Source organism: Staphylococcus ratti (assembly GCF_020883535.1).
In the GTDB taxonomy this organism is placed as follows: Bacteria; Bacillota; Bacilli; order Staphylococcales; family Staphylococcaceae; genus Staphylococcus; species Staphylococcus ratti.
Genome location: NZ_CP086654.1, coordinates 2018503 through 2076173, shown reverse-complemented (window position 1 = coordinate 2076173; position 57671 = coordinate 2018503). Strand labels below are relative to the sequence as shown.

General features: G+C 35.8%; 69 protein-coding genes and 1 pseudogene (1 of these 70 running past the window's edge). 55 read left to right on the top strand and 15 right to left on the bottom strand.

The features are described from left to right. Positions 1-38: 38 nt before the first annotated feature. From LN051_RS10165 to LN051_RS10150, 4 genes are all read left to right on the top strand, one after another. On the top strand, positions 39-788 hold the full coding sequence (locus LN051_RS10165; protein WP_420853976.1) for a DMT family transporter: 750 nt from the start codon (positions 39-41) through the stop codon (positions 786-788). A gap of 108 nt (positions 789-896) precedes the next feature. Beyond that, a complete protein-coding gene (locus tag LN051_RS10160; protein ID WP_229292412.1) occupies positions 897-1487 on the top strand; it encodes a type 1 glutamine amidotransferase family protein in 591 nt (196 codons plus the stop codon). 52 nt (positions 1488-1539) lie between these two features. Next, positions 1540-2055 carry a MepB family protein gene (locus tag LN051_RS10155; protein ID WP_229292411.1) on the top strand — a complete coding sequence of 172 codons (516 nt, stop codon included), beginning with the start codon at positions 1540-1542 and terminating at the stop codon, positions 2053-2055. Between the two features lie 39 nt (positions 2056-2094). Then, positions 2095-2796, top strand: coding sequence for an HAD family hydrolase (locus LN051_RS10150; RefSeq protein ID WP_229292410.1), 702 nt, complete (start codon positions 2095-2097; stop codon positions 2794-2796). A 39-nt stretch (positions 2797-2835) separates the two neighbouring features. On the opposite strand, the gene LN051_RS10145 is transcribed toward LN051_RS10150, so the two are convergent. After that, positions 2836-3501, bottom strand: coding sequence for a deoxynucleoside kinase (locus LN051_RS10145; protein ID WP_229292409.1), 666 nt, complete (start codon positions 3499-3501; stop codon positions 2836-2838). Beyond that, entirely contained in the window at positions 3494-4111 is a 618-nt protein-coding gene (locus LN051_RS10140; RefSeq protein WP_229292408.1) for a deoxynucleoside kinase, read from the bottom strand. The genes LN051_RS10145 and LN051_RS10140 overlap by 8 nt, the downstream gene beginning before the upstream one ends. Positions 4112-4178: 67 nt before the next feature. Between LN051_RS10140 and tadA the strand changes: the two genes are divergently transcribed. The 3 genes from tadA to LN051_RS10125 all read left to right on the top strand — a co-directional run bounded on the left by tadA (position 4179) and on the right by LN051_RS10125 (position 6247). After that, positions 4179-4655 (top strand): tRNA adenosine(34) deaminase TadA, encoded by a 477-nt coding sequence (gene tadA, locus LN051_RS10135; protein ID WP_229292407.1) that lies wholly within the window; start codon positions 4179-4181, stop codon positions 4653-4655. Between the two features lie 139 nt (positions 4656-4794). Continuing rightward, positions 4795-5664: a Cof-type HAD-IIB family hydrolase gene (locus LN051_RS10130; RefSeq protein ID WP_229292406.1), complete on the top strand. Its 870-nt coding sequence runs from the start codon at positions 4795-4797 to the stop codon at positions 5662-5664. Between the two features lie 16 nt (positions 5665-5680). Then, positions 5681-6247 carry an NADPH-dependent FMN reductase gene (locus LN051_RS10125; RefSeq protein WP_229292405.1) on the top strand — a complete coding sequence of 189 codons (567 nt, stop codon included), beginning with the start codon at positions 5681-5683 and terminating at the stop codon, positions 6245-6247. Positions 6248-6304: 57 nt separating this feature from the next. Here LN051_RS10125 and folE2 read toward each other — a convergent pair whose 3' ends face one another. The 4 genes from folE2 to LN051_RS10105 form a co-directional block, all read right to left on the bottom strand. Beyond that, on the bottom strand, positions 6305-7183 hold the full coding sequence (folE2, locus tag LN051_RS10120; protein WP_229292404.1) for a GTP cyclohydrolase FolE2: 879 nt from the start codon (positions 7181-7183) through the stop codon (positions 6305-6307). A gap of 69 nt (positions 7184-7252) precedes the next feature. Then, positions 7253-7930, bottom strand: coding sequence for a bacillithiol biosynthesis deacetylase BshB2 (gene bshB2, locus LN051_RS10115; RefSeq protein WP_229292403.1), 678 nt, complete (start codon positions 7928-7930; stop codon positions 7253-7255). 12 nt (positions 7931-7942) lie between these two features. Further along, positions 7943-8302 (bottom strand): YojF family protein, encoded by a 360-nt coding sequence (locus LN051_RS10110; protein ID WP_229292402.1) that lies wholly within the window; start codon positions 8300-8302, stop codon positions 7943-7945. Between the two features lie 102 nt (positions 8303-8404). Continuing rightward, positions 8405-9220 (bottom strand): MurR/RpiR family transcriptional regulator, encoded by an 816-nt coding sequence (locus LN051_RS10105; RefSeq protein ID WP_229292401.1) that lies wholly within the window; start codon positions 9218-9220, stop codon positions 8405-8407. A gap of 126 nt (positions 9221-9346) precedes the next feature. On the opposite strand from LN051_RS10105, the gene ptsG reads away from it, so the two are divergent. The 9 genes from ptsG (at position 9347) to LN051_RS10060 (ending at position 16830) form a co-directional block, all read left to right on the top strand. Then, the gene (ptsG, locus tag LN051_RS10100) at positions 9347-10879 is read left to right on the top strand and encodes a glucose-specific PTS transporter subunit IIBC (protein ID WP_229292400.1); all 1533 of its coding nucleotides are present in this window, start codon (positions 9347-9349) and stop codon (positions 10877-10879) included. 13 nt (positions 10880-10892) lie between these two features. Next, complete coding sequence (locus tag LN051_RS10095) at positions 10893-11564, top strand: N-acetylmannosamine-6-phosphate 2-epimerase (protein ID WP_229292399.1); 672 nt, start codon at positions 10893-10895, stop codon at positions 11562-11564. A 5-nt stretch (positions 11565-11569) separates the two neighbouring features. Further along, positions 11570-12295 (top strand): glucosamine-6-phosphate deaminase, encoded by a 726-nt coding sequence (nagB, locus tag LN051_RS10090; RefSeq protein WP_229292398.1) that lies wholly within the window; start codon positions 11570-11572, stop codon positions 12293-12295. Positions 12296-12382: 87 nt separating this feature from the next. Further along, positions 12383-13021 (top strand): 3-hexulose-6-phosphate synthase, encoded by a 639-nt coding sequence (hxlA, locus tag LN051_RS10085; RefSeq protein WP_229292397.1) that lies wholly within the window; start codon positions 12383-12385, stop codon positions 13019-13021. A 1-nt stretch (position 13022) separates the two neighbouring features. Beyond that, positions 13023-13568: a 6-phospho-3-hexuloisomerase gene (gene hxlB / locus LN051_RS10080; RefSeq protein ID WP_229292396.1), complete on the top strand. Its 546-nt coding sequence runs from the start codon at positions 13023-13025 to the stop codon at positions 13566-13568. 180 nt (positions 13569-13748) lie between these two features. Beyond that, positions 13749-15110 carry an AMP-binding protein gene (locus LN051_RS10075; protein ID WP_229292395.1) on the top strand — a complete coding sequence of 454 codons (1362 nt, stop codon included), beginning with the start codon at positions 13749-13751 and terminating at the stop codon, positions 15108-15110. Then, positions 15103-16248, top strand: coding sequence for a thiolase family protein (locus tag LN051_RS10070; RefSeq protein WP_229293674.1), 1146 nt, complete (start codon positions 15103-15105; stop codon positions 16246-16248). The genes LN051_RS10075 and LN051_RS10070 overlap by 8 nt, the downstream gene beginning before the upstream one ends. Beyond that, complete coding sequence (locus tag LN051_RS10065; protein WP_229292394.1) at positions 16217-16576, top strand: hypothetical protein; 360 nt, start codon at positions 16217-16219, stop codon at positions 16574-16576. The genes LN051_RS10070 and LN051_RS10065 overlap by 32 nt, the downstream gene beginning before the upstream one ends. Next, positions 16573-16830, top strand: coding sequence for a hypothetical protein (locus LN051_RS10060; protein WP_229292393.1), 258 nt, complete (start codon positions 16573-16575; stop codon positions 16828-16830). Before LN051_RS10065 ends, LN051_RS10060 begins: the two co-directional genes overlap by 4 nt. A gap of 157 nt (positions 16831-16987) precedes the next feature. On the opposite strand, the gene thiD is transcribed toward LN051_RS10060, so the two are convergent. Further along, on the bottom strand, positions 16988-17818 hold the full coding sequence (gene thiD / locus LN051_RS10055) for a bifunctional hydroxymethylpyrimidine kinase/phosphomethylpyrimidine kinase (protein WP_229293673.1): 831 nt from the start codon (positions 17816-17818) through the stop codon (positions 16988-16990). A 132-nt stretch (positions 17819-17950) separates the two neighbouring features. Between thiD and LN051_RS10050 the strand changes: the two genes are divergently transcribed. The 11 genes and pseudogenes from LN051_RS10050 to LN051_RS10000 form a co-directional block, all read left to right on the top strand. Next, complete coding sequence (locus LN051_RS10050; protein ID WP_229292392.1) at positions 17951-18619, top strand: uracil-DNA glycosylase; 669 nt, start codon at positions 17951-17953, stop codon at positions 18617-18619. Then, positions 18612-18962 carry a DUF5327 family protein gene (locus LN051_RS10045; protein WP_229292391.1) on the top strand — a complete coding sequence of 117 codons (351 nt, stop codon included), beginning with the start codon at positions 18612-18614 and terminating at the stop codon, positions 18960-18962. Before LN051_RS10050 ends, LN051_RS10045 begins: the two co-directional genes overlap by 8 nt. 14 nt (positions 18963-18976) lie before the next feature. Next, on the top strand, positions 18977-19342 hold the full coding sequence (locus LN051_RS10040; protein WP_229292390.1) for a DUF423 domain-containing protein: 366 nt from the start codon (positions 18977-18979) through the stop codon (positions 19340-19342). Positions 19343-19466: 124 nt separating this feature from the next. Then, positions 19467-20918 (top strand): APC family permease, encoded by a 1452-nt coding sequence (locus tag LN051_RS10035; RefSeq protein WP_229292389.1) that lies wholly within the window; start codon positions 19467-19469, stop codon positions 20916-20918. Between the two features lie 150 nt (positions 20919-21068). Beyond that, positions 21069-21281, top strand: coding sequence for a GNAT family protein (locus LN051_RS10030; protein ID WP_229292388.1), 213 nt, complete (start codon positions 21069-21071; stop codon positions 21279-21281). Next, a complete protein-coding gene (locus LN051_RS10025; RefSeq protein ID WP_229292387.1) occupies positions 21282-21620 on the top strand; it encodes a GNAT family N-acetyltransferase in 339 nt (112 codons plus the stop codon). A 446-nt stretch (positions 21621-22066) separates the two neighbouring features. Continuing rightward, on the top strand, positions 22067-22480 hold the full coding sequence (locus LN051_RS10020; protein WP_229292386.1) for a hypothetical protein: 414 nt from the start codon (positions 22067-22069) through the stop codon (positions 22478-22480). A gap of 12 nt (positions 22481-22492) precedes the next feature. Further along, the gene (locus LN051_RS10015) at positions 22493-23401 is read left to right on the top strand and encodes an ABC transporter ATP-binding protein (RefSeq protein WP_229292385.1); all 909 of its coding nucleotides are present in this window, start codon (positions 22493-22495) and stop codon (positions 23399-23401) included. Continuing rightward, entirely contained in the window at positions 23402-24154 is a 753-nt protein-coding gene (locus LN051_RS10010) for an ABC transporter permease (protein WP_229292384.1), read from the top strand. Continuing rightward, a complete protein-coding gene (locus LN051_RS10005) occupies positions 24151-24888 on the top strand; it encodes an ABC transporter permease (protein ID WP_229292383.1) in 738 nt (245 codons plus the stop codon). The genes LN051_RS10010 and LN051_RS10005 overlap by 4 nt, the downstream gene beginning before the upstream one ends. Before the next feature lie 119 nt (positions 24889-25007). Beyond that, positions 25008-25253, top strand: a pseudogene (locus tag LN051_RS10000) (protein rep); the annotation flags it as partial. A gap of 333 nt (positions 25254-25586) precedes the next feature. On the opposite strand, the gene LN051_RS09995 reads toward LN051_RS10000, so the two are convergent. Then, positions 25587-26150, bottom strand: a complete 564-nt coding sequence (locus LN051_RS09995) for a TetR/AcrR family transcriptional regulator (protein ID WP_229293672.1) — start codon at positions 26148-26150, stop codon at positions 25587-25589. 122 nt (positions 26151-26272) lie between these two features. Here LN051_RS09995 and LN051_RS09990 point away from each other — a divergent pair, with 122 nt between their 5' ends. Together LN051_RS09990 and LN051_RS09985 are read left to right on the top strand one after the other, a co-directional pair. Beyond that, positions 26273-26920: an HlyD family secretion protein gene (locus LN051_RS09990; RefSeq protein WP_229292382.1), complete on the top strand. Its 648-nt coding sequence runs from the start codon at positions 26273-26275 to the stop codon at positions 26918-26920. Between the two features lie 18 nt (positions 26921-26938). Continuing rightward, a complete protein-coding gene (locus LN051_RS09985; RefSeq protein ID WP_229292381.1) occupies positions 26939-28696 on the top strand; it encodes a DHA2 family efflux MFS transporter permease subunit in 1758 nt (585 codons plus the stop codon). A 71-nt stretch (positions 28697-28767) separates the two neighbouring features. Here LN051_RS09985 and LN051_RS09980 read toward each other — a convergent pair whose 3' ends face one another. Together LN051_RS09980 and pta are read right to left on the bottom strand one after the other, a co-directional pair. Continuing rightward, entirely contained in the window at positions 28768-29604 is an 837-nt protein-coding gene (locus LN051_RS09980) for a lipoate--protein ligase family protein (RefSeq protein ID WP_229292380.1), read from the bottom strand. Then, entirely contained in the window at positions 29604-30593 is a 990-nt protein-coding gene (gene pta / locus LN051_RS09975; protein WP_229292379.1) for a phosphate acetyltransferase, read from the bottom strand. The genes LN051_RS09980 and pta overlap by 1 nt, the downstream gene beginning before the upstream one ends. A 212-nt stretch (positions 30594-30805) precedes the next feature. On the opposite strand from pta, the gene hemQ reads away from it, so the two are divergent. The 18 genes from hemQ (at position 30806) to LN051_RS09885 (ending at position 47691) form a co-directional block, all read left to right on the top strand. After that, positions 30806-31555 (top strand): hydrogen peroxide-dependent heme synthase, encoded by a 750-nt coding sequence (hemQ, locus tag LN051_RS09970; RefSeq protein WP_229292378.1) that lies wholly within the window; start codon positions 30806-30808, stop codon positions 31553-31555. Positions 31556-31901: 346 nt separating this feature from the next. Next, complete coding sequence (locus tag LN051_RS09965; protein WP_229292377.1) at positions 31902-33266, top strand: APC family permease; 1365 nt, start codon at positions 31902-31904, stop codon at positions 33264-33266. Positions 33267-33320: 54 nt separating this feature from the next. Further along, entirely contained in the window at positions 33321-34043 is a 723-nt protein-coding gene (locus tag LN051_RS09960; protein ID WP_229293671.1) for a threonine/serine exporter family protein, read from the top strand. Positions 34044-34046: 3 nt separating this feature from the next. After that, positions 34047-34514 carry a threonine/serine exporter family protein gene (locus LN051_RS09955; RefSeq protein ID WP_229292376.1) on the top strand — a complete coding sequence of 156 codons (468 nt, stop codon included), beginning with the start codon at positions 34047-34049 and terminating at the stop codon, positions 34512-34514. A 196-nt stretch (positions 34515-34710) separates the two neighbouring features. Beyond that, on the top strand, positions 34711-36255 hold the full coding sequence (locus LN051_RS09950) for an SLC13 family permease (RefSeq protein WP_229292375.1): 1545 nt from the start codon (positions 34711-34713) through the stop codon (positions 36253-36255). A 126-nt stretch (positions 36256-36381) separates the two neighbouring features. Next, positions 36382-36723, top strand: coding sequence for a YuzB family protein (locus LN051_RS09945; protein ID WP_229292374.1), 342 nt, complete (start codon positions 36382-36384; stop codon positions 36721-36723). 236 nt (positions 36724-36959) lie between these two features. Continuing rightward, on the top strand, positions 36960-37496 hold the full coding sequence (locus LN051_RS09940) for a flavodoxin family protein (protein WP_229292373.1): 537 nt from the start codon (positions 36960-36962) through the stop codon (positions 37494-37496). A 247-nt stretch (positions 37497-37743) separates the two neighbouring features. Beyond that, positions 37744-38226, top strand: coding sequence for a GNAT family N-acetyltransferase (locus LN051_RS09935; protein WP_229292372.1), 483 nt, complete (start codon positions 37744-37746; stop codon positions 38224-38226). Positions 38227-38247: 21 nt separating this feature from the next. Beyond that, positions 38248-39549: an HD domain-containing protein gene (locus LN051_RS09930; protein WP_229292371.1), complete on the top strand. Its 1302-nt coding sequence runs from the start codon at positions 38248-38250 to the stop codon at positions 39547-39549. Between the two features lie 52 nt (positions 39550-39601). Continuing rightward, a complete protein-coding gene (locus tag LN051_RS09925; protein WP_229293670.1) occupies positions 39602-40123 on the top strand; it encodes a YwhD family protein in 522 nt (173 codons plus the stop codon). Between the two features lie 370 nt (positions 40124-40493). After that, positions 40494-40919 carry a YwiB family protein gene (locus tag LN051_RS09920; protein WP_229292370.1) on the top strand — a complete coding sequence of 142 codons (426 nt, stop codon included), beginning with the start codon at positions 40494-40496 and terminating at the stop codon, positions 40917-40919. Beyond that, complete coding sequence (gene argS / locus LN051_RS09915) at positions 40906-42564, top strand: arginine--tRNA ligase (protein WP_229292369.1); 1659 nt, start codon at positions 40906-40908, stop codon at positions 42562-42564. Before LN051_RS09920 ends, argS begins: the two co-directional genes overlap by 14 nt. A gap of 142 nt (positions 42565-42706) precedes the next feature. Continuing rightward, complete coding sequence (locus LN051_RS09910; RefSeq protein WP_229292368.1) at positions 42707-43591, top strand: ABC transporter substrate-binding protein; 885 nt, start codon at positions 42707-42709, stop codon at positions 43589-43591. Then, positions 43578-44555, top strand: a complete 978-nt coding sequence (locus tag LN051_RS09905; protein ID WP_229292367.1) for a FecCD family ABC transporter permease — start codon at positions 43578-43580, stop codon at positions 44553-44555. The genes LN051_RS09910 and LN051_RS09905 overlap by 14 nt, the downstream gene beginning before the upstream one ends. A gap of 135 nt (positions 44556-44690) precedes the next feature. Continuing rightward, complete coding sequence (locus LN051_RS09900; RefSeq protein WP_229293669.1) at positions 44691-45395, top strand: HAD family hydrolase; 705 nt, start codon at positions 44691-44693, stop codon at positions 45393-45395. Next, positions 45395-46195 (top strand): alpha/beta fold hydrolase, encoded by an 801-nt coding sequence (locus LN051_RS09895; RefSeq protein WP_229292366.1) that lies wholly within the window; start codon positions 45395-45397, stop codon positions 46193-46195. Before LN051_RS09900 ends, LN051_RS09895 begins: the two co-directional genes overlap by 1 nt. 93 nt (positions 46196-46288) lie before the next feature. After that, a complete protein-coding gene (locus tag LN051_RS09890; RefSeq protein WP_229292365.1) occupies positions 46289-46795 on the top strand; it encodes an SA0570 family protein in 507 nt (168 codons plus the stop codon). Between the two features lie 179 nt (positions 46796-46974). Then, a complete protein-coding gene (locus LN051_RS09885; RefSeq protein ID WP_229292364.1) occupies positions 46975-47691 on the top strand; it encodes a hypothetical protein in 717 nt (238 codons plus the stop codon). A 153-nt stretch (positions 47692-47844) separates the two neighbouring features. Here the strand turns inward: LN051_RS09885 and sarA are convergent, their stop codons facing one another. The 3 genes from sarA to LN051_RS09870 form a co-directional block, all read right to left on the bottom strand. After that, positions 47845-48216 (bottom strand): global transcriptional regulator SarA, encoded by a 372-nt coding sequence (gene sarA / locus LN051_RS09880; RefSeq protein ID WP_229292363.1) that lies wholly within the window; start codon positions 48214-48216, stop codon positions 47845-47847. Between the two features lie 319 nt (positions 48217-48535). Next, positions 48536-49450 (bottom strand): efflux RND transporter periplasmic adaptor subunit, encoded by a 915-nt coding sequence (locus LN051_RS09875; RefSeq protein WP_229292362.1) that lies wholly within the window; start codon positions 49448-49450, stop codon positions 48536-48538. Positions 49451-49765: 315 nt separating this feature from the next. Further along, positions 49766-50695: a DMT family transporter gene (locus LN051_RS09870; protein WP_229292361.1), complete on the bottom strand. Its 930-nt coding sequence runs from the start codon at positions 50693-50695 to the stop codon at positions 49766-49768. Positions 50696-50911: 216 nt separating this feature from the next. On the opposite strand from LN051_RS09870, the gene LN051_RS09865 reads away from it, so the two are divergent. Then, the gene (locus LN051_RS09865) at positions 50912-51136 is read left to right on the top strand and encodes a hypothetical protein (protein WP_229292360.1); all 225 of its coding nucleotides are present in this window, start codon (positions 50912-50914) and stop codon (positions 51134-51136) included. Positions 51137-51248: 112 nt separating this feature from the next. Here the strand turns inward: LN051_RS09865 and LN051_RS09860 are convergent, their stop codons facing one another. Both LN051_RS09860 and LN051_RS09855 read right to left on the bottom strand, forming a co-directional pair. Then, on the bottom strand, positions 51249-51464 hold the full coding sequence (locus LN051_RS09860; protein WP_229292359.1) for a DUF2922 domain-containing protein: 216 nt from the start codon (positions 51462-51464) through the stop codon (positions 51249-51251). A 16-nt stretch (positions 51465-51480) separates the two neighbouring features. After that, the gene (locus LN051_RS09855) at positions 51481-51684 is read right to left on the bottom strand and encodes a DUF1659 domain-containing protein (protein ID WP_229292358.1); all 204 of its coding nucleotides are present in this window, start codon (positions 51682-51684) and stop codon (positions 51481-51483) included. Between the two features lie 143 nt (positions 51685-51827). Here LN051_RS09855 and LN051_RS09850 point away from each other — a divergent pair, with 143 nt between their 5' ends. The 7 genes in view from LN051_RS09850 to mnhF2 are tightly spaced (at most 25 nt apart) and all read left to right on the top strand, a layout consistent with a single transcriptional unit that may run on beyond the window. Then, positions 51828-52379, top strand: coding sequence for a tyrosine-type recombinase/integrase (locus LN051_RS09850; protein WP_229292357.1), 552 nt, complete (start codon positions 51828-51830; stop codon positions 52377-52379). A gap of 25 nt (positions 52380-52404) precedes the next feature. Continuing rightward, complete coding sequence (locus LN051_RS09845) at positions 52405-54789, top strand: DUF4040 family protein (RefSeq protein WP_229292356.1); 2385 nt, start codon at positions 52405-52407, stop codon at positions 54787-54789. After that, the gene (gene mnhB2, locus LN051_RS09840; protein WP_229292355.1) at positions 54776-55201 is read left to right on the top strand and encodes a Na+/H+ antiporter Mnh2 subunit B; all 426 of its coding nucleotides are present in this window, start codon (positions 54776-54778) and stop codon (positions 55199-55201) included. Before LN051_RS09845 ends, mnhB2 begins: the two co-directional genes overlap by 14 nt. Continuing rightward, the gene (gene mnhC2, locus LN051_RS09835) at positions 55198-55542 is read left to right on the top strand and encodes a Na+/H+ antiporter Mnh2 subunit C (protein WP_229292354.1); all 345 of its coding nucleotides are present in this window, start codon (positions 55198-55200) and stop codon (positions 55540-55542) included. Before mnhB2 ends, mnhC2 begins: the two co-directional genes overlap by 4 nt. Further along, positions 55535-57037, top strand: a complete 1503-nt coding sequence (locus LN051_RS09830) for a Na+/H+ antiporter subunit D (protein WP_229292353.1) — start codon at positions 55535-55537, stop codon at positions 57035-57037. The genes mnhC2 and LN051_RS09830 overlap by 8 nt, the downstream gene beginning before the upstream one ends. Beyond that, positions 57034-57516, top strand: coding sequence for a Na+/H+ antiporter subunit E (locus tag LN051_RS09825; RefSeq protein WP_229292352.1), 483 nt, complete (start codon positions 57034-57036; stop codon positions 57514-57516). The genes LN051_RS09830 and LN051_RS09825 overlap by 4 nt, the downstream gene beginning before the upstream one ends. Beyond that, positions 57513-57671: the 5' portion of a Na+/H+ antiporter Mnh2 subunit F gene (gene mnhF2 / locus LN051_RS09820; protein ID WP_229292351.1), read on the top strand. The gene runs 144 nt beyond the window's last position; only the first 159 of its 303 coding nucleotides appear in the window; its start codon is at positions 57513-57515; its stop codon lies beyond the right edge, outside the window. The genes LN051_RS09825 and mnhF2 overlap by 4 nt, the downstream gene beginning before the upstream one ends.

The following is a 57671-nucleotide window of genomic DNA, read 5'->3' as shown; positions in this document are numbered from 1 at the left end:
ATCATTGCTTTAATTTTATTTGCGGTTTTACTGACAAGTTGTTTAAAAAAATAAGTTTTAAAGAGTTTAACGTTTTGACCGTACTCGGTTTTGGACTTTGTAATTTCACAATCAGTTATCTTCTTTTGTATTATGGAACATTTTACAGTACGGCCGCCATTGTAACTTTGATTTTTTCATTGAAAGCAGTATTAACGCCTATATTTATCAGCGTTGCATTTAAAAGTAAAATATCTCGACGGATTTATATCGGCGGCCTATTGGGGATAATAAGTGTAGGCGTTATTTTATATCCTGAGTTAGATCATTTATCTGGTGGATTTGTGAAAGGTATTTTGTTAGCCATCTTAGGTACTGTGATGACTTCGATAGGTGATGTGTTGTCGTTACATAATAGTAAAAAGAATGTAAATCCTATTTTGGCGAATACGGTAGGCATGCTAGGTGCAGTAGTATTTTTAAGTTGTTTTACGCTAGTGAGAGGGGACATTTACATATTACCTCAAGTACTCAACTTTTGGGTAGGATTGCTATATTTATCAGTGTTTGCTTCTTTTCTTGCATGGTTGTTTTATTTAAAATTAATCAAAAGTATAGGTGCTGCCGAAAGTGGTTATATGGTGGCGACGTTCCCAGCTATAGGAGGTCTAGCAAGTGTGTTGATGGGAGAGTCTCAGATGCGCCTTTCTCTCATAGTCGGTATTGTATTAGCTTGTGTAGGTGCATATATTGCCCTTAGAAAACCCAGAAAGGGCAATGTGTTTAAAACTATAAATGCGAAGAAATAAGACATGGATATAGTTGTTGACAAATGTTTCTTTTTTCATATGTCGATTTTTTATTCATAAAATGAGCTAGAATGCTTAAAAGGATGCTATAGAGGAGGAGCTACACTAATGAAAAAAGCGTTATTTCTTTTGTTAGATCAATTTGCAGATTGGGAAAGTGCCTATCTTTCGTCTATGCTAAATCAAAGTGAGGATTGGGAAATTAAAACAATCTCATTAAATAAAACGGTGACATCCATAGGGAATTTCGCAGTTACGGTGGATTATGAAATCGGGCAATTTGATGAAACTTACGATTTATTAATACTCATTGGTGGAAATACGTGGAATGTAGAAAATGAAATGCTATATCACTTTATTAAGCAAGCATTTGCTAATAAAATTCCGATAGGTGCTATTTGTGGGGCAGTAGATTATCTTGCGAAAAACGGCTTTTTAAACGATTATAAACATACCGGTAATGCTTTGTCATTATGGAAAGGTTTTAATCAGTATGAAAACGCGTCGTTTTTTATAGAAGCACAAGCGATAAGAGATGGTCATCTCGTCACTGCTAATGGGACGGCACCTATTGAATTTATGGAACATATTTTGAAATTAATTGAATTTGATACACCTGAGAATATCGAACGAAAAATGTATATGATTCAACAAGGTTATTATCGCTATTGCCGACAATATGGTAATCCCTATATTTAAAACGATATAAGCTGCGTGTAACTAGGTTGAATAATAAAATTAAAGGACATTGATGATGAACGATTATATTTCTATACAATATTTACGAACAATCATTGAGAAGATGCAATGGGGTACTTTAAGTAATATTAAAATTGAAAATTGGAATGAAACATATGAGGCGTTTGATTTTGTATTAAACGGAATTGCATTTAAAAGTAGGTTAGCGAAGAAAACGCCTAAAAAACAAGGGTACTTTGTTGCTGTTTGGCAAAAAAATAAAGAAAACAAAAATGTGCCATTTAAATACAATGAGTCGCAAGATAAAATAATTATTAATGTGATTGAGGGGGCGAAAAACGGTCAGTTTGTCTTCCCTAAATCTCTGTTGCTAGAAAAGGGTATACTATCTTCGGATCATACAAAAGGGAAGATGGCATTCAGAGTTTATCCTTGTTGGGAAAAGGCTTTAAATGCGACCGCTTTGCGCACACAAAAATGGCAAGCGCCTTATTTTATTGACTTATCGGAAGTCACAAGCTTAGAAACGATTCAACAAATTTATTTAAATGAACCGATAAACAAGTAGAGCACGTATCGTCATCAATATCTATGGGAGGTGCAATACATGACGAATGAAAGTTGGATTATGTTTGATAAAGATGGTACGTTAATTCATTTTGACAAAAGTTGGGTGAAGATTGGCATTCAACTCGTTGAAGCGGTATGTGATTATTTTCATATTGATGATAGAAATGCAGTGAAAGCGGATTTGGGTATCGTAAATGATGCCTTTACGCCTGGAAGTATTATGGCATCCGGAACACTTGATGAAATGATAGCAGTCTTTAATCAGTATGCAAAACAGGATACAACACGATTTACGCAACAAAAGAGTCAAGCGCTTATTGATACTCGTGAACCTGAAGTGGAGTTCATCGATGGTGTTATAGCTACGTTAAAAGAATTAAAATCAGCAGGTTATCGCTTAGGGATTTTAACGAGTGACAATCGCACGGGAATGGAATATTTTTTTGAGCGTACGCAACTACAACATCTATTCGATAGTGTCATTTCTACAAATGGTGATAACTTTGAAAAACCGGATCCTCGTATACTTGAACCACTATGGAACCAAGGTGTAAAGGGGGAGCATTTGATTATCGTTGGAGATACAGATAATGATATGAAAACAGGTAAAAATGCGCAAGCGAGATACACTGTCGGAGTGCGTACAGGTCTTGGGAACCAAGCGAAGTTTGATGATGCGGATATCGTTTTAAAAGATGTGACTGCACTTCCAAAATTTTTATTAAAAGCAACCCATTGAAACACGTTATCCATGTTTCAATGGGTTTTCATCTCGAAATTATTGTCTTTGGTCTACTTGACGATGTGTTTGAATAATATGTCCTACTTTTTCAAGTACTGCATCGATTGAATCGGGATCTTCATACAAATCATATTCTTTAATATTAACACGTACGACAGGACAGGCATTGAATTGGTTAATCCAAGCGTCGTAGCGCGCAAATAATTTCTTCCAATATTCAGGATCGGTATTCATTTCCATTTCTCGTCCACGTGCATGAATACGGTTAATTACACTTTTGTAATCGGATTCGAGATAAATTAAGACGTCTGGTTTAGGAAAGTAAGGCGTCATAACCATTGCATCGAATAAATTTGAATACGTTTCAAAATCTTCAGGTGTCATCGTACCTTGTTCTTCATGCATTTTGGCAAAAATATCTACGTCTTCGTAAATAGAGCGATCTTGGATGAAACCACCTCCATACTCAAACATGCGTTTTTGCTCTTTAAAACGTTCTGCTAAAAAGTATATTTGAAGGTGAAAACTCCAACGTGTGAAATCATCATAAAATTTATCTAAGTAGGGATTGTGATCTACATTTTCAAAAGATGTTTTAAATTTAAGTTTGTCAGCGATGGCTAGTGTGAGTGATGATTTACCAACGCCTACCGTTCCTGCAATTGTAATCACTGCATTTGAGGGAATTCCATAGTTATTCAAGTGCTTGTCCTCCAATTAATGTATTAATTTGCGCTAAAATGGTTTCGTAATCTGTCGGATTATTTACAAAATCAAGATGTGTGGTGTCAATGCGTAAAACATGGTGACCGCTATCACGGAGTGATTCGTAATATGCAAGATAGTCGGCTTTAAGGTTAAGTAAATAATCATCTTCTATATGTATTTCAAAATCGCGATTTCTTGTTTTAATGCGTTCTTTTAATCGGAAAAGGTCCGCATCTAAAAAGACAATATAATCTGGCATTTTTAAATCTTCCGTTAAAATAGTATAAATGCGAGAAAACTTATCAAATTCTTGTGGTGACAGTGTATTTTTCGCAAATATTTTATTCTTATAAATATGGTAATCTGCCACGATACCTTGGTGTTTCGTACCTAAATCTTGATAATCTTTGTAACGGTGACATAAGAAAAACATTTCAGTTTGAAAACTCCACTTAGAAATATCTTCATAGAAGTCTGACAAAAATGGGTTTTCACCGACAATTTCTTTTGCTTCATAAAAATGATAAGATTGACTCAACTTGTGTGCTAACGATGACTTGCCAACACCAATTGGTCCTTCAATTGCTATAAAGGGTTTATCCATATTTTTTATCTCCAATTTTTATATTCATCAGTATTACAAATTTTATCATATGTTAGGGTGTTTCTGTATGAGAAGTCATGAATTTTATATGTCTGTCGCAATTGAAGCGGCAAGAGAAGCTGAAAAATTGGGGGAAGTCCCTATAGGCGCAGTGGTAGTTAAAGACGACGTCATTATTTCAACGGCGTATAATTTACGAGAAACGTCTCAACTTCCAATGGCACATGCAGAGCATCTTGCAATTGAGCGTGCCGCAAAGAAACTCGGAACATGGCGTTTAGAAGGATGTACGTTATATGTCACATTAGAGCCTTGTGTGATGTGTTCGGGAACGATTGTGATGAGTCGAATTGACACAGTTGTTTATGGTGCTAAAGATCCTAAAGGAGGATGTAGTGGTAGTTTGATGAACTTAGTACAAGATTCACGCATGAATCATCGCGTGACGCTAGTAACAGAGGTACTAGCTTATTCATGTGGTCAGTTATTGAAACAATTTTTTAAGCGATTACGTGAAGAAAAGAAGCGCACAAACAAATCATAATTACAATTGAACGAAATTTTGTTAGAATGAATTTCGTATCGTTAGTATTTAAAGAATGATTTTTTAACAAAGGTTATTTAAATAACGTTAGACGTTTCATCATATGTTTTAGAGTTAGAAAAAAGAGTGAGGTAAAAAGATGATAAGATTAATCGCAACCGATATGGATGGAACTTTACTTAATGCAGCACATGAAGTTTCAGAAGAAAATATAAAAGCGATTCAATATGCGCAGTCACAAGGCATTACAGTAGTCATTGCGACAGGACGTGCTTTTTATGAAGCAAATGATCCAATTCAACCTACTGGCTTGAAAGTGCCTTATATTTGTTTGAATGGCGCTGAAATTAGAGATGAAAGCTTTGATATTATGCATACATCCAAGTTGAATCACGAATTGTATCAAAGGATTCGTGATGTTCTATCTGAAGAACTAATTTATTATCAAGTTTATACGAATTTAGGTATTTATACTGAAGACCCTGAGCGAGATTTAGCGATTTATCTTGATATTGCTAAACAAACAGGACAAACACCTAATGTCGAAAAAATTCGCGCGCACATTCAACATCGTATTGATGTAGGTTCTTTAAAAGTGGTCGATAATTATGATCAAGTTGAAGATATCCCTGGAGAATTAATTATGAAAGTGCTCGCGCATGATGTAGATATTGATAAAGTGAATCGTGCTAAAGCGCGACTAGAAAAAAGTGGGAACCTTGCTGTTTCCTCTTCGGCAAAAGGTAATATTGAAATTACACATGTGGATGCCCAAAAAGGGTTAGCAGTTCGAACAATTGCGGATCAACTTGGGATTGATATGAAAGAGGTCATGGCAGTAGGTGATAACCTCAATGACCAATCCATGTTAGAAGTAGTCGGTTATCCAGTCGCAATGGCGAACGCCTTACCGGAACTTAAAGCGAACGCATCATTTGTAACAACGTCGAATGAAGAGAGTGGTGTCGCAAAAGCGATTTACCATGTCATCGAAGAATCAAAAGAATAGGAGTGACATTAAAATTATGAAAGGCTTAATTATTGTTGGCAGTGCATCACCCGGATCACATACGCGCGCACTTGCACAATTTTTAAAAGGACAAATAGAAGAACATCATCATGAAGTAGAGATTTTTGACTTGGCAGAGCGTCCACTGCATATGTTAGATTTTTCAGGTCAAAATCCAGTGCCTGAAGCGTATCAAAATAACGCGAAGCAACTTAAAGCACTTGCAATGGAAGCAGATTTTTTCATATTAGGAACGCCTAACTATCATGGCTCATATTCTGGAAGTTTGAAAAACGCATTGGATTACTTGAATATGGACCATTTTAAAATGAAGCCCGTAGGATTAGTAAATAATAGCGGAGGAATTGTGAGTGCGGAACCATTGTCACATTTAAGATTAATTGTACGTTCATTGCTAGGTATTGCGGTACCTACGCAAATTGCGACACACGATTCAGATTATGACAAGCTAGAAGACGGCACATTATACCTTTCGAATGAAGAATTCCAACTGCGTGCAAAACTATTTATTGACCAAATTCTATCTTTTGCGAACAATAGCCCATATGAGCATTTAAAATAAAAGAAATAGCCTGAGTGGAGGAACAGACATCGTCTCATTCCTAAACTCAGGCTTTTTTTATTTACGGTATTTTAGTTTAGCGAAAGCATCATGTTGGTGAATAGATTCTTCATTACGGCATTCAATATCAAATCCGTCTAACCAGTTAAGTTCGGCAAGGTCTGCTGCAACTAGGCGAATTAAATCTTCGACGAAACGTGGATTTTCATACGCGCGTTCTGTAACGCGTTTTTCATCCGGACGTTTTAAAATAGGATATAACATTGAACTTGCATTGGCTTCCATAGCATCTAAAATAATTTCTTTGTAGTCATTTGTAAGCGTGGCATCTTTATTAATATATGATTTTACAGTAATAATGCCGCGTTGATTATGCGCAGAGTATTCACTGATTTCTTTCGAACAAGGGCATAATGTCGTTACGGCAACTTCCATCGTAAGTTCCTTACGCGTTGTTTCATCACCGCTTACCGCAAGTCCATAAGTCACATCTGCATGTCCGATTGCTTTAATTTGTGTTACAGGACTTTTACGTTCAAAGAACCATTTACCTGAAACATCTACACCCGCGCTATGTTGCTTCATATGCGACTTTAATCGATTCAACAATTGCGTCAATGTTTCGAATTCAAGGCGAAGGCCATTATCATATTCCGCTTCTACAGCTTCTAATATACGGCTCATGTTGATGCCTTTCTCATCTTGCGTCAAACTTGTTGAAAAACTGAAGTTCCCTGCCGTTTGAAATGTATCAATCCATACAGGGTAGACTAAGTTTTTAATGCCGACTTCTTCTATTTCAAATAAAAAGTTTTTATGTGTACTTTGAAGGTCCGTCATTTCTGCTTTTGTAGTTGGTTTTGTGCCCGGCGTAGGGTCTACAGAACCAAAGTGTCGCCAACGACCTTCTCTAGTTGATAAATCAAATTCAGTCATGTTACTTCCTCCACTTATTTTGCTCTGTCTAACGCATTGAAGCATAGACTGTGTTCGTTTATTTTGAATTTAATCAAAACGATATGTCCAAAAAGTTTCTTTAGTTAAAAATGCTGCTGCATCTGTTGGTGCATCTGAAGCACTACCTTGAGGATTGGCAAGTTGTTCTAAAAATGGTCCTGTTTGGGATTGATGTGCTTCAAAGGCTTTAAGTTTTTGTTCTTTATATTCAGAAATGTCATTGACGATATCAGGCTCGCCGAGTTCGTCAACGGCATCATTACTAAAGGCCACAAGTTGTAATTTTGGTCGTTGAGATTTAGGGAGACGTTTTACAGTGCGTACGACAGCTTCTGCCGTTGCTTCATGATCAGGGTGTACGGCATAGCCAGGATAAAATGAAATGATCGTTGAAGGTTGCGTTTCATCAATTAATTGTTGAACCATCGCATCCATCTCTTCATGAGGCTCAAACTCTACTGTTTTATCACGTAAGCCCATTTTGCGCAAATGCGTAATCCCAATAATATCTGCTGCTTTTTCTAATTCGCGTTCACGAATAAGTGGTAAAGATTCTCGTGTTGCAACAGGTGGGTTACCTAAATTTCGAGCCATTTGGCCAAGTGTAAGACAGGCGTAAGTGACAGGAACCCCTTCGCTCGCATAACGTGCTAAAGTGCCAGCTGACGAAAACGTTTCATCATCTGGGTGTGGAAAAATAACTAATATATGTTGTTCCATTGCCATAACAAGTGCCCCCTAAATCTCAAAAGCTTGTCGACTGATTTCTAAAGCAGCCGCAAGTTGTCCTTCATAGTTAAAACCAGCAATTAACAACGCACCATTATCATCAACTTCATAGTGGGTTAATCCTTGGACGTATACCCAACCGTGATGCTCTAATTTAAGACCTATACGGTAAGGCTCTTTTCCGCCACCTTTCAGTTGTGCGTGTTGATAATTGACTTGAATATTACGTAAAAAAGTACCTGCATTGAAAACACGTTGATCGAAATGATTCGCATAGGCACCATTTGTCGTTTCAACGTGTAGATAGACAGGTTGGTTTGCATATTGATCCAATAAAGCTTGGAGCTTGTCATCTGAAATAAGTTGCAAAACGTTCACTGCCTCCCTGATATGATTATCTGTCTATTTTACTAAAAAATGTATTGGATTTGTATATCTCTGCTCATTTTATCTTGCAAAATTAATGAAGTTTTAGGGTTGAGGCTGTTTTCGCTTAGCAACGAGTGTGTCATAACTTTCGGTATAATTTTGTAAACGTCTGCGATCCTGGAGTAAGTGATAACTTACCATATCGATGATAAAGTGCGTGGCAAGTTGCGAATTGATAAAGTAGTGGTCATGTGTATAGTGTCGGTCGGCGGTTAAAATAATATGATCGCTCATACTTTCGAGCGCAGCTGTTTTGTAATGAGACAACGTTAAAATTTTGGCACCCCCACGTTTTGCCTGCGCCAAACTGTCTAAAATTTCAGTTGTTTGTCCACTATTCGTTATGGCGATAACTGCGGTTTGTTTATTGCACATCTGTCCTATGACCGCCATTAAATGCGCGTCGGTAATCGCTACTGTATTAAACCCCATGCGGACAGTGCGAAAATAAAATTCTTGTGCACTTAATCCTGAGCTACCGATACCAATAAAGATGATTTTTTGACTTTGTTCGATAGCTTCTACAAGCGCGATAAGGTCTGCTTGTACTAAAAATTCACCTGTATGATTCAACATAGAAGTATAATGTTGATGCATAATTTGTATGGCAGGTGCATTTTCAATAACGATATTTTGAAATTCATGTTGTATCGCAAAGCGTAAAGATTGAAAGCTATCATACTCCAATTTGTGAGCAAAACGGCTAATACTTGAAGGAGATACGCCAATTTGATGTGCAAGTGCTTGAATGGTACCAGCATGATTCACGTCTGTGAATTGGAGAATAGCATCGGCGATACGTCGTTCGGACTTGGTGAATTGAGGATAAAAATGTTGAATACGATTTTCAAGTTTCATCTTAGTCGCTCCTTTAAATTGAGTATAATTGAAAATATTTTTCAAAACAACTATACGTATTGACGCTTATTTTCATGGTGGTATATTGAACTTAGTATCGGACGAGAAAGGAGGAAAATGTACGTTATGAAAGCGATGTTTGAAAGAGCTCAGCAATTTGGTAAAGCATTTATGTTACCTATTGCAATTTTACCAGCAGCGGGTTTGTTACTCGGAATTGGTGGCGCTTTAAGCAATCCAAATACTGTCAAAGCATATCCTATTTTGGATATTGCATTTTTGCAATATCTCTTTGTGTTAATGCAATCGGCGGGAAGTATTGTGTTTCAAAATTTACCCGTTATTTTTGCAGTAGGTGTGGCGATTGGTTTGGCAAGAAGCGATAAAGGGACAGCTGGGCTCGCTGCTATAGTAGGCTTTCTAATTATGAATGCGACGATGAATGCATTGTTAACCATTACTGACACTTTAGCAGAACCTACGAAACTTGCTAAAGAAGGGCAAGGTATGGTTTTAGGTATTCAAACGGTGGAAACAGGCGTATTTGGCGGTATTATAATAGGGATGATCACAGCAATGTTACATAACAAATATAACAAAGTGAAGTTGCCCCAGTTTTTAGGTTTTTTTGGCGGTTCAAGATTTATTCCAATTATTACGTCATTTGTAGCCATTCTTGTAGGGGTAGTGATGTTTTTTATTTGGCCATTGATTCAAAGTGTTATTTTTGAAGCGGGTAGTCTCGTGAATAAAACAGGCATCATAGGGACATTTATTTATGGTTTTATTTTAAGAATGTTAGGGCCTTTTGGCTTACATCACATATTTTACTTACCTTTTTGGCAAACAGCGCTAGGTGGTAGTCTTGAGGTTAAAGGTCATTTGGTTCAAGGCACACAGAATATTTTCTTTGCGCAACTGGGCGATCCCAATGTGAAACAATATTTTGAAGGCGTCTCTAGATTTATGTCTGGCCGTTTTATTACGATGATGTTTGGCTTATTAGGTGCTGCACTCGCAATTTATCATACGGCAAAACCGGAAAATAAAAAGGTAGTAGGCGGTTTAATGTTATCGGCAGCATTGACTTCATTTTTGACAGGGATTACGGAACCGTTAGAATTTAGCTTTTTATTTGTGGCACCTTTATTATATGTCGTTCACGCCTTATTGGATGGATTGGCTTTTATGGTGGCAGATTTATTTAACATCACAGTAGGCCAAACGTTTAGCGGAGGATTTATTGACTTTATTTTATTTGGTGTGTTACAAGGTAACGCTAAAACCAATTATCTCTTTATTATTCCAATTGGTGTTGTATGGTTCTGTTTGTACTATTTTATTTTCAAATTCCTTATCATCAACCTGAACTTTAAAACGCCAGGGCGAGAAGCGGAACAATTGAAAGTGAGTGTTAATGAAAGTGAGAGAGCTAGAACAATTATTGAAGCGTTAGGTGGAAAAACAAATATTAGCGTTGTCGACTGTTGTGCGACACGTTTACGAGTAAGTTTAGTGGACGGGAAAAAAGTCGACGAAGCACAACTAAAACATACCGATGCTAAAGGTGTTATCAAACAAGGGAACGGTGTCCAAATCGTTTATGGACCGCATGTGACTACGATAAAAAACGAAGTAGAAGAAATTTTACAGATTTAAAGGAGCGATTGATATGTTACCACAAGGATTAATTGTATCTTGTCAAGCTTTACCAGATGAGCCTCTTCACTCATCATTTATTATGAGCAAAATGGCACTAGCTGCGAAAGAAGGGGGCGCAGTAGGTATTCGAGCAAATACGAAAGAAGATATTTTAGCAATTAAAAACGAAGTAGATTTGCCGATTATCGGTATTGTAAAACGAGACTATGAAGGCTCAAATGTCTTTATTACAGCAACACAAAAAGAAGTGGATGAATTATTAGAAAGTGGTTGCGAAGTAATTGCGATGGATGCGACGTTACGTAAGCGTCCTAAAGAAGACTTAGAAACACTCGTTAAATATGTCCGTGAACGCGCCCCACATATTGAATTAATGGCAGATATCGCGACGCTTTCAGAAGCCAAAAATGCTGAAACTTTAGGTTTTGATTACATTGGCACAACATTACACGGTTATACTGAAGAGACACAAGGACAAGTACTTTATGCCAATGATTTTCAATTTTTAGATGATGTGTTAACACATGTCAACCAAAAGGTAATTGCAGAAGGGAATGTTATGACGCCGGAAATGTTAAAGATAGTTACAGACAAAGGCGTTCATGCTTCAGTAGTAGGAGGAGCGATTACACGTCCAAGAGATATTACGCGACGATTTGTAAATGCGTTAAACGGGGAGTGAGGACGATGAACATTACAAATTTAGGAACAAAAGCACATGTATCGTTTTTTGTTGCTACAGAACTTTATCGGCATATGTTGCGCCATCCACAAGGGAGACTTGGATTAGCAACGGGTGGAACAATGGTTGATATGTACGCGAATTTAGTCGATTTGTTATCCAAAAATCAACTAGATGTTTCTGGAATTCATACATTTAATTTAGATGAATATGTTGGTTTAAGTGCAGACCATCCGGAAAGTTATTATACTTACATGCACGATGTTTTATTTAATCAATATCCAAAGTTCACCGAATCATTTTTGCATATTCCAAATGGAGAGGCCTCAGATGTCGCGCAAGAAGCTAAGCGTTATGAACGTGTGTTGAATGAAAAAGGCCCTGTAGATATTCAAATTTTAGGTATAGGACAAAATGGACATATTGGTTTTAACGAACCCGGAACACCATTTGATAGCGAGACGCATTGTGTGAATTTAACAGAAAGTACGATTGAAGCGAATAGTCGCTACTTCGATAATAAATCAAATGTTCCACGCCAAGCCATTTCGATGGGATTACAATCTATTATGAAAGCGAAGCGCATTATTTTAGTCGCAGTAGGCACATCTAAAAAAGAAGCCATGACTAGATTGATGACAGGAGAAATCACGACTGATTTACCAGCCTCTATTTTACATCAACACCCGAATGTTGAAGTGTTTGTTGATGATGAAGCGATGCCGTATTAATAAGCGCAACATTTGAAACGCTAAATTGTAAGGTATATCCTGTAACTGTAATTAAAAAGATAAACAGATGGAGGATTGATCTGGTTTATGGAATTACAATTAGCGATTGATTTATTAAATAAAGAAGAAGCTGCACAATTAGCTCAAAAAGTGACAGATTTTGTAGATATTGTAGAAATTGGTACACCTATTGTAATTAATGAAGGGCTCCCTGCAGTGCAACATTTAAAAGAACATGTTAATGATAAAGATGTAAAAGTATTAGCGGATTTAAAAATAATGGATGCTGCGGATTATGAAGTGAGCCAAGCGATCAAGTTCGGTGCGGACGTGGTGACAATTCTAGGTGTAGCGGAAGATGAATCAATTAAAAACGCTGTTGAAGAAGCCCATAAGCACGGCAAACAATTACTTGTAGACTTAATCGCAGTTCAAGATTTAGAAAAACGTGCGAAAGAAATTGATGCTATGGGTGCAGACTATATTGCAGTTCATACTGGTTATGATTTACAAGCGCAAGGGCAATCTCCGCTTGAAAGTTTACGCAAAGTGAAGTCAGTGATTAGTCAATCTAAAGTAGCGGTCGCAGGTGGCATTAAACCAGAGACAATTAGAGAAGTAGTTGCTGAAAATCCAGACTTAATTATTGTTGGTGGTGGCATTGCTAACGCGGACGATCCAGCAGCAGCGGCAAAACAATGTCGCGATATTATGGAAGGTAAGTAATATGGCAGCGTTAAATTATCAATTGATTTTAAAAGAGATTGAACAAACGTTACGTTCGATTCATGAAGAGCATGCTTGTCATTTCGAGCAAAAAATCCTTGATGCGAATAGGGTTTTTGTAGCTGCTAAAGGACGTTCGGGGTTTGTCGCGAATAGTTTTGCGATGCGTCTTAATCAACTTGGCAAACAAACACATGTTGTAGGCGAAGCGACGACACCTTCAATCCAAAAAGGTGATATGTTCATCGTAATTTCTGGTTCGGGTACCACAGCACATTTAAAATTGCTTGCTGAAAAAGCGAAAGACGTTGAAGCGGAAGTATTTCTGATTATGACAAATTCAGCGTCGACGATTGGCAAACTTGCCGATGGCGTCATTGAACTTCCAGCAGGTACAAAATATGACGCAGAAGGTTCAAAGCAACCTTTAGGCAGCTTGTTTGAGCAAAGTGCACAAATATTACTTGATAGTTTTGTGTTGAACTTGCAACAACGTTTAAATGTTTCAGAAGAGACGATGCAACATAATCATGCGAATTTAGAATAAAACCATTATATTAGTGCTTAACTTCTATCAATGTACTCTAATTGAGTGCTTGATAGAAGTTTTTTGTTAGTGCCCGAATTTGGTCGGTACGTATCATTTGGTTAGTGTATGCTTTCCTCATGTCTTAGTTCCTTAGACATATGATAAAATGAAAAAAATGTAAGCAAAGAAGTGAGACGGATGGAATTATTAACAAGACTTTCGAATTATGCACGGAAGCAACCTGAAAGATGTGCATTATATATAGACGGAGAACAACTTCATTATGAAGCCTTATATCATCAGGCTGCGAGTGCCGCTCAACAACTCCCAAATGAATGTATAGGGCACTATGTTGCGTTGACATTTGATCGAATACAAGACTTTGTCACTGCGTATTTGGCAGTATTGATGAAAGGGGCAACGCCTTGTGTGATGGACGCTAAGTGGTCTTCTAATCGACGCATTGCTTTACATAAGCAGTATCACATTTCTTTTATTTGGAATGTGGAAGGTCTACGTCGTACAGGATATGAAGGCGTGTCTGAGAGACAACCTAACCTACTTCATATCGGATTCACTTCAGGAACGACAGGTTTACCTAAAGCTTTTTATCGTGATGAAGCTTCATGGATCGCTTCTTTCGAACAAAATGAATGTTTAATATGTGAAGACAAAAAGGATCCAACACCTATAATGGTGGCGCTAGGTCCTTATGCGCATTCCTTAACATTATATGTTATCGTGTACGCGCTATTTTATGGACGCACATTTATGGGACAAAACGACTACCATATCGCAACATGCGCAAACAGAATAGCACATTTTGGCAAGCCATGTACACTCTTTGTCGTACCTACGATGGTCTATGATTGGCTTCAACACGTACGTGAAACGCAACAGATAAAGAATGTCTTCATCTCTGGAGATAAATTAACACCTGAATTGCATCAACAATTAAAAGCGGTTGTGCCTATGGCGACATTGTATGAGTTTTTTGGAACGTCAGAAGCGAGTTTTATAAGTGTAAACGCCGATCAAACAGCGCCTTTAGCTTCTGTAGGAAAAGTATTTCCTAATGTGGATATATTGATAAAAGCACCGGATGATAACGGTATAGGACGTCTTTTTGTTAAAAGTCCAATGGTTTTTTCTGGGTATTTAGGTCAGGAAAAGCCAAAATGGATAGCAACGGGAGATTATGCACGTATAGAAAATGACTTTTTATATTTACATGGACGTGTACAAGACCGGATGATTATTGGTGGACGTAATGTATACCCTTCAGTCATTGAGCAACATCTTAAAATGATAGACGGTATTGAAGATGTTGTGATTGTACGTCGTCCCCATACAAAATTTGGAGAATTAGCCATTGCGATATACGTTGGAGCAACGAACCTCACATACTCAAAAATACGTCGAAAACTCTCTCCAACATTATCGCGCTACGAAATACCGTCAAAATTGATTCGTGTTTCGGCATTACCTTTAACTTCTAGTGGGAAAGTGTCACGACAAGAAGCGCAACTTTTATATGAAAGTGGTGAATTTAATGAATGAAGCGATTATTGTTGCTGCTAAAAGAGCGCCGATTGGTCTCTATGGCGGGCGTTTACATAAATGGGAACCGGAAGACTTGCTTAAACCGTTATTCGCATACTTTAACGAAACGTTGCCATGTGATTTAAATGAATTGGATGATGTTATTTTAGGCAATGTTGTAGGAAATGGGGGTAACATTGCTAGAAAAAGTTTGCTTGAGGCAGGAATTGATGTGCAAGTACCGGGGTTAACGATAGATAGACAATGTGGTTCTGGATTGGAAGCGATACAGCTCGCATGCCGCCTCGTCGAAAGTGGCGCAGGCGACTTTTATATTGCTGGTGGGGTTGAAAGTACAAGTCGAGCACCTTGGAAAATGAAACGCCCTACATCACTTTATCCGACAGAACCTCCACAATTTTATGAGCGTGCCCCTTTTGCACCAAGCCATCAAGATCCAACGATGATTGAAGCAGCAGAAAATGTAGCGCGCCAATATCAAATCTCCAGAGCGGATCAAGACCGATTTGCATACGATAGTCATAAGAAAGCTATAAAAGCGCTAGCGCAGTTAAAATTTGAAAAAGAAATATTGCCTTTAAAAGTACATGGGGAATGGATGACGCAAGATGAGGGTGTGCGTCCTAAAATCGATTTAAAACGTTTGAATCGTTTGAAACCATTTCTTCCGAATGGAACAGTAACGGTAGGCAACAGTTGTTTAAAACATGATGGCGCAGCGCTAGTAGTCATTATGTCAAAGCAGAAGGCACATGATATAGGATGGACTGAAGGTATGCAGTTTAAAGGATATACGATTAAAGGTGTAGACCCACATATTCTTGGAATTGGCCCTGTGCCTGCGGTTAAACACTTATTAAAACAACATCAAGTACGTCTTTCAGATATTGATGCTGTCGAATTCAATGAAGCATTCAGCTCACAAGTGCTCGCTTCACAACGCGAACTAGGAATCGCTAATGACAAACTTAATCGGCATGGTGGTGCCATTGCGATGGGGCATCCATATAGCGCAAGTGGCGCGATTTTAGTTACACGCTTATTTTATATGAAAGATGCGTATTTAACACTTGCGACGATGGGAATAGGAGGAGGCATGGGTAATGCAGCTTTATTCGAAAGATGCTCCATCTGAGACACGACACCTTCAAATAGAGGACAGTACTTTAAGCGAATACCAACACTTTTTTTACGGAAGCGAGCAAGATACCATTCCAATTTTATTTTTAGCACGATATTGGAAAGAATTTGATTTATTCCGTCCTTTTGTAGAAGAAGCAATTACATTAGTAGAAACAGAAGTTTTTCAAACGACGCCTATTTTTAAGGGTATGTCGTTACAAGCTACGATGACTTTACTAGAAGCAAAAGAGCTCAAAGGCTTTGTACGCTATCGTTTTGAGCTCCTACTTCCAAACGATAATAGTGTTCGACAAACATTTATAAAGTGGGTGGAAAAATGATATTTAACGAAGCTGAAGTGCGTAACTATTTAACTATCGTGAAAGATGATAATCCGATACATCCAGAAATTGTTCCAGGACAAATGGTTGTGGAGCGTGTTTGGCGATGGTTAGATATGAGGCCAATATGTTATCAAGTAAAGTATAAACAGCCCATTCGTTTAGGGGAAGCATTAAAAATTGAAACGTTTCAAAAGCGTATCGTGGTAAAACAAGTTTCAGGAGAAACGAAATTAATCATTACTATAGAGTAACGCAACTAGCCGTGGTGAGAAAGAAAGCAAACCACAGCTGGTTACATTTTTAGCGTACATCACTTTTATGTATAAAAATAGCGCAAAAAGTCTCTCATTTTTAATGATCAAACTCATCATCATAGAGACATATTGCGCTTTTCTGACGTTATATCGTTTAAATTTCTGTCACGTCAACATCGATTTTTTCGATGCGATTTGCCGCTCCGTGATCTACAGGTCCGACGAAATCATTCATTTTCCAGCCATTTTTAATTGCTGATGCAACAAAGGCTTTCGCATTAATAACAGCTTCTTTAGGGGCTAAACCATTTGCTAAGTTTGCAGTTGTTGCCGCTGCAAATGTACAGCCTGCACCGTGATTGTAGCTTTGTTGGAACATATCTGTTGTCAGTTGATAAAAGGTTTGACCGTCATAATACAAGTCGTAAGATTTATCTTGATCTAACGCTTTACCGCCTTTAATTACGACATGTTGCGCACCTTGCTCATGAATAATTTTAGCCGCTTTTTTCATATCTTCAATAGATTTTAAAGCGCCTAAACCTGACAATTGACCAGCTTCAAATAGGTTAGGTGTTACAACTGTTGCTTTAGGTAACAAATACTCAATCATAGCTTCAGTGTTGCCAGGGTTTAAAACTTCGTCTTCGCCTTTACATACCATTACAGGGTCAACGACAAAATATTTCGCGCCAGATTCTGTAAATGCTTCTCCTGCGCGCTTGATGATTTCTTGTGTTCCTAACATTCCCGTTTTTACTGCATCTGGTCCAATACTAATGACTGTTTCCAGTTGTTTATTGAACACATCAAATGGAATAGGCGTCACATCGTGAGACCACGTTGCCTTATCCATTGTAACAATAGCGGCTAATGCGACCATGCCATATGTGTCATGCTCTTGAAAGGTTTTTAAATCTGCTTGCATGCCTGCACCAGCACTTGTGTCAGAACCTGCAATCGTCAATACTTTTTTTAATGCCATCATCCATACACTCCTCGATTTTTATGGTTAATTTATATCATATCACGCACCGCTCAAAGTGGAAATATATTCGTTTTTTACGCAGGCGAGTTTTTTATGAAATTGTGTTAAAATGTGAACGAGGTGAACACAATGGAATGGTCAACCATTTTTCATGAGATTACGACAAAACATGATTTTAAAGCGATGCATGATTTTTTGGAAAAAGAATATGCGACAGAAATTGTATATCCAGATCGTGAAAATATATATCAAGCTTTCGATTTAACACCATTTGAAAAGATAAAAGTAGTGATTTTAGGTCAAGACCCGTATCATGGACCGAATCAAGCCCATGGTCTCGCTTTTTCCATTCAACCCCATGCAAAATTTCCGCCATCTTTGCGAAATATGTATAAAGAATTAGAAACGGATATTGGTTGTCATCGTACATCCCCGCATTTACAGGACTGGGCACGTGAAGGTGTTTTATTATTAAACACTGTCCTTACTGTACGTAAAGGACAAGCGCATTCGCATAAAGATATCGGATGGGAAACATTTACCAATGAAATCATTCAAGCTGTTTCCGATTATAGAGAGGGCGTTGTATTTATTTTGTGGGGGAGACCAGCGCAACAAAAAGCACGCCTGATTGATACTTCAAAGCATTTGATTATTCAAGCACCACATCCGAGTCCATTATCGGCACATCGTGGCTTTTTCGGTTCAAAGCCTTATTCAAAAGCGAATGCCTATTTAAAAGAACAAGGAAAAACACCGATTCATTGGTGTGAAGGGAAGGAGAAACACCGTGAATAAAGATAAATTAATTGAACTGATTGAAGCGGAATTGATCAAAGCGGACGCAGCAGCGAATGATACAGACTTTGATAAGCATATGTATGCGATTCATACATTAACGTCGTTATACATAGAAGCGACACCGTCAAAAGTTTCAAAACCGTCATCTCCTTCTACGATGTATGCACAACAACCGTCTGTTGGTTCAAAAGTAACGACACAAGGCGTTACAGATGAAGAAATTCGATTAATGGGTGGAAAAGTTTCTGTCTCAAAGTCTAATGACGTTTCAGCACCGTCTCATCAACGTATGAAAACCGATGATGAGATAGGCAATGGTGAGTCAATATTTGATTTTTAAAAGGAGGAGTAACAATGAAGTTATTCATTATTTTAGGTGCGCTGAATGCCTTATTTGCTGTAGGTACAGGTGCATTTGGTGCCCATGCTTTAGATGGTAAGCTCTCTGAACATTATATGTCTGTATGGGAAAAGGCGACAATGTATCAAATGTATCACGGTTTAGGATTAATTTTAATTGGAATTATTGGTGGTGCATTTGACCTAAATGTAGGTTGGGCAGGTTGGCTCATGTTTTTAGGTATTGTATTCTTTAGTGGTTCGTTATATATTCTATCACTTACAGGAATCAGCATCCTTGGTGCCATAACACCTATTGGTGGCGTATTGTTTATTATAAGTTGGTTAATGCTTGCGATTGCAGCCTTCAAAATATCATAAAATTTCACACATTTATTCTATTGATTTATGTAATTAATGAATAAATGTGTGTTTTTTAATTTCATTAGAAAATGATTGTTAAATTTTTAGGCATCGGTATAATGTAACAAGGGGTGAATAGAAAATGCAAAACAAGCACAAGCAGATTGATCGTGGCGACTTACAAGCGAATTTATCAGAGAAGTTTGTATGGGCAATTGCGTATGGCTCTTGTATAGGGTGGGGGTCATTTATTTTACCAGGTGACTGGATTGCGCAATCTGGACCTATCGCTGCTTCAATTGGAATATTAATTGGTGCCTTGCTTATGATTATTATTGCCGTGAGCTATGGCGCATTAGTTGAACGTTTTCCAGTTTCAGGCGGAGGTTTTGCGTTCAGCTATTTAGGATTTGGGCGATATGTGAGTTTTTTCTCATCATGGTTTTTAACTTTTGGTTACATTTGTGTTGTTGCTTTAAACGCGACCGCATTTAGTTTGTTAATTAAGTTTTTATTGCCTGATGTTTTAGAAGTAGGAAAGTTGTATACGATTGCAGGTTGGGATGTTTACATCACAGAAATTTTAATTGCCACAGCCTTATTACTCGTATTCATGGTTATTGCTATTAAAGGTGCAAGTGTTTCCGGCTCCTTACAATACTATTTTTGTGTGGCAATGGTCACTGTTGTCGTATTATTGTTTATCAGTTCATTTTTTGGTTCGAACTTTTCATTTGATAATTTACAACCTTTACATGGGCCGGAGTACGGTTGGTTTAAAGCTATTATTATGATTGTAGCGGTAGCACCGTGGGCGTATGTTGGGTTTGATAACATTCCACAAACGGCAGAAGAATTTAATTTTTCTCCCAATAAGACGTTTAAATTAATTGTTTATAGTTTAATTGCTGCAGGCTTAACGTATACGATGATGATTTTATATACAGGTTGGTTAAGTGGTGCAAGCGAGGATTTATGGCTGACAGGTTCAGTGACACGTGAAGCTTTCGGAACGATTGGATTAGGTGTTTTAGCCATCGCTATTATAATGGGTATTTTTACTGGTTTAAATGGTTTCTTACTCAGTGCGAGCCGCTTATTATTCTCCATGGGACGTTCAGGAATTATGCCGACCATCTTTAGCAAACTTCATCCGAAGTATAAAACGCCTTATGTTTCAATTTTATTTTTAGTGGCATTAACCTTGATTGCACCATGGTTAGGACGTACAGCGTTGACATGGATTGTAAACATGTCTTCTACAGGCGTTTCTGTCGCTTATTTTGTTACATGTTTAGCAGCAGCGAAGTTATTTAGTTATGACAAATCGAGTCCATCGTATGGCCCTGTGTACAAAACATTTGCGATTGTGGGATCAGTGATTTCATTCGTATTTTTATTCTTGTTACTTTTCCCATGGTCTCCAGCAGCGCTCTCAGGTCCTTCTTATATCGCATTAGCAGCGTGGACGGTGCTAGGGCTTATCTTTTTTGGTATTCGCTATCCAAAATTACGTCGGATTAACCGCGATGATTTATCAAGACTAATTTTAGATGCGAATAATAAAGAAATTGAAAATATGATTGAAAAATAAAAATGATTTAAAACAGGTTAGAATTAACGCTTGCTTATGAGATGCTGTTTATTCGTTTCTCAAGCAATCTGGCGTGATGTTTTAACCTGTTTTGATTTTTATAAAAATGATGATTTAATATATAGTAATTTATCTTCTAGAGGTGATTACATGTACTATTTTAAATCGCCAATCGATGAGCGATATAGTTTAGTAAAGTTGGAACATACACATGCGAACGTCATATTTGAAGTTGTACAACGTGAAGCAGCGTATTTACGTGAGTTTCTTGATTGGGTAGATGATGTGAAATCACCTGACGATGAAGCGAAACATATTAAAGATACAATGATGTTAGAAAGTGAAAATAAAGCCCGATTCTAATTGATTTATGATCAAAATCAACTGATTGGAAGTATTGATATACATAACATTAACGTCGCGCATGGCACAGGAAAAATTGGCTATTGGCTTAGCCAGCATGCAACAGGTCAAGGTGTGGCGACTAAGACGGTAAAATTCCTTTGTGATATTGCATTTAATGATTTGTTATTGAATCGACTTGAGATTTGTGCTCAAAAGGAAAATAGCGCGAGTCAACGGGTAGCAGAAAAAGCGGGATTTAGATTTATGGGAGAAGCGCGCGATGAAGTATATCGTCGTGGACAGTATGTAACGATGTATCATTATGAATTGTTGAAGAAAGATTTTAAAAAGCGCTAAAATAGGAACTTTTTATGCCAATTGCGTAAAAGGTTAATAAAAAATTAATAAAAATGCAATATTTCTATCCCAAAATTTCAGAAAACATGGTACATTATATTTAAGCAAAAGATATGCACAGTTAATACATATCATTTTGTGTTTTTCATTTTCAAAAAGTTCTCCAATAAAAGGGCCTGGCTCATTAAGATAGCGTAGCGACTATTTTAATAGAGTCAGGCCTATTGACATTTTAAAAAGGCTGTACACTTTATATGGTGGTTATGTATCTATAATAATTAAGTCGCAAACTTTCGATTGCTACATTGAGTCTCGCTTTCCCAGGCGCCTTACCTCTGCATGAACACGTTTGAATGCAATGATATACGTGTTCAGTACACATGCGAACATAAGTGAGCATGTGTTCCTTTTATAATAATTTAGTAGATGAAGGAAATACTGGAAACATGAAACAACTGAACCAAATATTATACGATGTAAACATTATAAACTTGATAGACTCTTTGCCTAATAAAATATATTCTAGCGTATTTCAAAACGGAAAAAACCTATCTGGTGGTCAGATTCAAAGATTATTAATTGCTAAATCTTTATTTAATAAAAAATTGATTTTTTGGGATGAAGCATTTAGTAGTTTGGATAATTACAACCATATAAATATATATAAAAATATTTTGAAAAATAATCAATATAGTGATAAAACTATAGTAATTGTAAGTCGCCATTTAGACGTTTTGCCATATGTTGATAGAGTAATGTTTATCGAAAATGAAAGTGTTTTCTTGGATGCCCATAATGACTTACTTAAAAATAATAAAAATTATAGAAGATTTTTAGATACTGTGAATACTAATAATTAAGGAGATTCAATTATGACTAACAATATTGTGCAAACGCAAAATCTAACAAAAAAGTTTTCCGATAGTTATTCAGTAGATGATTTATCACTAAATATTGGTTCAAAAGAAATATATGGATTTTTAGGACCAAATGGTGCTGGTAAAAGTACTACAATGAAAATGCTATTAGGTCTTATGCAACCCACTAAAGGTACTATTAAAATATTCAACCAAGATATTTCAAAAAATAGAGATGAAATATTAACGCATGTTGGAGCATTAATTGAAGAGCCTTCATACTATAAAAATTTAACCGGACTAGAAAATTTGCAGGTTATTCAAAAACTACTAGATTTACCTTCAAAAAATGTTAAAGAGGCCCTGAAAATCGTACGTTTAACTGAACACAAAGATAAATTAGTCAAAAACTATTCATTAGGTATGAAGCAAAGGTTAGGTATTGCTTTAGCTATAGTAAAATTCCCTAAATTATTAATATTAGATGAACCTACCAATGGCTTAGATCCTTCTGGCATACAAGAGATTAGAGAATTAATAAAATCCTTCCCAAAAAATTATGGGATGACTGTACTTATATCTAGTCATTTATTATCTGAAATTGAACACATGGCTAATACAGTAGGTATTATCAACAGAGGAAAACTTTTATTTGAAGGAAAATTAACAGAGTTAGAAGAACAAAACAAAATATTGATAAATACTAATAATAACAAGAAATGTATCGACTTACTGAAAGCAAAAGGATATATGTTAGAAAATAATGAAAAACCACTTCTACTAGAGGCGAACCAAAAAGATATATCTACAGCAGTTAGGTTATTAGTTAATAACCAGTTTGAAGTTTATCAAGTACAATCAGTTCAGAAAAGTCTAGAAGAAAAATTTATAGAAATAACTAATGATGGAAAGGAATTTTTATAAATGTTGAAAGCTATAAATTTAGAGTTTTTCAAAATGCGAAGAAGAAAATTTATTATGCCAATACTTCTGATTACTTTTGTCGGTATATTGTGGTTTAGTGGTATCTCTATTAAAGAGTTAAATATTACAGATAAAAAATATGGTATATATATGCTTACTTCTAATATTCTCACTATTGATAGTATGATTTGTCCGATATTAATAGGAATTTTATGTTCAAGATTAGTAGACATAGAACACAAAGGGAGAACCTTCCAGTTATTAAATACCAGTAGACAAAGTGTTTTCAATTTGTTTACTAGTAAAATTAATGCTTCGCTTATTATTATATTTGTAATTAGTATAATACAATTAATAACTATCTTATTAATTGCTAATTTGAATGATGTTAGTTTGGAAATAGGTGTTATTTCAAAATTCATGCTAAGTTTTATAATTACTAGTCTTTTTTTAATATTAATTCATATGGCACTTTCTTTCTTTTTTGAAAAACAATCAATCAGTATTGTATCAGCATTAGTAGGAAGTTTTTTAGGACTAGTAACCGGAGGAATGTTGCCCTCATATATTAAAATATTTTTACCTTGGCAATATTATTCATTATTAAATCCAGTGCACAAAAAAATGGTGCATAAAGGGTTTGAATATTCTAATAACGACTATTATTTTATTTACATTTTTATTTCTATTCTAATAATAATAATTCTATTTATTGTTATTAAATCCTTAATAAAACGGAGGGATTTAACTTGATTTCTTTATTACGTATAGAATTACGAAAATTAAAAAATAATTACATATTAATATTCTTATTAGTTTTTAATGTATTAAGTGTATCTATAGGCAGTATGATATTTTACTTTAATCAAAGCGCTTTTCCCAATTCAAATAATCGAGATTTAATATTATGGGGACAAGAAACATTGTATAATTCACAACTTTTCTTTCCTATATTGATCGGTGTTTTATGTTCAATAAGTTGGCAGTTCGAAGAATCTAATAATAATTGGATGAGAATGAAGACCATACCTTTAAAGGAAAGTAAGATAGTTATATCTAAATTTTCAACGCTTCTTGTACTTACTTTATTAAATCAAATTATATTTCTGGTATTATTTTGTATTTCTGCTTCAATAGTAGATGTGACCTTGGGAGAATTATTTAAATTTATATATTGGGACTTTATAGGTTGGATAGGTACGGCATCTATTATTGCTATACAATTATACCTGTCAGTTTCCACTAGAAATTTCACTTTTTCAATTTTAATATCTACTGTTGGAGGCATATTAGGACTTTTAACACTGTTTATTAGTGAGTTTATTTTTACAATATTTCCATATTCTCAAATTGCGGTTGGTGTAAGGTCTAGGTCTTTGGTGAGCTTTACTTTTTCAGAAATGTTACTTTTTCTTATAATAAATGTAGCTTATGTAACAACTTTTTTAACACTTACTATTTTAAAGCTCAAAAAAAGAGAGGATTAATTTAATTATAAATAGTAAGAAAAAAAGGTCTTCGCAAAAAATCGTTATTATTTTATCTATCATCTACATAGTAATTTTTATTGTCATATCTTTCGGAGTTTTGATTAACGTATTAAAATAATTATATAACTCAATAAGAATGGGTTGATTTATGGCAAAAAAGCATTACAAGTTAGTTATCGACTTGTTGCAAAAACTAAAGTAATCAAACCAAATAAAAAGGCGATAAAGAAACTTCAAAATACTTGGCTAAACCATCGGATTGCTTAAACAAAAACATAAGATCTTAAATTCAGACGATGCCGAAGATGGCAATTTGGAATTTTGAAAAACAAAATTATTACTTAAAAGATTTGAAACGTTAGCTAAAAAAGCTAACGCTTTTTTTTGTATTTTTGCCCCTGTGGGAACTATAGCGTTCAACCGGCATGGTTACCCAGTTTTTGTGCTAATTCTTAAATTTGCATGTAAATGGGCAGTGTCTAAAAAATAGTCACTGGTTTTTGCTCAAATTTTTGATTATGAAATTAGCATATATTTATTTGGCTCATAATTACGTTTTAAGAGCTTATATAAGTTTTAGGTAAAAACTATATAATTTACTTTTTAATCTTTAAAATACCCCCTTAAAATTCAAAATGAAGAACCTTTATAAATGAAGAATCTGACTGTTCACACATTGTCTTATATCTTGGTTATTAGCGATTGACCTTTATGACATTGTTAAACAGGATTTGCGCCATTGTTTTACTATCTTCTTGACATCCTCTAGAAAGCCAAGAATAAATAATTGCGAGTTGTCCGCCTATAGTATAATCAATAAAATACTTTGAATCTTGCATTGGCGGGAGAACTTCGAGTATGGAAGAATACCCCTCTTTTGTAAATTGAATATAATCACGGATTAAATCAAACTGTGTTTGTGTTAACACGAGCGCTGTAAAATAACTTTTGAAGCGGTACATATATTTAAATAACAGGCGAAAGGCTTGAATTAATCGGTGCTTTGCCTCTGCTAATGGATAGGTTTCTATGATGTTTTTAGTGTACCGCATGAGTTGATGGTATTTTTTCATATGATATGATTTAATCGTTTCCATCAATTGATACTTATCTTCAAAGTGTGCATAAAATGTAGAGCGATGCACGCCGCTTTCTGCACAAATCTGCTTAATTGTAATATGGTCAAATTTTTCAACTTCTAATAGTGCGACCATTGCTTTAATAATTTCTAGTCTTGCAGTCCCTCTATTCATTATCATCACCAAATAGTATTATAATATATTTTCTTATCCGACACATTTGAAAAGATTGTCTGTGTTCAAGCTCCGTTAAAAGGTTATATAATACTGATTGTCAATTTTTTAATGGAGGAGTTTGTAACATGAAAAAAATCATTACAATTAATATTGTTACCATACTATTGCTCGTAATTATAGGAGCGGTAGCTTTTCATTTTTATAATCAATCTGTGAATTATATTAAAACAGATAATGCAAAAGTAGACAGTGAACAAATGAAAATTTCTAGTCCTGTTTCTGGCGAAATTACGAAATTAAATGCTAAAGAAGGGGACAAGTTTAAAGAAGGAGAAACAATTGCTGAAGTTCGTGGACAAGGTCAAGATGGACAACCTCAAACAATGGAAATAAAAATGCCACATGACGGTACTATCGCAAAATTAGATGGTCAAGAAAAAGGAATGGCTCAAGCAGGGCAACCAATGGCTTATGCTTACAATATGGATGATTTATACATTACAGCGAATATCGATGAGACAGATATCAAAGATGTAGATAAAGACCAAACCGTAGACGTATCCATCGATGGAGAAACATCTCAAATTAAAGGACATGTAGACCAAATTGGTAATGCAACAGCTTCTAGCTTTTCATTGATGCCTTCTTCTAACAGTGATGGCAATTATACAAAAGTTACACAAGTGGTACCTGTGAAAATTAAATTGGACAATGCCCCTTCAAAAGGGATCGTACCAGGTATGAACGCGGAAGTAAGCATTCACAAAAACTAATTTAAGGGAGGACAAAAGATGTTCGTTACGTTATATGTCATTGTTGCCCTTATTGTGATTGTTTGTTTAAACTTTGTTATTATCAAGCGTAAAAAACACCATGAAGTCTCGCAGAAATTTGAAAAAACAGACCGAAATAACACAGAATCACAATCTGAAAAGGAGAAGCATGAAACGTCTTATCAATTTCGTTTAGACGATGAACATGCAAATGAAGATAGGGATGACCGTCCGATACATGAGCAAACCAAAGAAGGGTCACAAGATTATGTGTTTAAAAAGGGGATTACACGAAATAAAATTTTAGTGGCGATGGTATTCGGAATGTTCATCACCATTTTAAACCAAACATTATTAAATACAGCGTTACCTGTGATTAATACAGACTTTAATATTTCACCTTCAACGGGTCAATGGTTAATGACAGGGTTTATGTTAGTGAATGGTATTTTAATTCCTGTAAGTGCCTACTTATTTCATAAGTTTTCTTATCGTAGCCTTTTTCTCGTAGCAATGACAATATTTACTGTTGGTTCATTGGTATGTGCGATCGCTTGGAACTTCCCGGTAATGATGACCGGACGTGTACTTCAAGCTATGGGTGCAGGTGTATTAATGCCTTTAGGTACAAATGTTTTTATGACGATATTTCCCCCTCAAAAACGAGGAATGGCAATGGGGATTTTAGGTGTCGCGATGATTTTAGCCCCGGCTATCGGACCGACGTTATCAGGTTACATTGTAGAGCACTTCAATTGGCACGTGATGTTTTATGGTATGTTTGCCGTAGGCTTGATTTCATTTATCATTTCTTACGTTTGGTTTGGAATTTACCAAAACATAACAAATCCACGTGCGGATGTACCGGGTATTATTTTTAGTACGTTAGGTTTTGGTTCTTTATTATATGGCTTTAGTGAAGCGGGTAATAAAGGTTGGGGTTCCCCTGAAATTGTAGTGATGTTTGTTATTGGTTGTACGTTTACGCTAGCGTTTGTTATTCGTGAAATGACTATGAAAGCGCCTATGCTTGATTTTAGCGTATTAAAGTACTCTGGTTATACATTAACTGCCGTAATCAATATGATTGTTACGATGAGTTTATTTGGAGGTATGATTTTATTACCGTTATATCTTCAAAGCTTAAGAGGCTTCTCAGCTTTAGATTCAGGTTTACTATTATTGCCCGGAGCAATCATTATGGGCTTTATGGGCCCTATAGCAGGTAAATTGTTAGATACCATTGGCATTAAGCCGTTAGCGATTTTCGGACTTGCAATAACGACATACGGCACATGGGAATTGACACAATTAACGATGACGACACCATATTCTTCTATTCTCATGATTTACATTATTCGTTCTTTTGGTATGAGCTTTATAATGATGCCGATTATGACTGCAGGAATGAACGCACTTCCTTCAAGATTAATTTCTCACGGAAATGCTTTAATTAACACGATGCGTCAACTTGCAGGATCGATAGGAACGGCCATATTAGTAACGGTAATGACACAACAAACTGAATCACATCTTGCAACATTTCAACAAGATTTAGATAAAACGAATCCTTTTATAAAAGATCAAGTTCAAATGATGGCGCAACAAATGGGTGGAAAAGAGCAAGCATTAAGTAGTATTATAAAATTTGTTAATCAACTTGCCTCCGTAGATGGTGTAAACAGTGCGTTTTGGGTAGCTACGGCATTAAGTTTTCTAGCATTTGTATTAAGCTTTTTCTTAAAAGGAAAATCACATTATATGTCGAATGAATAAGCAGCATAGAACATAGTATTAATTAGCGTAAAAAAAGACCAGAGGCAGTATGTCTCTGGTCTTTTGCGTATTTAATTTAAGCGTTCATTCATTTTCGCATTGCGCTCTAACATGCGTGCATAATAATGTTCATAACGTGACCACTCTTCTGAAGTGATAGGGTCCATGTTCAATTGGCCGCCTAAATCTTTGATAGCATAAAGTAGTTTGAACATTACATCTTGGACACGTATGTCTGAGTTGAATAATTCTTGAAGTGAAGCCATATGGCTCGGATAAATATCTGGATATGAAAATTTTGTCTTTTCACCTTTTAAGGCATGGGCATAAAAATCTTTCATGAGTTGTGCACGTTCACTGCCAGAACCTTCCACGCATAAATAAATTTGAACAGCAATTCCTCCACGTACACGACGTTGAGAAATACCTGCAAATTTTTGGTTATTAATGCTTAAGTCGAATTTTCCCGGGCAATAAGAATGCGTAATTTCAAATGTGTCAATCGTTGCCGCTTCATCTTCAAACATTTTACAAATAAGAAGGTACATCACAGAAAAGGCTTCATCAATGCTAGTTTCAGTTTTACCTTTAAACATTAGTGAAATATTCAAAATGCCTTGATCTAAAACGACACCAAGCCCGCCAGAATTGCGAACAATTGCATTGTAACCTTTTATATCTGTGAGAAATTGAATGCCATCTTTTAAAAAAGGTAATCGTGAATCGTGAATACCTAATATAATCGTATGTTGATGAATCCATGTTCTAACGACATTTGGTGAGGCATCTTTACCTACACTTTCAGAGAACGTATCATCAAATGCAAAGGATTGCATCGGTTCTAAACCAGTTGCATGATCAACGTATCGCCAAGCGATATCTTTAAAATATTTTGAACGTAAATCCATTATTGTAAACTTTGAGCTGCTGTAATAATAGATAAGTTATAAACGTCTTCGCTTGAACAACCGCGTGATAGGTCATTCACTGGTGAGTTTAAGCCTTGTAATACTGGGCCAACCGCATCGAAGCCACCGAGGCGTTGTGCGATTTTGTAACCAATATTACCTGCTTCTAAGCTAGGGAAAATGAAGACATTTGCATCTCCTTGAATTTTAGCACCCGGTGCTTTTTTCTTAGCAACTTCAGGAACGATAGCTGCGTCAAATTGGAATTCACCATCAATGACAACATTTGATAAGTTTTCAGATTCAATTTTTTGTTGTGCCAGTTGAACTGCTTCTGATACTTTTTCAGTATCATCTGATTTTGCTGAGCCTTTCGTAGAGAAGCTAAGCATTGCAACGCGTGGGTCCATGCCAAAGCTTTGTGCAGATTTCGCACTTTCTACAGCGATTTCCGCTAGGTCTGACGCACCTAATTCAGGGTTGATGGCACAGTCACCAAAAATATATTGTTGATCTTCTTTAATCATGAAGAAAATACCTGATGTTTTAGAAACACCTGGTTTTGTTTTGATGATTTGTAATGCTGGACGTACAGTATCTGCAGTAGAGTGTGCTGCGCCACTTACTAAACCGTCTGCTTTTCCAACATAAACGAGCATTGTACCGAAATAGTTTACATTATTTAAAAGTTCTTCTGCTTGCGCTTCTGTCGCTTTACCTTTACGACGTTCTACAAATTTCGCAACAAGTTCTGCCTTTAAATCGCTTGTATCCGGTTGAATAATTTCAAGCGCATCAATAGATAAGCCTTTGTCATTGGCAAGTGCTTCGATCTTTGCTTGATTACCTAATACGATAGGGGATACGTAGTCAGATTTTTGTAATTCAACTGCTGCGGATAATACGCGCTCATCTTCGCCTTCTGGTAATACGATGCGCACGTTTTGTCCTGATAATTTTCCTTTTAAAACATCTAATAAACTAGACATAATTGTCCTCCTCTACTTTCCTTTCAACATGAAATTCCATTGTAATTATACGACACTTATATGGACTTTTCCAAGAGTCCGTTTTTAATTCGAATGATACGTTAAAAAGTGTCAGATTGTTCATAAATTGTTACCAATCGTTTAGTTCGGACTTCGTGAAGGAGTGTGATAAAATTTAAGTCATACATATTAAACTAAAGGAGTGTTCATTAATGAGTCATGCAGCAGAGACTTTAGATGGATGGTACAGTTTGCATTTGTTTTATGCCGTAGACTGGGCATCATGGCGTCTTGTTTCAGAACTTGAGCGTCAAACGATGGTGACAGAACTTGAAAATAAATTAGCAGAATTAAAAGAGGCAAAGGCACAAGGTCAAGGCGATCATGTTGTGTATAATGTGACAGGTCAAAAAGCAGATTTACTATTATGGTTTTTACGACCTGAAATGAAAACATTAACGCAAATTGAAAATGAATTGAATAAGTTAGCCATTGCAGATCATCTCATTCCAACATATTCATACGTGTCAGTCGTGGAGTTGAGTAATTATCTTGCAGGCCAATCTGACGAAGACCCATATGAAAACCCGCACATAAAAGCACGCCTATATCCCGAACTACCGTCAACAGAGTATATTTGTTTCTATCCTATGAATAAGCGTCGCAATGAAACATACAACTGGTATATGCTTACAATGGAAGAACGCAAAAAGTTAATGTATGATCACGGTATGATTGGTCGTAAATATGCTGGCAAAATCAAACAATTTATTACGGGTTCAGTTGGCTTTGATGATTATGAATGGGGTGTAACGCTTTTTGCGGAAGATGTCCTTCAATTTAAGAAAATAGTATACGAAATGCGTTTTGACGAAACAACAGCGAGATACGGTGAATTTGGTAGCTTCTTTGTAGGTCATCGTTTAGACACGGACACATTCCAATCTTTTTTTGAAATTTAAATATTGCTGACTTGTTTTTACTTAAGGAAACAAAGGCCGGAACATTAGAAATGTTCTGGTCTTTATTTTATAGGTGGAATTTAAAGGGAGAGTAAATCTATATAACGTGGAAGCTTGATATGCTATACGGAAAATTTGATGATTATACCTACAAAGGAGTGACGATGGATGACGTCATCGATTTCCTAAAATATAGGTGTCATGTTCTCGATATTTTAAGTGAGTAAGCAATACATACCTCTGTAAAGGTTGGGGACTTTTTATAAAAAATTGAATTCTCTACCGTGACAAAGTAAGTTTCATGTTATAGTTGTATCGTTAAGAATGAAAAGGGGAGGTCAATCAGATGCATTCGGATAAACAAACATTAAAACCAACGATAGGTTTATTTACAGCAGTGACCATTATTGTAGGGACAATCATCGGTTCTGGGGTGTTTGTCAAACCAAGTTCAGTTTTAGAGTATGCTGGGACAAGCAATATGGCATTATGGGCTTGGATTGTTGGAGGCGTATTGACACTTGCTTCAGGGTTAACCATTGCCGAAGTGGGAGCGCAGATTACACGTACAGGTGGTTTGTACGCTTATATTAAAGATATTTATGGTTCATTTTGGGGCTTTTTAACGGGATATACTTTAACAGTATTGTATGGACCAGCTATTATTGTTTCGCTTATTTTATTTTTAGGAATATTGGTAACTAACTTTTTTGCACTTTCACAATTTTGGATTATTCCTATTGGTGCCGGCATTTTTCTGTTTTTACTTACGATGAATGTAATCGGAACGTATTATGCGAATACAGTACAAAATATTACGACTTTAGCTAAACTCATCCCTATTTTTGCGATTGTAGTATTTGGACTCATTTATGGCCAGTCGGGGATTTTTGGTCATGACGTGACGCAACTCGTTTTAAATAAAGACGGCACAGTTAATTTTGGACGCGCAGTTTTAGCGACACTTTTTGCTTACGATGGATGGATTATGTTGACAACAATGTCCGGTGAGATGAAGCATCCACAAAAACATTTACCACTTGCGATGTTGATAGGGATTGTGACGGTGACGCTTGTTTATGTCTTAATTAACGTGGCAGTGTTCAAAATCTTACCTGCAACAGATATTTTGAATTATGGCAACGGCGTTAGTGCTGAAGCGGCTACGGTACTTTTTGGCGGTATAGGCGCTAAAATTGTAAACATCGGACTGATTGTCTCTATTATTGGAACGTTAAATGGAAAATTGATGACTTTTCCGCGTATTCCATTTGCGATGGCCCAAGATCACTTGTTACCAGGAGCAAAATGGGTAAAGTACATCAGTCGTCGTTTTGAAACGCCGATAGGTGCACATGCGGTAATGACCGTATTAACAGTGCTTATTTTGACATTAAGTATTTTATTCCCATCTATTTTTGATGCGGATTATTTATCTGAAATTACGATATTTGTCATTTATTTCTTTTATATGGCGGCTTTTGTAGGGTTGTTCATACTACGCCATCAGAATAAGGGGAGGCAACGCGCTTTCTCTGTGCCGCTTTATCCGATTTTACCTATTTTAGCACTTCTCGGTGGGTTGTTTATTGTCGTGAATACTTTAATCTCTGATCCATTAGGAGCTGGTATTGCGGTAATAGGTCTACTCGCTGGTGCTCCGCTATATTGGTTAACGGTAAAAAAGAATACTGCTACACATTCAAAATAGAAAGAAGGTCACAACGTGTCGAATACATTTCCTACCGATAGAGAAGTTGCCAATATGAGCATTCTTGCAGGACGTATTTTACTTGAATCTGGTGCTGAAGCGAACCGTATTGAAGATACTATGGTACGTATCGCCGCAAGTTATGGCTTCCATGAAGTTCAAGGCTATGCGCTTAATATTTATATCAATTTTTCGTTGTCACCGGATCATGAAACACGCATGGTTAAAATTAATAAAAGTGATACGAACTTGCGAAAAATCTTTTTAGTCAATCAAGTATCCCGTCAAATTGCTAAAAATGAATTGTCTTATGAAGAAGCTTATGCATTGCTTAAAGATATAGAAAAAAATACGCAACGCTATAAACTCTGGCAGAAAATGTTGTTTGCGGGAATGATTTCTATGAGCTTTTTATATCTTGTAGGAGGCGGATGGCTAGAATTACTTCCGGCTATGCTTGCTGGTGCACTTGGTTTTGTAGTGACAGAATATATGAAAAGCAAACAGCTCACCTTATTTATACCAGATATGGCGGGTGCTTTAGTCATTGGACTCGTTGCGTTGTCTTTAAATTTATGGCTCGAAAGCCCTAATTTATGGGCGATTATTACGGCGGCAGTAATGCCTATCGTTCCGGGGGTTCTTATAACGACGGCGATACAAGATTTGTTCGAACGACACATGTTAATGTTTACGGCTAAATTTTTAGAAGCGATAGTAACCTCGTTTGGTATTGGTGCAGGCATTACGACAGCGTTTTTATTGATTGGAGGTTAAGAGATGACACTATTATTGATGTTTATATTTAGTTTTTCAACGGCCTTCTGTTTTGCGTTTGTATATGATGCGCCAAAACGTCTTTTCTTCCCAGCAGGGTTATGCGGTGGTTTCGGCTATATTATCTTCCATATTGCTACAGTGATTTTAAATATAGATAGTATTTATGCGAGTTTACTAGGAAGCTTCACTTTAGGAATGCTCAGTCATATTATGGCGCGTATTATGAAGTCACCAGTCATTATATTTATGGTGCCTGGAATTATTCCGCTTGTTCCTGGAAGTATCTTTTTCAAAGGCGCTCAAAAACTTTTGACGTTAGACTTTAATGAAGCAAGTGGGATTTTTGTGCGTGCAACATTAATTGCTGGCGCGATTGCAGTTGGATTGCTCTTTTCTGATCAATTTTCTAAATCATTTATCCGTAAACCCGTACAAATCATTAAGTCTAAACGTAAAAGAATAGAATGAATTGATGGATAGAAATCCATTGATTGTTGAGGCCTTAGCCTTGAGAATAAACTTTGAGTCAGACGTGCAATAGATTCATCTAGTGCACGTTGTTTTTTTGAAATGTATATACTCTTTTGAGAATGAATGTGCTATTCTATTTAAAATGTAGTCTTTTGAGAGCGCTACCATTTGTTGTATTAGGGGAGGGGATATTATGGAGTTTAAACAGTCTCAATTTTTAACTTATTTTTCAAAAGCAAAACAAGAACATAAGCCATCGTATTCTATAGCACAGTGGATAGGGCTAGTCCTTGGTCCGCTTTTGTTCGTTATAACGCTCCTATTTTTCAAACCTGAAAACTTAGCATTTCAAGGCATTTATGTTTTAGCGATTACAGCTTGGATTGCAGTATGGTGGATTACTGAGGCAATTCCGATACCTGCAACGAGTTTGCTACCTTTAATTTTATTACCTTTAGGAAAGGTGATGGATAGTGCAACAGTTTCATCACAATATGGGAACGACATTATCTATTTATTTTTAGGTGGTTTTATTTTGGCAGTTGCTATGGAACGATGGGATTTACATACACGTATTGCATTAACAATTATTAACGGTATAGGCACGAGTACAGGCCGTATTTTACTTGGATTTATGGTTGCAACAGGTGGATTATCCATGTTTGTATCGAATACTGCAGCTGTAATGATTATGATTCCAATTGGATTGGCTATCGTAAAAGAAGTACATGAGTTGAAAACAAATAATACAAACGATGCAAGCATTTCAAAATTTGAACGTTCGCTTATTCTTGGTATCGGTTATGCGGGAACAATTGGAGGATTAGGTACACTTATAGGTACACCGCCACTCATCATTTTAAAAGGCCAATATGCGGCGCACTTTGGTCAAGAAATCAGTTTTGCACGTTGGATGATGGTAGGGGTTCCAGCGGTAATCTTGTTACTGTTTTTAGCATGGCTTTACTTTAAATTCATTGCATTTAAACATGATATGACTGAATTACCTGGTGGCAAAAAAGTCATTCAAGATAAGTTAAATGCGTTAGGCAAAGTGAAATATGAAGAAAAAGTAGTATTTTCCGTGTTTTTACTTGCCAGCTTTTTATGGGTATCTCGTGAATTTTTACTTGCAAAATGGGGGCCGACGGAATTTGTAGCCGATGGGACGATTGCGATGTTTGTTTCGGTCTTACTTTTCTTAATTCCGGCGAAACATAAATACCGTCGTATTATCGATTGGAACGTTGCGAAAGACTTACCTTGGGGCGTCCTTATTTTATTTGGTGGAGGCCTTGCACTTGCAAAAGGGATTCAAGACAGTGGCTTAGCAAAATGGCTAGGAGAACAACTGACATTGTTGAATGGGGTTAGCCCACTTATTATTGTAATCGTTATTACTGTATTTATTTTATTCCTTACTGAAATCACATCAAATACGGCAACTGCGACTATGATCTTGCCAATACTTGCGACGTTATCTGTTGCGATTAACGTGCATCCATTATTATTGATGGTTCCTGCTGCAATGGCTGCGAACTGTGCATATATGTTGCCAGTGGGTACACCGCCGAATGCCATTGTATTTGGGACAGGTAAAATTCAAATTAAAGAAATGGCGATTAAAGGTTTTGTAATGAACATACTTAGTATTGTCGTCATCATTTTAGCAGTGTATTTCTTAGTGCCGCCAATTTTAGGTATTGATATTACACAAAGTTTACCACTAAAAGATTAAAGTCTTAATAAGAATAAATAGAAGTTTAACTTAATTTGAGTTTATTTTATCTTGCTAACACCTTGAAAAAATAATAAAAAAGAGTAAAATAAGTAGAGTTATCATTTTAAGGAAGGTGTGGCATAGTTGAAAAATAAATTCATGGTCTGCGATGATTGCCAAGCGGTTAATTTAAAAAGTGTCACGAATAAATTGAAAAAAATTGATCCGGACGCTGAAATAGAAGTTGGCTGTCAATCTTATTGCGGACCAGGTCGACGTAAAACTTTTGCCTTTGTTAATAATCGTCCTCTGGCTGCACTTACAGAAGAAGAGCTGATGGAGAAAGTGGTAAAACAACTTGAAAAGCCACGTGACCCAGAAGAAGAGGAACGCTTACGTAAACGTAATGAAGAACGCAAGCGACGTAAAGAAGAACAAGACCGCAAACTTAAAGAAAAACTTGCCAAACGAAAACAACAAAATTAATGAGGCTTGTGCATCGTTGACGTGCCTTCGGGAGTAGCGATAAACGATGTTTCAGTCCCGACATATACGTAATAAAAACACCCTTATTTCCTATTTTACGGAATAAGGGTGTTTTCGTTATATGAATCTAGCTTTGCGTTTTGGTGGATTTGAGCCTTACATTTCTATGCATAGATTGGTGTTGATGGGGAATAGTTTTAAAGAATTATAAAATGTTTATATTTGTGGGGGTAAAAATGATTACAGTATTATTTGGTGGAAGTCGAGAAAATGGGAATACGGCAACCTTAACCCGAAAGGTATTAGAAGGGCATGAGCATCAGTGGATTAACTTAACACAATTATCTTTTAAACCGGTAAGAGATGTGCGTCATGAAGAGAACCATATTTTGAGTTATAACGACGATTACCAAACGGTCATTGACCAAGTGCTTCAAAGTGATGAGGTGATTTTTGCGTCTCCAGTGTATTGGTATAGTGTGAGTGCAACTTTAAAATCTTTTATCGATCATTGGTCTGAAACGTTACAAGATCCTCGTTATCATGATTTTAAAGAACGCATGGAAAACATTAATTTTAGGTTAGTGTTAGTAGGTGGAGATAGTCCGAGAATTAAAGCACTACCTTGTGTCCAACAAATAGAATATAGTTTGCAATTTCTAGGTGCACATTTAGCAGATTATTTAATCGGCTATGCAGAAAAGCCTGAAGAAATTTATCAAGACCACTATGCGATAAGAGAAGCAGAGCGTTGGAATAACTATTATGGATAATTTAATACAGTATATTTAAGGTTTTAAACAGCGTTTTCGCCACTTTAAATATGCGTCAAACCGCTTGTTTTATGCTATAATATAAACTATTCAATTGGATTAATGCGTATTGTATTTCGAGGATGGGACGTCTTCAAACACACTTAGGAGCAAATAACTGGCCCCTAAAAACAGTGTTTTCACGAAAATGCTTTTGTCCCAACTTTTTACTTTGCGCATTGATTTTTATTTAAGGAGCGGTTTGAGTATGTATGAAGTTAGAATTGCTACACCTAAAGATGTCATCGGCATTCGCGATGTCGCAACGAAAGCATGGTACAACACGTATTTAGACATTTATGCAGCTTCAACTGTCAATGAGTTATTGGCTGCTTCATATAATGAAAGTCATTTATTAAAACGTTTAGAAACGCAACTTTTTTTAGTCGCAGTTGAAGAGGATGAAGTAGTTGGATTTGCCAACTTTATTAGTGGTACAGAGTTATACTTATCTGCACATTATGTGCGCCCGCATTCACAGTGTAAAGGGTTTGGACGTTTATTATTAGAAAAAGGGCTCGCACATTTTCAAGATCAATATGACGCTGTTTACTTAGAAGTTGATATGCAAAACAAACGCGGTGTAGCATTCTACGAAAGAGAAGGATTTGAAATCACACGCACTTATGATAGAGACATGTATGAAGAAACAATGCATCTTGCATTAATGAAAAAACCATTAACTACATGATGGGTTAAGGAGGGATCTCGTTTGACAGAGATACCGTACGTCAACCGTAAGTTATCTGAAGAAAAAGTGTTCAAAGACCCGATACATCGATATATTCATGTCAAAGATCAATTGATTTGGGATTTGATTAAAACGAAAGAATTTCAAAGATTACGTCGAATTAAGCAACTAGGTACACTTAATTTAGCATTCCATACCGCAGAGCATAGTCGTTTTGGTCACTCGTTAGGTGTTTATGAGATAGTCCGTCGTATCATTGATGAATCTTTTAGTGGACGTGAGGCATGGAGAGATGAGGATCGCCCTTTAGCAATGTGCGCTGCCTTGCTTCATGATTTAGGTCATGGACCATTTTCCCATTGCTTTGAAAAGATTTTTAATACAGATCATGAAAAGTTCACACAAGCGATTATTACTGGCGATACAGAAGTCAATCAAGTATTGGCGCGTGTAAGTCCAGACTTTCCTAAAGCAGTAGCAGAAGTCATCAATAAAACTCATCATAACAAATTAGTCATTTCCATGATTTCATCTCAAATTGATGCAGACAGAATGGATTATTTGCAAAGAGACGCCTATTTCACTGGAGTTTCTTACGGTATGTTTGATATGGAACGTATTTTAAGGTTGATGAGACCTTCAGACAAAGAAGTATTAATCAAAGAAAGCGGCATGCACGCGGTAGAGAATTTTATTATGAGCCGCTATCAAATGTATTGGCAAATCTATTTTCATGCGGTAAGTCGAGGCGGAGAAGTTTTGCTCAATAATTGTTTTAAACGGGCAAAGTACTTATACGAAACAGGTTATCAATTTGATATCGCACCGATTGATTTTATTCCATTTTTTGAAGAACGTGTCACAATTGACGAATACATTAAGTTAGATGAGACAGATGTGACGTATTATTTAAAAGGTTGGATACATGAGTCAGATCCAATTTTAAGCGATTTAGCCCGTCGTTTTATAAACAGAGATTTATTTAAGTTTATCCCTTTCGATGGTTCGGTAATAACGATTTCTGAATTGCGAGAGCTTTTTGAACAAGCTGGCATTGATCCAGATTACTATTTTGTGAGTGATTCTTTTTCAGATTTACCTTACGACTATGATCGTCCAGGGTCTAATCGCCAACCGATTCATTTATTGCAACCTAATGGAGGCATCCGAGAAATTAGCAGTCAGTCGCTAATTATTTCTAGCATTACTGGAATTAAACGAGAAGATTACAAACTATATTATCCTAAAGAATTAGTATTAAAAATTGAAGACCTTGAAATCAAAGGGGCAATCATTAACTTATTGAATGAGTTGAATTCTTAATTTTTATTGCATGACAAAGCAAAAGGTTACGTAAAGGATTTTAGCAGGCGGTATAGGAGGAATAAACGTGGCAGAACAAAAAGGATTTAAATTTAATATTATCAAAAAAGACCCTTTAGATGGCCATAAAGGCACGAACATTGGTTCAATTAGTCTTGATAATGTTGCGCCCGTATTTATTGATATTGATGCTAAAGAAGCATTTATTGATATCGGGGCGATGCATGCACGTGCGGATGTTGAACGCGGTGTTAAATGGATTAATGAAAAAGAAGTTGTAAATGTAGAAGGCGCCAAAGCATATTGGTTATGTTGGGTCACAACAGAACGTGGTGAACATGGACCTTATTATGCCGGTCTTACAGCAGCTTATATGCTTGTGAATAAATCTATACGCCGTGGTTATAAAAGTATGCCTGAACATGTCAATATGATGGATAAATCTATGAAACATCAAATCATCATTGATCAAATTGGTGAGGACAATAAAAAAGTTTTAAAAGCATTCCTTGAGTCTCATAATTTGGAAATGTGGCAGAATTCGAGTGACGCTTTAAAAACGGCGTTAACGTAAGTACGAGTATAAAGCGAAGCATTACTAAGATTGATAGTAAAAAGTAAAGTTATGAACAAGGTTCCCTTGATTGCTCGTATTGAGCGTTGTATCTCAAATCTAGCTCCTGGGAAGTTATCGCTTTGTTGCACTTTGAATGTTAGCGGAACATGTGTATAGGGGTTAGAACATCGATGTGTTCTGGCTCCTATTTTATTTATGACGTTTCAAATGAACATTGAGTAAAATGTTACTTTTTAAAGTTTGATGCGTTAAGGAGACTTCGAAACGGGTGATTTCGGTTTGACACTCAGTATGTCTCCCTCTTTTTTATAACCAAAATATTGTGATATAATAACTTGTATTATTTATAGAGATAAGGTGAAGCGGATTGGAACGACAAGTGACAATTGAAACACATCAAATCGTAAAACAAGATGAGACGAAAGAAAAATTTACGAATCATTTAGAAGGGACACTCACAGAGAAAAACGCAACCTTTATTCGTTATACGGAAACGATTGAGGGTACAAATGTGAATGTGACAGTGAAAATCGCCAAAGATGCGATCAAAATTATTCGTAAAGGCGACGTCAATATGACATTACATTTTCAAGAAGGACAACCGACAAAGACGTTTTATCACATCCCTGAAGGAAAAATATTGTTAACGGTTAACACGTTAAGTATTATTCATTTTGTTAATGAAGCTGGCGGAAAATTAAAAGTACATTATGAGTTGTATCAAGATGATGACAAAATGGGAACCTATCAATACGAAATAAAATATGAGGAGAAAAAAGATGAACTTAATTGATCAAGTGAAACTAACATTGATTCAAGAAATTGAAAAAAGTATCAAAAAAGCAGGCATCACAGATGACGTGCCACCTATCAAAATTGAAATTCCAAAAGATGAAAAAAATGGTGACTATGCCACTAATATTGCGATGGTACTCACTAAAATTGCCAAACGTAACCCAAGAGAAATTGCAACGTTAATTGTTGAGCATTTAGATACTGAAGCGGCACATATAAAATCAATTGATATTGCAGGACCAGGCTTTATTAACTTTTACTTAGATTCTAGTTATCTATATGAAGTTATTGAGCAAGCTATCGATAAAGATGGTCGTTTTGGACAAGTAGATACACCTAAAAATGAAAAAATTCTTGTGGAATACGTGTCAGCGAACCCAACAGGTGATTTACATATTGGTCATGCACGTAATGCAGCAGTGGGTGACACGTTATGTAATATTTTAAAAGCAGCTGGATATGATGTGACACGTGAATATTATATTAATGATGCTGGTAATCAAATTACTAACTTAGCAAAATCAATTGAAGCGCGTTTTCTACAAAGTCTTGGTGAAGCAGCAGAAATGCCAGAAGACGGGTATCATGGTGAAGATATTAAAAATATTGGTGAAACGTTAGCGGCAAACCAACCAGAACTTAAAGATTTAGATAACGATGACCGTATTAAGCAATTTAGACAACTCGGTGTAGAATATGAAATGAAAAAATTGAAAAAAGATCTTGCTGATTTCAATATTCATTTTGATAATTGGTTTAGTGAAACATCTTTATATGAAAAGGGAGATATTAAAGCAGTATTAGCTAAAATATCTGAGTTAGGCTACATTTATGAAAAAGACGGTGCTACGTGGTTACGCACAACAGACTTCAATGATGATAAAGACCGTGTATTAATCAAAAAAGACGGCACATACACGTACTTCTTACCAGATATTGCGTATCATTACGATAAAATTCAACGTGGTAATGACAAATTGATTAATTTATTTGGGGCAGACCATCACGGTTACATCCACCGTTTAAAAGCTTCTGTAGAAACATTTGGTGTAGATCATGAACGTCTTGAAATTCAAATTATGCAAATGGTACGTTTAATGCAAAACGGTGAAGAAGTTAAGATGAGTAAGCGTACAGGCAACGCCATTACATTGCGTGAAATTATGGATGAAGTAGGCAGAGATGCGGCACGTTATTTCTTATCTATGCGTAGCCCAGATACCCATTTTGATTTTGATATGGAACTTGCTAAACAACAATCTCAAGATAACCCAGTTTATTATGCACAATATGCGCATGCACGTATTTGCTCGATTTTAAGACAAGCTAAAGCGCAAGGTGTTAAAGTCGAAAAAGGTGCAGATTATGCAACAATTACAAATGATAAAGCGATTGAATTATTGAAGAAAATTGCAGAATTTGAATCTATGATTGAAAGTGCTGCAGAAGCAAGAGCGACTCAACGTGTTACAAACTATATTCAAGATCTTTCTGCACATTTCCATAAATTCTATAATGCTGAAAAAGTATTAACAGAAGACGAATCTAAAACTAAAGCACACCTTGCTTTAGTAGATGCAGCACGTATCACATTACGCAACGCATTGACACTCGTTGGCGTTACAGCACCTGAAAGCATGTAATTAACATAAAAGTTGTAAAAAGATGATGTAAAAGACGTTTAGACGTTTCAACATCATCTTTTTTGACGCTTTTTATAAAATAAGGTGGTAAGTGAAGCGGTATTTGATATAATTTGGGAATAATCATAGGAGGAGTGAGTGGATGAAAAGCAAACATGTTCTAGGTTTAGTCTTAATGACCATATTGTTATTAGCGGGATGTAGTTTTAATGGGGAGCAATCACAAAAAACAGGCAAAACCTCAGACAGAGTTCCTAATCGTATTATTTCATTAATACCAAGTAATACAGAAGTCTTATATGAACTTGGTTTAGGTAAACACGTTGTAGGTGTATCTACTGTAGATGACTATCCTAAAGAAGTGCGTAATAAAACGCAATTTGATGCAATGAAATTAGATAAAGAAGCGTTAATAAAAGCACAACCTGATCTAATCCTTGCACATGAATCTCAAAAGGCCTCTCAAGAAAAAGTGTTAAAAAGTATAGAAAGTAGTGGCATTCATGTGGTATATGTAAAAGATGCCCATTCATTAAATGAAATGTATGAAAGCTTTGAACAAATTGGCCAAGTGACACATAAAGAAAAAGAAGCAAAAGCGCTTGTTAAAGAAACAAAAGCGAACATTCAAAATGTCGTAGATGACGTTAAAAACAAGAAAAAGACGCCGAATGTATTTATTGAAATCGCTTCAGAGCCTGAAATCTACACAGTAGGCAATCAAACATTTATGAATGATATGCTAACGCAATTGAAGGCGAAAAATGTCTTTGACAATCAAAAGGGTTGGCCAACTGTAAGTAAGGAACAAATTATTAAAAAAAATCCGGATGTCATGTTGACAACATCGGGTATTTCTACACAAGATTATCAAAATCTCGTGCAACAACGTGGTGGTTTTGATAAAGTAAAAGCAGTTAAAGCGCGACATGTCGTAGCGCTCAATGAAGATTTACTATCTCGACCTGGTCCGCGTATTGACGATGCGATGAAAAAATTGAGTGATGCCATCTATGATGAAAACTAGAATGAAAGACCTCATAACACTGTGTTTATGGGGCTTTCTTTTAATCAGTATTGTATTATACAGTTTGTTGAGTTTTATGGATTGGAATAGTCCCTATGCTTCAGTGCTAGTAGTTGAAGTAAGGTTGCCGCGTGTGTTGCTCGCGCTATTATCAGGAATGGGCTTGACATTAGCTGGGTTTTTGTTTCAACTTATACTTAATAACACGTTGGCAGATAGCTTTACGCTAGGGCTTGCAAGTGGCTCAACACTTGGTGCTGCAGTTACCGTATTTTTTGGGTTTTCTTTCGTATGGATTGCCCCTATATCGATGGTGTTTGGTATTGTATCATTAGGTATAGTGATTTTTTTAGCGCATATCGTCTCAAGAGGGTATCCAACGAGAATGCTGATTTTGTCAGGTATTATGGTGGGAGCATTAATGAATGCTTTTTTATACCTTTTAGTACAAATGAACCCGAAAAAACTACAAAATATTTTAAATTATATGTTTGGTGGTTTTTCCGCAGCTGAAATGCGTGAGGTGTGCGTGATTAGTGTGGCATTGTTAATGGTTGTCATTGCGATAGGAATACGCTTACCTCAACTAAAGTTGTTACAATTAAATGCGTTATCGAGTCAAAGTTTAGGTCTACAAACACAACGTTTATCTATCGAAACGTTAGTGATTGCGACGAGCCTTTCTGCAATCATTATCGGTTATGTCGGTGTCGTTGGTTTTATTGGCATTGTTATTCCTCAGTTTGTACAACGCATCACTCGAGGAGGGCTCGGGACTAAAATGATTTTTAATTTGCTTATTGGTGGTACGGTAATGGTGTTTGCGGATGTCATTGGTAGTCAACTTATAGCGCCTACACAATTGCCGGCGAGTATCGTTCTTGCGTTGTTAGGTATACCGATTATGTTCTATTTGATGATTGTTGAACAACGTCAACATCATGGAAATGATCTAAGATTTTAAAAGGTATTAGGTATGTGCTCTAGGAAACTTCTATAATTTTGAATGTGTTATGTTATTCATGTTCTCAAATAGAGAATGTTTATTGTAGTGCGGTGTTAAGGAAAATATATTTTAGAAAGTAAAGAGGTTATAATGATGGAATTAGGACATATTAAAGCAATTATTTTTGATTTGGAAGGAACTTTACTAGATCGAAAAAAATCGAGAGAAAAGTTTATTGAAGAACAATATGAACGGTTCCATGATTACCTTGTACGTGTACAAGCATCTGATTATCGTAAAAAATTTATAGAACTTGATGATGATGAAGACCATGATAAACCAGATTTATACAAAGAAATCATTAAACAATTTAATATCGACAGATTAAATTGGAAAGATTTATTTCATGATTTTGAAATGCACTTTTATCGCTATGTATTTCCTTTTTACGACACGAATTACACATTAAGAAAATTAAAAGAAGCCGGTTATACCATTGGGGTAATTGCAAATGGTAAATCAACGATTAAACATTATCGTGTATATGCATTAGGAATTGAAGATTACGTCAATCATTTGTCTACATCAGAAGCTGTCGGATTTAGAAAACCACATCCACGTATTTATGAAGACATTCTTGAAAAATTGAATGTTACGCCTTCAGAAGTGATTTATGTGGGAGATGATGCTTTGAATGATGTAGCTCCAGCAAGAGCGATGGGCATGGTAAGCATTTGGTATCGCCACCATCAAGGTGAATCTGAATTAGAACCATTAGCGTCAGAAATGGATTATGAAATTTCTACATTAGAAGAATTATTAGACATATTGAAAATTCCAAAGGGAGTGGAAAAATAATGAAATTATTCCGAACAACAGACGGTACAGCTTTGAACTATCGCTCAATGGGACACGGTAAACCCATTATTATGATTCATACTATTCATATGAACCATACGGTTTTTGAAGACGTTGCAAAACGTTTGTCACGCCATTATCAAGTTATTCTTATAGACTTAAGAGGTCATGGCTACTCAGATAAACCATTACGCATAGATTTCGAAGACTATGCGCAAGATATTAGTGAGCTTATGGATTTTCTTTATCTTAAATCAAGTTTGATTATCGCTAACGAGCTTGGAAGTTCTATTGCGATGGATTTAGCCGTACGTTTTCCAGATAAAGTGACAGAGCTCGTATTAATTAATCCAACTGCAAGTAACGATATGTTACCTAAAGAACGTTTGTTTTTAAAATATGCAGAAAAAGTGCGTACGTGGGATAAAGCAGATCAAGAGCAATTTTTTGAAAAACATTTATATTATGCTAAAAGCAAGGTGCGTAAGTTTTTAAAGGGTGTTGATAATTCAGCAGAATTACTTACAGACTACGAGCAACGCGCGGTGGATAGTTCTTTTCAAAATAAGGATATTAAAGACCTCCTCATGCAAGTAAATAAACGTACGCTTGTTATTGCAGGCGATGCAAATGAACGCGTGACACCTATTGAATCTAAAGATGTTGCGGATTTAATTAAAGATTCTGAGTTTCTTATTTTTAAGAAGTCAGGAGTATATCCTTTTGTTGAAGAAAAAGAACGCTTCTTAAAAACACTCAAAACATTTACAGAGAAAAGCGCTAAAACTGCCTCTGTGTAATCTTTTTGTAATATAACTGTTAATATAATGTCATTTGAGGTATACTAGTAATGAGCACAGAATCGAAAGAGTGAAAAAAGGAGCGTGTGCTTTATGAAAAAACTCGTCAGTGCTGTACTTATTACTGGTTTAACATTGTCAGGTGTTGTAGCAGGATCTGCGTCTGCGATGGAAGGTAACACCATTCAATCTGTTAAAGCATTACAACAAGGCGATCAAACCATTGAAGGTGTTAAAATCGGTCAAAATATGGCGGACGTGATTCGTGACAAAGGTAAAGGCATTCATACGCAAGCTGGAGCAGGCACGGAGCAATATTATGAATATCATACAGAAAAAGGTATGATGATTGTAACGGCTGATTCAGAAAAGGAAAATGCTAAAGTGACACGTATTTCTATGAGTTATAACAAAGCAAATGGCCCGTCTTACAAAGAAGTGAAAAAAAATGTAAGTGATAAGGCTATTACACGTGAACATTATAATAAAGTAACTGGCAACAGTGGCTTTATTATTGATGGGAAACGCTCATATCAATTTGCGTCTAAGTCACCTAAAGACAAAAACATCAAATTATATCGTATTGATTTGGAAGGTTAGCATCGCCTAAACCGAGTACAACAGAATAGAGAAGAGGGGCGAGATATTGAAATCTTAAGTTAAAGAAAAAGATTTCGGTATCTTAGCCCCTCTTATTTTATACGCGACTACATGTAGATTTATGGTTTACATCTTGTGCATTTCGGTATAAGATAGCCACAGATAAGGTGGAGAAAATTATGAGACCCAATGATCGTACTTTAATCGATAATGTTGAAGATTATCTCACACATAAAGGGATTACTACGACATTAATCGATGATGTAAAAGAAAATTTGAGAAAAGATATACAAAAATCAGAAAAACAAGGCGTTGATTATATTGAATACAGACAAAAATCGACAGCTGAAATTATACTTACTATTCAAAAGAATTTGTTTACTTTACAATTTAATCCAGTAGTATTTTTTATCATTAACTTTATTTTAATATCGTATTTGTACGATAAACAACTCGTTTCTTTTGGAGCAGCAACAGGATTATCAATTTTATACATTATTATATTATTTCCGATTTCTGTTACTATCTATTCTCGCATTATGCGAAAAAGCTACCTTTATCAAAATCGCTTAGAAAGTTATATAGGTGGTATATTAGCAATCGTTGCGATAGTATTAATTGGCATGAATACATTTGATATTACATTAGGTATTCATATCGTAACGAAACTCACACACATGATTATTGCCATATTTGGCTTCTTTTTCACTTTTTGGGGGCTTTATCGTAAACGTCTGGAATATACAGGGATAGGGTTATTATTACTTCAAAAAACGATAGATATTTTGATTCCTGACGCCCAAGCTGCACAACTCATTTCAATTGCAATTTGGGTGATGATATTAGTGCTTATTATCTTTTATACTATTGAGCTTTCTTCAAAAAAACAAGTATAAAAGAGCTACATGTTGTGCCTATTTATAGGTGCTGTGTTGCAAAGCGCTTACTCCGATTTCACCACATTTAAAGTTAAAGCGAAATGGACAATGCATATTCGAAATATAAAAAGTACCACTTCACATCGGTAAGATGAAGTGGTACTTTTTTGGTTATTGCGGTTTAATGTCAGTATTTTTAATTGTTTCGTTAACACGGCTTAATAATTCATCAATTTTTTTACGTTGCTCGTCGTTAACTAAAATAAGAACAGTACGCTCATCCTGTTCGTTACGACGTTTATTGAAATAACCTTCTTGAGATAAATTTTTAACAGCCTTAACGACTTGTGGTTGCTTGTAGTTTAAGTTGTTAATGATATCTTTAAGGTAATATTCATCTTCAATGCGATAACTAAGGTGCGTTAATACAGCAAATTCCTCAAAACTAATTTTGAATTCTTTTTTGATTACGCTTTTTAATCTATCTGCATACGTAACCATTGATAATAATTCGAAACAATCTTTGACTCTTGTAACAGCCATTTTCCTAACCTCCCGTTTTAATTGCCCTTGGATTATCTTTTAAAAATGCCTTGGAAAACATACTAATGAAAATCCTTTGCTTATGAATCGCAAATGAAATATCTGAACCTTCTTATAAAAAGTTAATGATATTATTACTTGTGAATTGATTTAAGTGCAATTAGATTGTAATTATAACTAACTCATTTTAGATTGTAAACCAAGAAGGCTTAATCGTACGCTGAAAGATACAAAAGTTTGTATAAAAATTTACAATTACACACATTCATATGGCGATCTGCCTACGTTGAAGCTGAATTTTAAAGTGTTATAGACAAACTTATTTTTCTAATGCAGTGATTTTTAACTTTTGCTCATTTGGATATTGTACGACTTTCTCCCCAACAAATATTCCATCTTTAATTATAAGTTGCTCATTTATTTTATCATAACTTATTATACGTTTAATCAATTTACCATTCTTATAAATCAACACGGAATTTTCTTCTAGCAATATATCACTTGGTAAAATGAGTAATGGTTCTGAAAAATGAATGTCAAAATGTGTACCTAAAGGATGATTTTTAGTGGTTTTTATCTTTACAAAATAGAAGGATTTTCGATCGATATTTGGAGGCTCCACAGGTGTGGAATACCTTGATATAACAGTACCTTTGGCAGTTTTATTATCGAACGGTGAGCGAAGTGTAACAGTTTGTGTTTTTTTAAATTTTGTATATAAATTTTCTGGAACTTTAACTAGAATATGTTGTTCTTCAGAAGTTATTTCTAAAATTTTTTCTTTATTATGATCTGGAACAGATTCATGCAAACGCACGATTCCTTTAATAGGAGATTGAACAGTATGATACATGTCTGCTTTATATTTTAATATTTCTCTATTAAGTTGATAAGTTTGCTCGGGAGAAAGTTTTGTAGCTAATAATGCATTTAAAGCGTTGATTTTAGGGACTTTAGAAGGATTGTAATACGTAAATAATGGTGTTTCAATAGCCACCTTGTCGTTATCTTTAACGTGAAAATCTTGGATATAACCTAAATTAGGATCGAATTTTAAAATATAGTTATAGTCAGATTGCACAATACCTTTCAATGAAGGAGACGGAGTTAAAGCGGCAGTTGTCGTATTTATATCTGAGCGATTTAGTTGGATAACTAAGTAAATAGTGACACTTAAAATAATGATTAATAGAACAATACTTGATGAAATAAAGACGACAAAAGACTTTTTCATATATTCACCTCAAAATCATTTTGATAAATATTATACTTAAATAACATTTTGCTGCAACAAGCTTATAGTCGATGTAAACAAAAAAGTAAAAGTAATTAAATTTAGGGCGTGAAAAAATGAAAAAAATCTTGATTTTGACACCATTTTTTTAATAATTAGTATAAAGTGTCATTATTTCTTTGGATCGTGTTTGAAATTGGGAAGAAAGTGTGTAAGTTAGGGAGAATAATAGTATCTTGAAGTTGGGAGAACGGTGATGCATGCTAAATCATTGTGCTATCTCCCAACCTCGAGATGAAAATGGTATGAAGTTGGTTAATTGAATTGGATGATAATGATGGCGATGACAATACATATTAAGCCCAGTATTCGATTTCGTTGTATAGTTTGTTTCGGAATCCCCATCCAGCCAAAATGATCAATGCATAAGCCCATAATAATTTGACCTAACATAATAATGATAAGTGTTAGTGTGATTCCTAGCAGTGGTGCAACTATAATATTCGTTGTGACAAACAAAGCACCAAGGGCACCTCCAATAAAGTACCACCAACGCAAAGCGCCAAATTTTTCATGATTGTTAACAATCGAAAAGCGGCGGTGAAAAACACATGTGATTATAAATAATGTAAGTGTACCGACAGAAAAAGAAATCAGTGCAGCAAACAATGGGGAATGTGTCATTTGACCTAAGCTGCTATTAATTGCGGTTTGTATCGGTGGTGCAAATCCAAATAAAACACCTGTCATAAGCCATAGTGGTTTTGGACGCTGACCTTGTGATGATTTTGACGACGTATGATAGTTCATAAAACCAATGCCTACAGCAAGAATTACCACTCCGATGGCTTTATAAATATTTAGGGGCTGAATAGGAATATGAAACCAACCAAAAGTATCAATCATGACGCTCATCAATAATTGTCCTGAAAGGGTAGTGACAACAGTGAGTGAAGCACCGATACGTGGTAATAAAATTAAATTTCCTGTTAAAAAAATAACGCCCATTAACCCGCCAATGAGCCAATGATAATCAAATTGAAATTGTTGCCAAGTATGTAAAGTGAAGTAATGCGGTGCAATCAACAAAATAATGATTGCTAATGTGCAAGTGCCAACAAAAAATGACAATGTCGATGCATAAAAAGAGGAATGTGTAAATTGACTTAGACGAGCATTAATCGACGTTTGTAAAGGAATGACAGCACCTGCCACTAGGGTGAGTAATATTAAGATTACAATCATAAAGCCCTCCTTTGTGTTTCATTATACAAAAAAATCGCATAAGATGCTTGGAGGAATGAGAAGGGGATGCTGCTATCTCCTACGATTAAAAGTTATTAAGTCTATGTAAAAGTTTAAATAATTTTAATTTAAACGAAACATAGTTCTTTATAAATTTAGTATGATGATATCGAAATAACGGGAGCGTGGTGAATTCATTTGTGTAATCATGAAGTTGTGAGACTCATTAATGATGGCATGTTTTTAGTGAATACTGATGAATGTTGTACGTTTAAAAAAGATGGGTATGTTGAAGTGTTAAGCGTTAAGCCACCACATACGATATTGGCACGGATATGCGAAGTATATGAGGACTATGTCTTATGTATGAAAGTGGAGCCTTTTAAAATATTTTATGGTGAAAAAGTACGCGTTTTAAAAGACAGCATAGATAGTGAATAAATAAGCGGGCGTAGTAACGACTATTGAAGTATATCAGCGTCAATGTAATTGAATAAACGACGTATGCAAAAAGCTGAGACAGTTGTAAGCAATGTCTCAGCTTTTAGTTTGACTAGAACAATACAGTAACTGTTCGATCAATAATTTGAGCAGATTTAACTTTAGTTACGGGAATACCGTTATGAGATAAAACATTTAATTTTAATATTTTTTCTGCCTGTATTTCGACTAATTCTCGTGTGATGGTTGTAGCTAAGTTAGTAAGTTGAAATTTAACCGGCTTTTGTAATGCATTTTCAAATGTGATCTCGAGTGTTTTAGTTTTCATGATTGTGCCTCCTTGTTTATCCAATTTGTTCGGTTTTAACAGTTTCGATCATGTCATAATGCTCACCTGATAAAGCTTCTATCGCTTTGGCAAATGACAATAATTCTTGAGGTGTCGCTGTGGATTTGATGTGATTAAAACGGCGAGTGGATTTAGTTGGCTTGCCCTCCGGAGATAAAAGCGTCTGTGTCAGAATAAGTGTAAGATTTGAATTGTTCATAATATCTGACCTCCTTTCACTTTATATATCGTTTTCAAATAGAAAAAAGGTCAAAACTTTTTTGAAAAATTTGAACATAACTCTTTCATGTTACAAAAATATATTATATCATTGTATAAGAAACATTAAATGAGGTGTAACAGGTGAACTTTGTAGATCCAATAAGAGATAAAACTGATATTCATAAAATGTATGTGTTTTTACAAAGCCAATCTATGAGAGATTATTTGTTGTTTAAATTCGCAATTCATACAGGTATTAAATTAAATGAGTTACTTAACTTATGCGTCGAAGATGTTTTTAATCATCATAATGAAGTAGTACACATTTGGGTAACGTCTCCCTCACAAGAAATTCGTGTCATTTTACCAGAAAAGTTAAGAGAAGAGTTAAAGTGGTACATTAATGAAGAAAGATTAAATCATGGGGATTTGTTATTTCAATCTAAGCGTACAAAAAAAGGATTAAGTCGCCAACAAGCGTATCGTATTATTAATGCAGCGGCTACTAAAGTAGGTATCGAACATATTGGGTTAACGACATTGCGCAAAACATTCGCATACCATACGTATCGTTCAGGAGTATCGATTTCAATTATTCAAAAGTATTTAGGACATCAAACGTCCTACGAAACGATGAAATTTATTGGTATTACGAAAAAAGAAATTAACACTACAATTGCCTTGAACTTATAACGCTATTCATAAAGGGGGACGGAGCATGTTCATTGTAGGATTATTCTTATTTTTAATTCTAATGGTGATGATTTTATCAGTTATGGTGAAGTGGAATACGAAGCAATGGCCAGGATTTGTGGCCTTACTAGCGCCGATAGTCTCATCAGCATTTTTTATTTATCACATTCCAAGCGTCCTTAATCATAACTATCTTACATATACTTTTCAGTGGTTACCTGCTTATGACATCAATTTAGATTTCAGGCTTGATGGATTAAGTTTATTTTTCGGATTGCTGATTTCAATTATAGGGATAGCCGTCTTTTTCTATGCGACGCAATATTTATCATACAAACATGATGATTTACCACGTTTTTATATGTATCTCATTTTATTTATGTTGAGTATGCTTGGTATCGTTTTAGCAAATAATACGATTATTTTGTATGTTTTTTGGGAGCTAACGAGCGTCTCATCTTTCTTACTGATTAGCTATTGGTACGATAAGAGCGAAAGCCAACGTGGCGCAATTACGTCTTTTATGATTACTGTTTTTGGCGGTTTGGCGATGCTTGTCGGCTTTATTATGCTTTACGTCGTGACAGGCACGAACACGATAACAGAACAAATCACGCAAAGTCGTGAAATTGCCGCGCATCCTCTATTTATTCCGATTGTCTCGATGTTTTTACTTGGTGCTTTTACTAAATCTGCACAGTGGCCATTTCATTTTTGGTTACCGCGTGCGATGGCAGCCCCTACACCAGTAAGTGCGTATCTTCATTCTGCAACTATGGTCAAGGCGGGTATCTTTCTATTGTTAAGGTTTACGCCGATTTTAGGTCAAAGTCAATTTTATATTTATATGGTGACAGGCATCGGTTTAATAACGATGATTTACGGGTCGATAACTGCAATTCGTCAATATGATTTAAAAGGGATTCTCGCGTACTCAACAATAAGTCAGCTAGGTATGATTATGTCTATGGTCGGACTTGGCGGTGGTATTGCTACAGCGACAGAATCTGCTGTGATTGAGGCATACGCTTATGTTATGTTTGCAGCACTGTTTCATTTGTTGAACCATGCTTTATTTAAAGGGGCTCTGTTTATGGGTGTAGGCCTCATTGATCATGAAACTGGCATGCGTGATATTCGTCGTTTAGGAGGCTTGAAAAAAACATTACCGGTGACAATGACTGTCATGACACTTGCGTCGCTTGCGATGGCGGGTGTCCCGCTTCTAAACGGCTTTATAAGTAAAGAGATGTTCTTTGGAGGTTTGATTAATGCCTATCGATTAGAAGGCTTTAATATCTTCCTTACGGTTATAGTATCATTAATAGGCTTTATCGCGAGTATTTTCACGTTTATTTATTCAGGTTATATGATTAAGCAAACGTTTTTTGGAAATTTAAAAATAGACAAATCGATTCACGAACCTAAAGGGTTTATTATGCCTGCAGTACTAATGGCGATATGCTTACCTGTGCTCTTTTTTATCCCTAGTCTTGTGGGAGAGACGATTTTAACTGGCGCTTTTAAAAATGTTGTAGCATCTTCTAAATTGGCTACTTATGCTCCTCATTTAACGCAATGGCATGGCTTTAACTTGCCACTTGTTATGAGTGCGATGGTAATGATTATAGGTTTATTAGGTGTGTTATTTGTGGATTGGTCTAAATTCACGCAATTAAAAGAAAGCAAATGGTCGAGTATTAAACTTTTTCAAGATAGTTATGTCTCAATCGAGGAGTATTCAGGTTATGGTTTAAGAACATTAATGAATAATCGCCTTAATTCTTACCTTATTTTGACGTTGATGATTTATTTTGTTATCAATTTGTATGCGTTAATACGTGTAGGCGTACCTAAAATGTACCAAATTGATGTCACAGATTATCATGTTTTTCACGTGCTATTACTTATAACGGTAATTGTCATTGGATTTGCATTGATATTTATACGTCAACGTTTAACGATGGTCATTTTAACAGGTGGGATTGGCTATGCAGTAGCACTCTTTTTCATTTTAATGCGTGCGCCTGATTTAGCCCTAACGCAATTAGTGACAGAGACTATCACAACAGTACTTTTTATTGTTAGTTTTTCACGCTTACCAAACATTCCACGTGGCAGTTTTAATATGAAAAAGGAATCTGTAAAGATTGTAGTTTCGTTGTTAACTGCGCTGACGGTGGTTGGATTTGTTTTTATCATCCAACAAGCGAGTGCATTAGAAACCATTTCAGTGTTCTACCATGATGCTTATGAAAAATCAGGAGGTAAAAACGTAGTGAACGCAATATTAGGAGATTTCCGTTCCCTTGATACGATGGCAGAAGGGTTGGTCTTGATTATTGCAGGTCTAGGTATTTACACACTGTTAAACTATAGAGATCGGAGGGGTCAAGATGAAAGAGAATGATTTAGTACTCAAAACGGTTACACGAATCGTCGTGTTTATCATTTTAACTTTTGGCTTCTATCTGTTCTTTGCAGGACATAACAATCCTGGTGGGGGCTTTATTGCGGGATTGATTTTAAGTTCTGCCTTTATACTGATGTTTCTTGCATTTGATGTTCATCGTGTGCTTGAAGCATTGCCGATTGATTTTAGAAAATTGATGATTGTAGGTGCCTTTATTTCACTTACTACCGCACTTGTGCCACTATTCTTTGGCAAAAATATTTTGTATCAAGCAGATGCTTATTTTAAATTTCCATATTTTGGAGAAGTGCATTTATCGACGATTACTTTATTTGAGTCTGGGATTACATTAAGTGTTGTAGGCGTAGTAGTTACGACAATTTTATCATTGAGTGGGGGGAGATCATGAATATTATTTTGCTCCTCACAATTGGCTTTTTAGTATTTATAGCAACGTATATGATTTTATCCAAAAATCTAATACGAATTGTCATAGGGATTGCGATTTTCACACATGCAGGCAATTTAATTATTATGAGCATGGGTGAATATACAAGTGAGAAAACAGAACCATTAATCGTTACGGGACAAGAAGACTTTGTAGATCCTTTATTACAAGCGATTGTACTCACAGCGATTGTAATTGGCTTCGCGATTACTGCGTTTTTACTTGTGCTTGTTTACCGTACTTTTAAAGTTACGAAAGAAGATGAAATTAATGTGTTAACAGGTGGTGAAGAAGATGAATGATAACTTTTTAGCAATACCATTTTTACTTCCACTTGTCGGTGCATTAATACTTGTGATGTTAAATAAGCAAGTGATATTGTCGCGCTATGTTTCTTTAATTATTGTGTTTATATCATTTGTGTCTTCGTTAACAATGTTGATTTACGTCATTCGTTACCAGCCACTTAGATTAGATTTTTCAGGATGGCCAGCACCATTTGGCATTCAATATGTTGGCGACCCGTTAAGTCTTTTACTGGTAACTACGACACATTTCGTTGTTTTTATGATTATTGGCTTTGGTTTTGGACGCGGTGAAAAAAGAGCGAGCCGCTATTATTTACCGTCTTTTGTTTTATTTTTAACAGTAGGGGTTGTGGGCTCCTTTTTAACTGCAGATTTATTTAACCTATACGTCATGTTTGAAATCATGCTATTGGCTTCATTTGTCTTAGTGACTTTAGGACAATCTGTGGAACAGTTGCGTGCTAGTATCATTTATGTCGTTTTAAATGTCATAGGTTCTTGGATTCTTCTTATAGGAATAGGAATGTTATATCGTCAACTTGGAACGTTAAACTATACGCATATTGCTATGCGTATTCATGAATTGGATGATCCAACGGCGATTCATTTAGTAGCGATGTCATTTATTGTCGCTTTTGGTTCTAAAGCAGCACTTGTTTTATTCATGTGGCTTCCTAAAGCTTATGCTGTTCTAAATACAGAGCTTGCCGCATTGTTTGCGTCGTTGATGACTAAAGTAGGTGCCTATGCATTGATTCGCTTTTATACGTTGATTTTCAACCAAAGTGGTGGCATCACAGAACCTTTATTTGTTGTGATGGCTTGTATGACAATGATTATTGGTGCTGTAGGGACGATAGCGTATAAAGATATTAAGAAAATAGCTGCTTACCAAGTCGTATTGTCGATTGGTTTTGTGATTTTTGGTTTAGGTACCAATACATTTAATGGCGTTAACGGGGCGATCTTTTATTTAATGAACGATATCGTTGTTAAAGCGTTACTTTTCTTTGTGATTGGACTTATCGTTTATACGACAGGTTACAGACAATATCGCCATTTAAAAGGGTTAGCGCGTAAAGAACCGTGGCTTGGCGTGGCATTTATTGTTGTAACTCTTGCTATTGGTGGCGTACCGCCCTTTAGTGGATTTCCTGGGAAATTATTGATTTTTATTGGTGCGATAGAGCATCAACATTATATAGGTTTAACATTGATGATATTAACAAGTCTTATTGGTATGTACAGTTTATTTAGAGTATTTTTCTATATGTATGCGGGGAATGCCTCTAAAGGTGCGGAAGTGAAGTACAATATGATTCGACCGGTACGTAAACATATTATTATGACGATGACGTTTGTCGTACTTTTAATAGGTCTTGCTGCACCTATCATTATGCAAGCAACAGAACTGGCAACGTCAATGAATATGAATGTAGAGCAGTATATTAAAATGGTGAATCCAGAGTTGAGAGGTGGTCATGAATGAGACAAATTGCTTTAAATATCATGATTGCATTACTTTGGGTTTTATTCCAAGATGAAGACGCATTTAGGTTCCCAACGTTTACAGCGGGCTATTTACTTGGTTTAGTTATTATTTATCTATTGCACAAATTTTTTGATCAAGAGTTTTATCCGAAAAAGATATGGGTGTCGTTTAAATTTTTATTGACGTACTTACATCAACTTTTTACATCAACTTTTTCGATTATTAATTATGTTTTATTTAAAACAGATAAAATGGATCCAGGACTTGTTTGGTATGAAACACAACTAGACACAGATTGGGAAATTACATTTTTAACGATTCTTATTATCATTACACCAGGGTCTACAATTATTCGAGTGAACCGTGAACCCAATACTTTCTTGATTCATGCGATAGACATTACGGCGAAAGAGAAAAAGCAGTTATTAAGAAGTATTAAAAAATATGAGGAACTGATTGTGGAGGTGACGAAATGATAGCAACCATTACAGAATTTTTAATATCAGGTGCTCTGATTATTTTTGCTATTTCACTTGTTATCGTATTATTTCGTCTTATTAAAGGTCCCACAACAGCGGATCGTGTAGTCGCATTTGATGCGATGAGTGCGATTTTGATGTCTACAGTAGGT

What these genes read in the sequence shown, in the direction of transcription:
- LN051_RS10160 (WP_229292412.1), top strand. Translation starts at nt 897, where the DNA reads ATGAAAAAAGCGTTATTTCTTTTGTTAGATCAATTTGCAGATTGGGAA.
- LN051_RS10155 (WP_229292411.1), top strand. Translation starts at nt 1,540, where the DNA reads ATGATGAACGATTATATTTCTATACAATATTTACGAACAATCATTGAG.
- LN051_RS10150 (WP_229292410.1), top strand. Translation starts at nt 2,095, where the DNA reads ATGACGAATGAAAGTTGGATTATGTTTGATAAAGATGGTACGTTAATT.
- LN051_RS10140 (WP_229292408.1), bottom strand. Translation starts at nt 4,111, where the DNA reads ATGGATAAACCCTTTATAGCAATTGAAGGACCAATTGGTGTTGGCAAG.
- tadA (WP_229292407.1), top strand. Translation starts at nt 4,179, where the DNA reads ATGAGAAGTCATGAATTTTATATGTCTGTCGCAATTGAAGCGGCAAGA.
- LN051_RS10130 (WP_229292406.1), top strand. Translation starts at nt 4,795, where the DNA reads ATGATAAGATTAATCGCAACCGATATGGATGGAACTTTACTTAATGCA.
- LN051_RS10125 (WP_229292405.1), top strand. Translation starts at nt 5,681, where the DNA reads ATGAAAGGCTTAATTATTGTTGGCAGTGCATCACCCGGATCACATACG.
- folE2 (WP_229292404.1), bottom strand. Translation starts at nt 7,183, where the DNA reads ATGACTGAATTTGATTTATCAACTAGAGAAGGTCGTTGGCGACACTTT.
- bshB2 (WP_229292403.1), bottom strand. Translation starts at nt 7,930, where the DNA reads ATGGCAATGGAACAACATATATTAGTTATTTTTCCACACCCAGATGAT.
- LN051_RS10105 (WP_229292401.1), bottom strand. Translation starts at nt 9,220, where the DNA reads ATGAAACTTGAAAATCGTATTCAACATTTTTATCCTCAATTCACCAAG.
- ptsG (WP_229292400.1), top strand. Translation starts at nt 9,347, where the DNA reads ATGAAAGCGATGTTTGAAAGAGCTCAGCAATTTGGTAAAGCATTTATG.
- LN051_RS10095 (WP_229292399.1), top strand. Translation starts at nt 10,893, where the DNA reads ATGTTACCACAAGGATTAATTGTATCTTGTCAAGCTTTACCAGATGAG.
- nagB (WP_229292398.1), top strand. Translation starts at nt 11,570, where the DNA reads ATGAACATTACAAATTTAGGAACAAAAGCACATGTATCGTTTTTTGTT.
- hxlA (WP_229292397.1), top strand. Translation starts at nt 12,383, where the DNA reads ATGGAATTACAATTAGCGATTGATTTATTAAATAAAGAAGAAGCTGCA.
- hxlB (WP_229292396.1), top strand. Translation starts at nt 13,023, where the DNA reads ATGGCAGCGTTAAATTATCAATTGATTTTAAAAGAGATTGAACAAACG.
- LN051_RS10075 (WP_229292395.1), top strand. Translation starts at nt 13,749, where the DNA reads ATGGAATTATTAACAAGACTTTCGAATTATGCACGGAAGCAACCTGAA.
- LN051_RS10070 (WP_229293674.1), top strand. Translation starts at nt 15,103, where the DNA reads ATGAATGAAGCGATTATTGTTGCTGCTAAAAGAGCGCCGATTGGTCTC.
- LN051_RS10065 (WP_229292394.1), top strand. Translation starts at nt 16,217, where the DNA reads ATGCAGCTTTATTCGAAAGATGCTCCATCTGAGACACGACACCTTCAA.
- LN051_RS10060 (WP_229292393.1), top strand. Translation starts at nt 16,573, where the DNA reads ATGATATTTAACGAAGCTGAAGTGCGTAACTATTTAACTATCGTGAAA.
- thiD (WP_229293673.1), bottom strand. Translation starts at nt 17,818, where the DNA reads ATGGCATTAAAAAAAGTATTGACGATTGCAGGTTCTGACACAAGTGCT.
- LN051_RS10050 (WP_229292392.1), top strand. Translation starts at nt 17,951, where the DNA reads ATGGAATGGTCAACCATTTTTCATGAGATTACGACAAAACATGATTTT.
- LN051_RS10040 (WP_229292390.1), top strand. Translation starts at nt 18,977, where the DNA reads ATGAAGTTATTCATTATTTTAGGTGCGCTGAATGCCTTATTTGCTGTA.
- LN051_RS10035 (WP_229292389.1), top strand. Translation starts at nt 19,467, where the DNA reads ATGCAAAACAAGCACAAGCAGATTGATCGTGGCGACTTACAAGCGAAT.
- LN051_RS10030 (WP_229292388.1), top strand. Translation starts at nt 21,069, where the DNA reads ATGTACTATTTTAAATCGCCAATCGATGAGCGATATAGTTTAGTAAAG.
- LN051_RS10020 (WP_229292386.1), top strand. Translation starts at nt 22,067, where the DNA reads ATGAAACAACTGAACCAAATATTATACGATGTAAACATTATAAACTTG.
- LN051_RS10015 (WP_229292385.1), top strand. Translation starts at nt 22,493, where the DNA reads ATGACTAACAATATTGTGCAAACGCAAAATCTAACAAAAAAGTTTTCC.
- LN051_RS10010 (WP_229292384.1), top strand. Translation starts at nt 23,402, where the DNA reads ATGTTGAAAGCTATAAATTTAGAGTTTTTCAAAATGCGAAGAAGAAAA.
- LN051_RS09995 (WP_229293672.1), bottom strand. Translation starts at nt 26,150, where the DNA reads ATGATAATGAATAGAGGGACTGCAAGACTAGAAATTATTAAAGCAATG.
- LN051_RS09990 (WP_229292382.1), top strand. Translation starts at nt 26,273, where the DNA reads ATGAAAAAAATCATTACAATTAATATTGTTACCATACTATTGCTCGTA.
- LN051_RS09985 (WP_229292381.1), top strand. Translation starts at nt 26,939, where the DNA reads ATGTTCGTTACGTTATATGTCATTGTTGCCCTTATTGTGATTGTTTGT.
- LN051_RS09980 (WP_229292380.1), bottom strand. Translation starts at nt 29,604, where the DNA reads ATGGATTTACGTTCAAAATATTTTAAAGATATCGCTTGGCGATACGTT.
- pta (WP_229292379.1), bottom strand. Translation starts at nt 30,593, where the DNA reads ATGTCTAGTTTATTAGATGTTTTAAAAGGAAAATTATCAGGACAAAAC.
- hemQ (WP_229292378.1), top strand. Translation starts at nt 30,806, where the DNA reads ATGAGTCATGCAGCAGAGACTTTAGATGGATGGTACAGTTTGCATTTG.
- LN051_RS09965 (WP_229292377.1), top strand. Translation starts at nt 31,902, where the DNA reads ATGCATTCGGATAAACAAACATTAAAACCAACGATAGGTTTATTTACA.
- LN051_RS09960 (WP_229293671.1), top strand. Translation starts at nt 33,321, where the DNA reads ATGAGCATTCTTGCAGGACGTATTTTACTTGAATCTGGTGCTGAAGCG.
- LN051_RS09955 (WP_229292376.1), top strand. Translation starts at nt 34,047, where the DNA reads ATGACACTATTATTGATGTTTATATTTAGTTTTTCAACGGCCTTCTGT.
- LN051_RS09950 (WP_229292375.1), top strand. Translation starts at nt 34,711, where the DNA reads ATGGAGTTTAAACAGTCTCAATTTTTAACTTATTTTTCAAAAGCAAAA.
- LN051_RS09940 (WP_229292373.1), top strand. Translation starts at nt 36,960, where the DNA reads ATGATTACAGTATTATTTGGTGGAAGTCGAGAAAATGGGAATACGGCA.
- LN051_RS09935 (WP_229292372.1), top strand. Translation starts at nt 37,744, where the DNA reads ATGTATGAAGTTAGAATTGCTACACCTAAAGATGTCATCGGCATTCGC.
- argS (WP_229292369.1), top strand. Translation starts at nt 40,906, where the DNA reads ATGAACTTAATTGATCAAGTGAAACTAACATTGATTCAAGAAATTGAA.
- LN051_RS09910 (WP_229292368.1), top strand. Translation starts at nt 42,707, where the DNA reads ATGAAAAGCAAACATGTTCTAGGTTTAGTCTTAATGACCATATTGTTA.
- LN051_RS09905 (WP_229292367.1), top strand. Translation starts at nt 43,578, where the DNA reads ATGATGAAAACTAGAATGAAAGACCTCATAACACTGTGTTTATGGGGC.
- LN051_RS09900 (WP_229293669.1), top strand. Translation starts at nt 44,691, where the DNA reads ATGGAATTAGGACATATTAAAGCAATTATTTTTGATTTGGAAGGAACT.
- LN051_RS09895 (WP_229292366.1), top strand. Translation starts at nt 45,395, where the DNA reads ATGAAATTATTCCGAACAACAGACGGTACAGCTTTGAACTATCGCTCA.
- LN051_RS09890 (WP_229292365.1), top strand. Translation starts at nt 46,289, where the DNA reads ATGAAAAAACTCGTCAGTGCTGTACTTATTACTGGTTTAACATTGTCA.
- LN051_RS09885 (WP_229292364.1), top strand. Translation starts at nt 46,975, where the DNA reads ATGAGACCCAATGATCGTACTTTAATCGATAATGTTGAAGATTATCTC.
- sarA (WP_229292363.1), bottom strand. Translation starts at nt 48,216, where the DNA reads ATGGCTGTTACAAGAGTCAAAGATTGTTTCGAATTATTATCAATGGTT.
- LN051_RS09875 (WP_229292362.1), bottom strand. Translation starts at nt 49,450, where the DNA reads ATGAAAAAGTCTTTTGTCGTCTTTATTTCATCAAGTATTGTTCTATTA.
- LN051_RS09870 (WP_229292361.1), bottom strand. Translation starts at nt 50,695, where the DNA reads ATGATTGTAATCTTAATATTACTCACCCTAGTGGCAGGTGCTGTCATT.
- LN051_RS09860 (WP_229292359.1), bottom strand. Translation starts at nt 51,464, where the DNA reads ATGAAAACTAAAACACTCGAGATCACATTTGAAAATGCATTACAAAAG.
- LN051_RS09855 (WP_229292358.1), bottom strand. Translation starts at nt 51,684, where the DNA reads ATGAACAATTCAAATCTTACACTTATTCTGACACAGACGCTTTTATCT.
- LN051_RS09845 (WP_229292356.1), top strand. Translation starts at nt 52,405, where the DNA reads ATGTTCATTGTAGGATTATTCTTATTTTTAATTCTAATGGTGATGATT.
- mnhB2 (WP_229292355.1), top strand. Translation starts at nt 54,776, where the DNA reads ATGAAAGAGAATGATTTAGTACTCAAAACGGTTACACGAATCGTCGTG.
- mnhC2 (WP_229292354.1), top strand. Translation starts at nt 55,198, where the DNA reads ATGAATATTATTTTGCTCCTCACAATTGGCTTTTTAGTATTTATAGCA.
- LN051_RS09830 (WP_229292353.1), top strand. Translation starts at nt 55,535, where the DNA reads ATGAATGATAACTTTTTAGCAATACCATTTTTACTTCCACTTGTCGGT.
- LN051_RS09825 (WP_229292352.1), top strand. Translation starts at nt 57,034, where the DNA reads ATGAGACAAATTGCTTTAAATATCATGATTGCATTACTTTGGGTTTTA.